The 43,486-nt window shown below is 70.9% G+C and carries 39 protein-coding genes and 2 pseudogenes; 22 read left to right on the forward strand and 19 right to left on the reverse strand.

Annotation, left to right across the window (positions count from 1 at the left end; genetic code table 11):
- Positions 1 to 239 precede the first annotated feature (239 nt).
- A complete protein-coding gene (locus tag SPR02S_RS58330; RefSeq protein WP_043259076.1) occupies positions 240 to 488 on the reverse strand; it encodes a WhiB family transcriptional regulator in 249 nt (82 codons plus the stop codon).
- Positions 489 to 624: 136 nt separating this feature from the next.
- Complete coding sequence (locus SPR02S_RS58335; protein ID WP_019064835.1) at positions 625 to 1,344, reverse strand: ANTAR domain-containing protein; 720 nt, start codon at positions 1,342 to 1,344, stop codon at positions 625 to 627.
- A 209-nt stretch (positions 1,345 to 1,553) separates the two neighbouring features.
- Here SPR02S_RS58335 and SPR02S_RS51240 point away from each other — a divergent pair, with 209 nt between their 5' ends.
- The 4 genes from SPR02S_RS51240 (at position 1,554) to SPR02S_RS51255 (ending at position 4,414) form a co-directional block, all read left to right on the forward strand.
- Positions 1,554 to 1,928: a helix-turn-helix transcriptional regulator gene (locus SPR02S_RS51240; RefSeq protein WP_019064836.1), complete on the forward strand. Its 375-nt coding sequence runs from the start codon at positions 1,554 to 1,556 to the stop codon at positions 1,926 to 1,928.
- Between the two features lie 1,038 nt (positions 1,929 to 2,966).
- Positions 2,967 to 3,230 carry a DUF5133 domain-containing protein gene (locus tag SPR02S_RS51245; protein ID WP_106437186.1) on the forward strand — a complete coding sequence of 88 codons (264 nt, stop codon included), beginning with the start codon at positions 2,967 to 2,969 and terminating at the stop codon, positions 3,228 to 3,230.
- Positions 3,227 to 3,649, forward strand: a complete 423-nt coding sequence (locus SPR02S_RS51250; protein ID WP_019064838.1) for an SsgA family sporulation/cell division regulator — start codon at positions 3,227 to 3,229, stop codon at positions 3,647 to 3,649. The genes SPR02S_RS51245 and SPR02S_RS51250 overlap by 4 nt, the downstream gene beginning before the upstream one ends.
- 108 nt (positions 3,650 to 3,757) lie before the next feature.
- Positions 3,758 to 4,414 carry an HhH-GDP family DNA glycosylase gene (locus SPR02S_RS51255; RefSeq protein ID WP_019064839.1) on the forward strand — a complete coding sequence of 219 codons (657 nt, stop codon included), beginning with the start codon at positions 3,758 to 3,760 and terminating at the stop codon, positions 4,412 to 4,414.
- Between the two features lie 80 nt (positions 4,415 to 4,494).
- On the opposite strand, the gene SPR02S_RS51260 is transcribed toward SPR02S_RS51255, so the two are convergent.
- The 3 genes from SPR02S_RS51260 to SPR02S_RS51270 form a co-directional block, all read right to left on the reverse strand.
- Complete coding sequence (locus tag SPR02S_RS51260) at positions 4,495 to 4,845, reverse strand: PRC-barrel domain-containing protein (RefSeq protein WP_019064840.1); 351 nt, start codon at positions 4,843 to 4,845, stop codon at positions 4,495 to 4,497.
- Between the two features lie 62 nt (positions 4,846 to 4,907).
- A complete protein-coding gene (locus tag SPR02S_RS51265) occupies positions 4,908 to 5,390 on the reverse strand; it encodes an SRPBCC family protein (RefSeq protein WP_019064841.1) in 483 nt (160 codons plus the stop codon).
- 113 nt (positions 5,391 to 5,503) lie between these two features.
- Positions 5,504 to 5,686: a hypothetical protein gene (locus tag SPR02S_RS51270; RefSeq protein WP_019064842.1), complete on the reverse strand. Its 183-nt coding sequence runs from the start codon at positions 5,684 to 5,686 to the stop codon at positions 5,504 to 5,506.
- 351 nt (positions 5,687 to 6,037) lie between these two features.
- Here SPR02S_RS51270 and SPR02S_RS51275 point away from each other — a divergent pair, with 351 nt between their 5' ends.
- Positions 6,038 to 7,159: an AI-2E family transporter gene (locus SPR02S_RS51275; protein ID WP_019064843.1), complete on the forward strand. Its 1,122-nt coding sequence runs from the start codon at positions 6,038 to 6,040 to the stop codon at positions 7,157 to 7,159.
- Between the two features lie 332 nt (positions 7,160 to 7,491).
- Here SPR02S_RS51275 and SPR02S_RS51280 read toward each other — a convergent pair whose 3' ends face one another.
- A complete protein-coding gene (locus SPR02S_RS51280; protein ID WP_086021740.1) occupies positions 7,492 to 8,634 on the reverse strand; it encodes an FUSC family protein in 1,143 nt (380 codons plus the stop codon).
- Positions 8,635 to 8,717: 83 nt separating this feature from the next.
- The gene (locus SPR02S_RS51285) at positions 8,718 to 9,707 is read right to left on the reverse strand and encodes a magnesium and cobalt transport protein CorA (RefSeq protein WP_019064845.1); all 990 of its coding nucleotides are present in this window, start codon (positions 9,705 to 9,707) and stop codon (positions 8,718 to 8,720) included.
- A gap of 359 nt (positions 9,708 to 10,066) precedes the next feature.
- Between SPR02S_RS51285 and SPR02S_RS51290 the strand changes: the two genes are divergently transcribed.
- From SPR02S_RS51290 to SPR02S_RS51310, 4 genes are all read left to right on the forward strand, one after another.
- Positions 10,067 to 10,438, forward strand: coding sequence for a phage holin family protein (locus tag SPR02S_RS51290; RefSeq protein WP_043259079.1), 372 nt, complete (start codon positions 10,067 to 10,069; stop codon positions 10,436 to 10,438).
- Positions 10,435 to 10,914: a DUF3618 domain-containing protein gene (locus SPR02S_RS51295; RefSeq protein ID WP_019064847.1), complete on the forward strand. Its 480-nt coding sequence runs from the start codon at positions 10,435 to 10,437 to the stop codon at positions 10,912 to 10,914. Before SPR02S_RS51290 ends, SPR02S_RS51295 begins: the two co-directional genes overlap by 4 nt.
- 5 nt (positions 10,915 to 10,919) lie before the next feature.
- Complete coding sequence (locus SPR02S_RS51300; RefSeq protein WP_019064848.1) at positions 10,920 to 11,186, forward strand: DUF4235 domain-containing protein; 267 nt, start codon at positions 10,920 to 10,922, stop codon at positions 11,184 to 11,186.
- Between the two features lie 250 nt (positions 11,187 to 11,436).
- Entirely contained in the window at positions 11,437 to 12,414 is a 978-nt protein-coding gene (locus tag SPR02S_RS51310; RefSeq protein ID WP_019064849.1) for an alpha/beta fold hydrolase, read from the forward strand.
- A gap of 242 nt (positions 12,415 to 12,656) precedes the next feature.
- On the opposite strand, the gene SPR02S_RS51315 is transcribed toward SPR02S_RS51310, so the two are convergent.
- The 6 genes from SPR02S_RS51315 to SPR02S_RS58340 form a co-directional block, all read right to left on the reverse strand.
- On the reverse strand, positions 12,657 to 14,195 hold the full coding sequence (locus SPR02S_RS51315) for a CYTH and CHAD domain-containing protein (protein ID WP_026151662.1): 1,539 nt from the start codon (positions 14,193 to 14,195) through the stop codon (positions 12,657 to 12,659).
- Positions 14,196 to 14,322: 127 nt separating this feature from the next.
- Positions 14,323 to 14,994, reverse strand: a complete 672-nt coding sequence (locus SPR02S_RS51320; RefSeq protein ID WP_019064851.1) for an HAD family hydrolase — start codon at positions 14,992 to 14,994, stop codon at positions 14,323 to 14,325.
- Positions 14,995 to 15,001: 7 nt separating this feature from the next.
- Entirely contained in the window at positions 15,002 to 15,967 is a 966-nt protein-coding gene (locus tag SPR02S_RS51325) for an LLM class F420-dependent oxidoreductase (protein WP_026151663.1), read from the reverse strand.
- Positions 15,968 to 16,239: 272 nt separating this feature from the next.
- Positions 16,240 to 16,476, reverse strand: coding sequence for a CDGSH iron-sulfur domain-containing protein (locus tag SPR02S_RS51330; protein ID WP_026151664.1), 237 nt, complete (start codon positions 16,474 to 16,476; stop codon positions 16,240 to 16,242).
- Positions 16,457 to 17,110: a HemK2/MTQ2 family protein methyltransferase gene (locus SPR02S_RS51335; protein WP_019064854.1), complete on the reverse strand. Its 654-nt coding sequence runs from the start codon at positions 17,108 to 17,110 to the stop codon at positions 16,457 to 16,459. Before SPR02S_RS51335 ends, SPR02S_RS51330 begins: the two co-directional genes overlap by 20 nt.
- Positions 17,107 to 18,159, reverse strand: coding sequence for an iron-containing redox enzyme family protein (locus SPR02S_RS58340; protein ID WP_052347208.1), 1,053 nt, complete (start codon positions 18,157 to 18,159; stop codon positions 17,107 to 17,109). Before SPR02S_RS58340 ends, SPR02S_RS51335 begins: the two co-directional genes overlap by 4 nt.
- A 168-nt stretch (positions 18,160 to 18,327) precedes the next feature.
- Between SPR02S_RS58340 and SPR02S_RS51345 the strand changes: the two genes are divergently transcribed.
- On the forward strand, positions 18,328 to 19,626 hold the full coding sequence (locus tag SPR02S_RS51345) for an ATP-grasp domain-containing protein (protein WP_019064856.1): 1,299 nt from the start codon (positions 18,328 to 18,330) through the stop codon (positions 19,624 to 19,626).
- A gap of 7 nt (positions 19,627 to 19,633) precedes the next feature.
- On the forward strand, positions 19,634 to 21,655 hold the full coding sequence (locus tag SPR02S_RS51350; RefSeq protein WP_019064857.1) for a CocE/NonD family hydrolase: 2,022 nt from the start codon (positions 19,634 to 19,636) through the stop codon (positions 21,653 to 21,655).
- 60 nt (positions 21,656 to 21,715) lie between these two features.
- Here the strand turns inward: SPR02S_RS51350 and SPR02S_RS58345 are convergent, their stop codons facing one another.
- Both SPR02S_RS58345 and SPR02S_RS51360 read right to left on the reverse strand, forming a co-directional pair.
- Complete coding sequence (locus tag SPR02S_RS58345) at positions 21,716 to 22,240, reverse strand: hypothetical protein (protein WP_019064858.1); 525 nt, start codon at positions 22,238 to 22,240, stop codon at positions 21,716 to 21,718.
- A gap of 281 nt (positions 22,241 to 22,521) precedes the next feature.
- On the reverse strand, positions 22,522 to 23,025 hold the full coding sequence (locus tag SPR02S_RS51360) for a type 1 glutamine amidotransferase family protein (RefSeq protein WP_019064859.1): 504 nt from the start codon (positions 23,023 to 23,025) through the stop codon (positions 22,522 to 22,524).
- Positions 23,026 to 23,422: 397 nt separating this feature from the next.
- Between SPR02S_RS51360 and SPR02S_RS59710 the strand changes: the two genes are divergently transcribed.
- From SPR02S_RS59710 to SPR02S_RS51415, 10 genes are all read left to right on the forward strand, one after another.
- Positions 23,423 to 23,734: a DUF3040 domain-containing protein gene (locus SPR02S_RS59710; protein ID WP_026151665.1), complete on the forward strand. Its 312-nt coding sequence runs from the start codon at positions 23,423 to 23,425 to the stop codon at positions 23,732 to 23,734.
- Positions 23,731 to 24,789, forward strand: coding sequence for a DNA topoisomerase IB (locus tag SPR02S_RS51370; RefSeq protein ID WP_019064861.1), 1,059 nt, complete (start codon positions 23,731 to 23,733; stop codon positions 24,787 to 24,789). Before SPR02S_RS59710 ends, SPR02S_RS51370 begins: the two co-directional genes overlap by 4 nt.
- Before the next feature lie 38 nt (positions 24,790 to 24,827).
- Entirely contained in the window at positions 24,828 to 26,366 is a 1,539-nt protein-coding gene (locus SPR02S_RS51375) for an FAD-dependent oxidoreductase (RefSeq protein ID WP_019064862.1), read from the forward strand.
- A gap of 148 nt (positions 26,367 to 26,514) precedes the next feature.
- The gene (locus tag SPR02S_RS51380; protein WP_019064863.1) at positions 26,515 to 27,987 is read left to right on the forward strand and encodes an aminotransferase class I/II-fold pyridoxal phosphate-dependent enzyme; all 1,473 of its coding nucleotides are present in this window, start codon (positions 26,515 to 26,517) and stop codon (positions 27,985 to 27,987) included.
- Between the two features lie 1,491 nt (positions 27,988 to 29,478).
- Positions 29,479 to 29,751: a type II toxin-antitoxin system Phd/YefM family antitoxin gene (locus SPR02S_RS51390; RefSeq protein WP_019064865.1), complete on the forward strand. Its 273-nt coding sequence runs from the start codon at positions 29,479 to 29,481 to the stop codon at positions 29,749 to 29,751.
- Entirely contained in the window at positions 29,748 to 30,011 is a 264-nt protein-coding gene (locus SPR02S_RS51395; protein WP_019064866.1) for a Txe/YoeB family addiction module toxin, read from the forward strand. The genes SPR02S_RS51390 and SPR02S_RS51395 overlap by 4 nt, the downstream gene beginning before the upstream one ends.
- Positions 30,012 to 30,319: 308 nt before the next feature.
- Positions 30,320 to 31,915: a TIGR02677 family protein gene (locus tag SPR02S_RS51400; protein ID WP_019064867.1), complete on the forward strand. Its 1,596-nt coding sequence runs from the start codon at positions 30,320 to 30,322 to the stop codon at positions 31,913 to 31,915.
- Positions 31,912 to 33,150: a TIGR02678 family protein gene (locus tag SPR02S_RS51405; RefSeq protein ID WP_019064868.1), complete on the forward strand. Its 1,239-nt coding sequence runs from the start codon at positions 31,912 to 31,914 to the stop codon at positions 33,148 to 33,150. The genes SPR02S_RS51400 and SPR02S_RS51405 overlap by 4 nt, the downstream gene beginning before the upstream one ends.
- The gene (locus tag SPR02S_RS51410) at positions 33,147 to 37,295 is read left to right on the forward strand and encodes a TIGR02680 family protein (RefSeq protein WP_019064869.1); all 4,149 of its coding nucleotides are present in this window, start codon (positions 33,147 to 33,149) and stop codon (positions 37,293 to 37,295) included. The genes SPR02S_RS51405 and SPR02S_RS51410 overlap by 4 nt, the downstream gene beginning before the upstream one ends.
- Positions 37,292 to 38,548 carry a TIGR02679 family protein gene (locus SPR02S_RS51415; RefSeq protein WP_052347209.1) on the forward strand — a complete coding sequence of 419 codons (1,257 nt, stop codon included), beginning with the start codon at positions 37,292 to 37,294 and terminating at the stop codon, positions 38,546 to 38,548. Before SPR02S_RS51410 ends, SPR02S_RS51415 begins: the two co-directional genes overlap by 4 nt.
- 544 nt (positions 38,549 to 39,092) lie before the next feature.
- Here SPR02S_RS51415 and SPR02S_RS51420 read toward each other — a convergent pair.
- Positions 39,093 to 40,340, reverse strand: a complete 1,248-nt coding sequence (locus tag SPR02S_RS51420; protein WP_019064871.1) for an IS256 family transposase — start codon at positions 40,338 to 40,340, stop codon at positions 39,093 to 39,095.
- Between the two features lie 261 nt (positions 40,341 to 40,601).
- Between SPR02S_RS51420 and SPR02S_RS65480 the strand changes: the two genes are divergently transcribed.
- Complete coding sequence (locus tag SPR02S_RS65480) at positions 40,602 to 40,751, forward strand: hypothetical protein (protein ID WP_245607779.1); 150 nt, start codon at positions 40,602 to 40,604, stop codon at positions 40,749 to 40,751.
- Positions 40,752 to 40,802: 51 nt separating this feature from the next.
- Here SPR02S_RS65480 and SPR02S_RS65485 read toward each other — a convergent pair.
- The 3 genes and pseudogenes from SPR02S_RS65485 to SPR02S_RS51430 all read right to left on the reverse strand — a co-directional run.
- A pseudogene (locus SPR02S_RS65485) lies at positions 40,803 to 41,138 on the reverse strand (DUF2637 domain-containing protein); the annotation flags it as partial.
- 1,114 nt (positions 41,139 to 42,252) lie between these two features.
- A pseudogene (locus SPR02S_RS66400) lies at positions 42,253 to 42,465 on the reverse strand (DUF6221 family protein); the annotation flags it as partial.
- 435 nt (positions 42,466 to 42,900) lie between these two features.
- Positions 42,901 to 43,486 (reverse strand): DNA-directed RNA polymerase subunit alpha C-terminal domain-containing protein (locus SPR02S_RS51430; protein ID WP_019064873.1); only part of this gene is annotated, 586 nt, incomplete at its 5' end.

The raw sequence follows: 43,486 nt of genomic DNA on the forward strand, positions 1-43,486 counted from the left end.
CGGGGCAACCCGTACTCCGTGGGCCGGGATCAGATCCACCCGGCATCCCGAAGCCTGCTCCACGGGCGCGTCAACCCCGACCGCTTCCCCGTCTGCGGCCACATCGGGGAACACACCATCACGCCCTATGACCTGCTGATCGGCAACGGCAGCTCATGGCACGACCTCGCCCTCACCGCCCCGCGCCACCCGCCGGCCACCACAGGTGACCTGACGGCGCGTTACGCGCCGGGCCTCGTTCATTCGTGCGCGACCACCAGGGCGGTCGTCCTGCGCAGTTCGGCGCGCTCCCGCTCGCTCGTTCCACCCCATACGCCGTGGGCCTGGCCGTTATCCATCGACCAGCCGAGGCATTGCCGGATCACGGGGCACCGGAGGCAGACGCGCTTGGCGGCGCGTTCCTGCCGTAGCGCCGGTCCTGTGGAGCTGAGGGGAAAGAACAGCTCCGGGTCCTCATGAGCGCAGGCAGCCCGCTGAGCCCATTCCATGAACGCCTCCTCAATGACCTGTCCCGAATACGGCTCGTCCGTCCGGATTTCGGCCCGAGTGCCCATGCCGGACGACCGGAAACCGAAAGGCACCGGCAGGAAGGTCAACGGCGTGGTGGAAAAGGCCTGTTGGGGTTCAGTCCTCGCCGGCTTCCGCCGCGCGTGCTGCCGACGGAGTCCGCGGCAGGGCGGCCACCGTCGCGGCCAGTTGCTGCTGGAGGGCTTCGGAGAGCGGGGGTCCGGTGACGGCGCTGACGATTTCTTCGGCCACATGGTGCAGTTTGGTGTTCGTGTTCTGGGAGGCCGTGACGAGGGCCTCCCAGGCGCGCTCGGGGGACAGCCCGAAGGACGCCATCAGCACTCCGCGGGCGAGATCGATCACGGGCCGTGTCCGCATGGCCCGTCGCAGCTGAACGAGTTCGATGCACGGATCCTGGTGCGCTTCGCCGAGGGACACGGATTCCTTCCAGGGGTGGGGTGTTGGGCCGGACGTCGCATCCGGCAGTCGTCGGGCACCCGCGTGGTTCTCGTCCACAACGGTGAAGAGGGAGCGCGTGCAGGTGACCGAGAGCAGGCGGTGCACCACCGCGCTCGCCGTCCGAATGACGACGGTCCTACCCTCGTCGCGGGCGTGGCGACGCACGCGCAGCAACGCGTCGAGGCCGGCGCGGTCGCAGAAGTCCATCCCGCTCGGATCGAGGCCCATTCCGCATACCGGTCGGCTGAGGACTTCGCGCAGAGCGTCATCGAGGGCCTGTTCGGTGAGGCCGTCGAGTGCGCCCGACACCATCACGAGCGCCCGGTCGCCCGCGGAGTGCGCTTCGATTCCCAGCGGAGCCCGCTCGGGACCACCCACGACGGGAAGGGGTGTGAAAGCCGGCCTCGTTTCCCGCCGCGCGGTGCGTCGTAGAGGCACGTTCTGACATGGCAGCCGCTCCATTGGCATCCGTATGTAGTCACCTCGTGCCCGTCAAGGCTCCGCTCGAACACCATCGCACGTCAAATTATACAGGAATCCTGTTTCGCTCTTCTGAATGCGCGAACCATGGAGCGTATCCTGGGGGTATGCATGCAGCACCGGAACCACATACCGGTTGGACGTTCCTGACCAACCACGCACGTGTGCTGGCCGCGATCGCGGAGGATCCCACCACGCGCATCCGTGACATCGCCGCGCGTTGCCGCCTCACCGAGCGGGCGGTCCAGAAGATCGTTTCCGATCTGGAGGAGAGCGGCTTCCTCACCCACACGCGCAACGGCCGCTCCAATGCCTACCGCATCGAGGAAGGGACCATCCTGCGCCACCCCGCCGAGGCAGGGCTGACGGTGGCCGACCTGCTGTCCCTTCTCGCCCAGCACGACGCCGAACACGACGACGGACCGCAAGAGCTGCAGGAGGCGGTGCCCCCGCAGGTGCGCAGCGCGGAAGCGGACTTGTGACCTCGGCTGTGTGAACGCCTCGGCCGGTGCCAGTGGAGAGTGCCGACCTGATCTCCGGCGCCTTCGTCACGGACCTGCTTCCCCCTTGTCCTGAGAGCCCCTCCCGGCGCCCGGTGGACCCGATCCGGGTCCCCTGCCCACGGACCGTGCAACGCGCACCGCGGCATCGGCGAAGGCGGTCGGGCCAGGGCCCGCCCCTCGTTTGGCTCCGTCTCCGGAGAGACCCGGTACGTGTCCCCCGGCACCCGGCACGCACCGGTTCGGGCGCCGCGCGTCTGTTCCGCGCAGTCGGGGTACTCGCCCGCCGCGATCTGCCGGCATGGCACGAGCACAGGCGCGCCGCGAGTGCGTACGGAGGGAGGCGTCCGTCAGGACGAGCGGCGCGGAGGGCTCACCGGGCATGGGCCGGGGGCGACATGAGGGCCGCACGACACCACCGGAACGGGGGCGTCGGGGGCCGCCGAGTCCCCCCGTTCCCCCGGCGGCGGCAGTTGATCGGTCCAGCACCGCGAGGAGTGCGCGGGAAGGCGCCTTGTGTGCCAGGAGGCTTCCCAGGCGGTCGGGCGCGTCTTTACCGCAGTCGGCGCACCGAGCCGGGTACCGCCGCCGACGCCACGGCCGGGGCTTCCGGTACTTCGACACCGAGGGCCGACCTCGGCGCGATCCAGCGGAGCCGAACCGGATCCGGGCACTGGTCATCCCCCGGCATGGCAGGACGTGTGGATCTGCCGGCCGACGGACACCTGCAGGCCGTGGGCACGGACGCGGTCGGGCGCCGCCGAGTACCTCTGCCACCCCCGTTTCCGCGCCGGACAGGAACCGGGCCAAGCACAGCCCCAGTGACCGACGAGGGCGTCCGCCGTAGCCCGGTCTGTTTCGGGTCGTGCGGACGGGGCACACGGGAGCCCAGTCAAGTGCCTCGGCCCGGCAGGCACCCTTCCTTCCCCCCTGAGGAGTGTCATCGTGCCCTCCCACGCTCGCCACGACTCCGACCCGACGAGCCCGGGTGCCCCGCCGGAAAGGTGGAGAACCCACGTGATGGTCCCGGACCCGGCGGTGTTACGGCAGGCCGTCGATCGCTACCTGGCGCTCGCGGCCCACCGGTACCCGGCCGCCGCCGTCAGTCCGCGGAACGCCGCTTACGCCCTGTGCGTCCTCACCGGCACTCGCACGGTGGAGGACGCCATGTCGGCGATGCACCCGCTGTGCCCGGGCTCCCTGACGCCCACACCTCCGCGACCGCAGACGTCGATGGTCCCTACGGCCGAAAGCGGCTCCGCGCAGACGGAGGCCGTGCCGTGACCCAGCCCCGGGACGAGCCGCAGCTGAAGGTCGGCACGACCGGATTCGTGGTCCTCGCGGACGACGAAGGGGCCCTCATCCCCACGGAGTTGGTCTACCGGCCGGACGACTGCCTGGCCGCGCGTCTGGTGCTGCTGGGACCCGACGGGCTGGCAGTCGGCTGGACCTTCGCCTGGGAACTGCTCGCCATGGGCCTGATGTCCCCCGCCGGCGACGGAGACATCACCGTGCGCCCCGCACGGGGACCGGTCGACGGCGTCGAGGTGAGCCTCGTCGCCCAGTCCACCGCACGGGTGTGGCTGCCTGAGGACGGCGTCGCGGAGTTCGTGCGGAAGGTGCGCGGGAGGGCCGGCCTCGACGCCCGGGGCATCGCTCCGGCGCTCGACAGGGAACTCGCCACGATCACGAACGGAACGTAGTCCGGGGCACATTCCACTCCCGAGCGAGGCGCGATCGGGTCCACCCCCTTCACCCGGACCCATCCGGGGACACGACATACCGAACACGGTCTTCGGAGGTGAGAACAGATGGCCACGACCACTCAACGCGGGGTGATGCGGGCGCTGTTGGACGCCCACGGCCGCACCTATGCCGACGAGGCGGGCATCCCGCTCAAGGACACCCCTCAGCCGTTGTACCGGCTGCTCGTGCTCGCCTGCCTGCTCAGTGCGCGTATCCGCGCCGACATCGCGGTCGCCGCGGCCAAAGAGCTGACCGCCGCCGGGATGCGTGATCCACGCCGGATGGCCGAGGCCACCTGGCAGCAGCGGGTCGACGCACTCGGCCGCGGCGGCTACCGGCGCTACGACGAACGCACCGCCACCCAGCTCGGCGACGGCGCGACGCTGGCCATCGAACGCTACGGGGGCGACCTGCGACGGTTGCGGGAGCAGGCCGACGGCGACACGGCGACGATACGGCGACGACTCCAGGAGTTCCCCGGACTGGGACCGGCCGGCGCCGACATCTTCCTGCGCGAGGCACAGGCGGTCTGGCCCGGGACGGCACCCTACCTCGACGCCAAAGCCCTCCAGGGCGCCCGCGCCCTGGACCTGCCCACCGCACCCGCCGCCCTGCTCCGCCTGACGGACGGCACGGAGCCGGCCGTACTGGCCGCGGCCCTGGTCCGCGTCGCCCTCGACAAGAAGTCTCCTCGGGCCGTCCGCGAAGCCGCCGACGGCTGAAAACCGGCTCCACAACCACAAGGAAGAGGTGGGCCGGAACGACTGTTCCGGCCCACCTCTCGCGCACCCCGGCTCAGATCTCACGCACGGTGGCCCTCGTAGTAGCCACCGAGCTGCTCCTGATAACCCGCGTCACCAGTGTGCTTGTCCTTGTCGAACTCGGGAGCGTTCTTGATCTCCTCCTTCGTCCGGTCGACGTAGATCCTCTCCTCCGCCGTGTCGACGCCGATGACGAGGCCGGCGGGGATCAGAACGTGCTTACCGAAGATCCACGCCCCGGTGTCGACAACGAGGTGAGAGGCTCCGACGTCGTCGGAATGCTTGTCGACCTTGCCGATGGCGCCGTCGGTCGCCTCGACCTTGTAGCCGATCAGGCTGGTGCCGCCGGTGTAACCGACCGCCGGTTGGTACCCCCACATGTCCGCACTCACGAATACATCTCCTTGATCAACTTGGTCAACGGATTTCACGACTGGAATGGAGCTTCGGAGCGTCAGAGTGACGTTCCGGGGTCCTCGGGGCGGATACGTCCGCGCCAGCCGCCCGTCTCGCCGCCGCGGTCCTCGATGTAGTCCTTGAACCGCCGCAGGTCTCCCTTGACCCGCCGGTCGATCACGCCCAGCATGTCGGCGGACTTCTCGGCGACGCCGGTCGGCTCGACCTCCATGGTGAGTTCCACCCGGGTGCGCTCGGCGTCCAGAGGTTCGAAGCGCACCGAGCCCCGCTGCCGTGTGTCGCCGTCCACGGAGCGCCAGGTGATGCGCTCGTCCGGGGCCTGGTCGACGATCTCGGTGTCGAACTCGCGCCGCACGCCGCCGATGCTGGTGATCCAGTGGTTGTGCCGGTCGTCGAGCTGCCTCACTTCCTCCACGCCTTCCATGAAGTGGGGGAAGTGCTCGAACTGGGTCCACTGGTTGTAGGCCGTGTGGACCGGCACACCGACCTCCACGGCTTCCTTCACAGTGCTCGTGCTCATTCGCTCCTCCTTCGTCGGGGATCGTCCACACCAGATCGCCGGATCGGCGGACCGGCGTGGGTCCGGGTCGCGTCGGGTACCCGGGGAGAGGACTTGAAGACATCCAGGCGGAGTCAGTCCGTGCTGCGGATGATGTTCGCCTCGGTGTCGGACTGTGCCGCTGTCGGCGTGCTCTCGTCCGCGACGGCGGCGACGCAGGTGCGCACGCCCTTCGCCCGGCGGTGACGGGCCTTCGACCAGCCCGTCTCGGCGACGCGGATCGACGGTTTCGGCGTGGGCGGGAGTTGAGTGGTCACGGTCGTTCATCTTCCTTCTGCGCGCGATGCCCTGACTCCTCGGAACGGAGAGCGGCTTACGGGCGCGATGTCCTGGTGGTCGAGTTGCCCGTCGCGGTGCCCGCAAACCATCCCCCTTCCCATCCCGGCTCGCCCGTCCGCCGCCGTTTCCGTCGGCGCACCGGGGTACCCGGTCATCGGTGCCGACAGACGCCCGTACGAACGCCGGGGCCGAGCAGGGCGCCGGCTCCTCCGGCCACGAACACCCTTCCCCGTACGGGCACTTCGGTCAGGGATGCCTGCCCACCCGCATTCCGTCCGAGTCGATCACAGCCGAGGGTGTGGCGGATCCAGACAGCCAGGAGGGCGCCGGTGAGCGCGGAGGGGACCAGTCCGGACGGCGGCCGGAGCCATGCGGCTTCCGTCGAGCCGCCCGTCGCCAAAGACACCGCAAGCCGTCGGCCGGAGCGGCGACCGTCACGGTCGTGGTTCTCCATCGGATTCCGGGTCGGCCTGGGGGCGCTGACGGCGTACTGGCTGGTGCGGTCCGTCCAGCTCATGGAGAGCCTCCTGATGCTGGTGCTGCTCTCCCTGGTGATCGCGATCAGCGCGGACCCGCTCGTGAGCCGGCTCACCGAACGGGGGCTGGGCCGCGCGTGGGCGGTGGCCACGGTGATCGTGGGACTGTTCCTCGTCCTGGGCGGCCTCTCCACGCTGTTCATAGCGCCCGCCGCCCATGAGATCACCGCGGTGGTCCACCAAGTACCCACGTGGCTGCAGCAGTTGCACGACCACCACTCCTTCCTGGGCCGGACGGAGGACCGCTACCAGATCATCGAGAAGGCCAAGAGGCAGCTGGGCACCGATACCAGCAGCCTGGCCGACGGCGTGATGGGCGCGGGTCAACTGCTCGTCACCACCCTGACCGGTCTGTTCCTGGTCATCACCCTGACCATCTACTTCCTGGCCGGGCTGCCCGCTCTCAAGCGTTTCTGCCTGCGCTTCGTGCCCGGCAGCCGACGCGACCACACGGCGGCTCTGGTCGACGAGATCCTGCTGCGCACCGGGCGTTACATGCTGGCCAACGTCGCCACGTCGGTCATCGCGGGGCTGGCCACGTTCATCTGGCTGGTGGTCTGGGGGGTCCCCTATCCGGCGGCGCTGGGCGTGTTCGTCGCCTTGATGGACCTGATCCCCGTGGTCGGCTCCACCATCGGCGGCATCGTCGTGTCGCTGGTGGCCCTGGCCGTCTCCCTGCCGGTGGCGATCGCGACCGCCGTGTTCTACGTCGTCTTCCGGCTCGCCGAGGACTACCTGATCCTGCCCCGCGCCATGAAGTTCGCGATTCAGGTCCACCCCCTGGTCACCATCCTCGCCGTACTGGCCGGCGGCGTCCTCGAAGGCATCATCGGCGCTCTGCTCGCGATCCCCGTCGCGGTGGCCGTCGGGCTGGTCCTCGACGACGCCGTCTTCCCTCGGATCACCCGACGCTGACTGTCCGGGAAGCCAGGGGCACCGTTCTCGGCGGTGCCCCTCTTCTTGTCCTGTCCCCCGCGGGCACCCGTCCACGTGTGCCCGGTCCGCCCTGCCCGGGATCCACCCGGTGCGACGCCGGCATGGGTGGTGCGGCCGGTCACCGTCGGCGTTCGCGGTGCGGCCCGGCGCATGCGAACGGGCGCGGATGCGTGACCTTCCCCGGGGCGCGGACGGGTCGGGAAGGCGCCGCGCTGCTCCGGAGGCGGGGCGTGCGCCCACCTCCGGAGCAGCTGTCTCCCGCGGTGGAAGTCTCGACGTCGGGCCCTGGCGTCCTGCTCGCGGCCTGCCGCTCAGGGCGGGGCGGCGAGCCGGCCGGCCAGACGGTGGGCCTGGGCCAGCAGGGTGCCGTAGGTGGCGAACTCGCCGGGACTGCCCGGCCCCGCCTTCGTCAGATCGTGGCGCAGGGTGTCGAGCGTGCGGTGCAGTTCCCGTACGGCCTGACGCAGTTCGCGGTCGCCCCGGTGGCCGAAACGGCTGTGGTCGTAGAGGCGAAGAGTGTCGGCGGTGCGGCGCAGGAACGTGGCGTAGCGGCGGGCGAGGGCGGGGTGCGGCCGGGCGGCTGGGCCATCTTCGGCCGCGGCCTCAAGGACGGTTCGGGTCACGTCGGCGGTGTGGAGCGCGGCGCAGTCGAGGACCACCACCGCGTCGTCGTAGTCCCCGCCGTGAAGGGGTGTCGCGCCGGTGCGGCGGCGGAGGTTGACGCGAAGGCTTTCCCGGCTGGTGTCCAGGGCGCTGCGTGCCTGGTCGACCAGGCGTTGCAGTCGCAGAGCGCGTTGGTGGCAGGTGTCGGCCTCCTCGGCGTTCCACCTCCCTTCGCCGAGCCCGTCGGCCACGGCGTGAAGGATGTCGTGCGTCTCGCGAAGGGCGTCCCGCAGGGCGGCGCGGGTGTCGCGCAGGTAGACCGGGGGACGGATCAGTGCGTTGACGGCGATACCGACGACCGCGCCGAAGACGGCCTCGGCGATACGGGCCGCAGCGGCGGGGATGCTGACGGCCCCACCGGTGAGGACGAACAGGGCGCCGGTGGCGGCGTAGATGCCCTGGCTGCCCAGGCGCCGCCACTGCCCCAGCAGCACGGTCGTGGGCAGGACCAGCGCCATCGCGGTCATCGTGTTGTGCAGCAGCAGCGCCACCGCGGTGGCCACGACCGTCCCGGTGGCGATCGCCGCGAGCTGCTGCAGCCCGTGCGCGATGGACCGGTAGACGGTCGATTCCACCAGCACGATCGCCACCCAGGGGGCGACGAACGCCATGGGCGCGTCGAGCCACCGGCCGACCACCGCCCAGGCGATCCAGGCGGCCAGGGCCGCCTTGACCGCCTGCACGGCCAGATCCCGCTCCCGGCTCGGCCCCGACCACGCCCGTCCGGCCATCTGCCCGGCGGCCCGCACCCGGCGCCGCACCCTTCGCACCGCGGCTCGTATCGCATGCATGGCAGTCCAGGTGCCACCGATCGGCGGCACCTGTGCCGCCCGTCCCGGTCGGCCGGCCTGCCGGACCGGGTCGCCGTTCACTGTCACAGCCAGCCGTTGCGTCGGAACGCCCGGTACAGCAGTCCGGCTCCGAGGGCCATCACGGCGAGCGCGCACGGATAGCCGTAGCGCCAGTCCAGTTCGGGCATGTGGGCGAAGTTCATGCCGTAGATCCCGGCGACCATGGTGGGGACGGCGAAGAGGGCCGCCCAGGCGCTGATGCGGCGCATGTCGTCGTTCTGCCAGGTGCCCACCTTCGCGAGATGGGCGTCGAGGACGGAGCCGAGCAGGTCGTCCAGGGCACGGATCTCGGTGTCGGTGCGGGTGAGGTGATCGGTGACGTCACGGAAGTACGGCACGACCTGGCGCGGCCAGTCGTCCTGGTCCGTGGCGAAGGGCCGCATGACGGGGACCAGCGGCCCGACGGCTCCACGGAACTCCACCACCTCGCGTTTGAGCGAGTAGATCCGCTCGGTGAGCTCGTCCCGGGCGGGTGAGAACACGCACCGTTCCAGGTCCGTCAGGTCGGTCCGTACCTGGGCGGCGGCCTGTGCGTAGTCGTCGACGATCACATCGGGCACCACGTGCAGGACGCTGACCGGCCCGAGCCCTGTCATGTGCGGCTGCTGCGCGAGCCGGCGTGCGGCCTCTACGGTGGGATCGTTCGCGCCGTGCCGTACGGTCAGCGCGAAGGAGGGCCCGAGGAAGATCATCACCTCGCCGGTCTCCACGTCCGCGGTCTCCTCGACGAACCAGACCGTCTTCACGACGATCGCGAGCACGTCGCCGTAGCGCTCCCTCTTCGGACGCTGATGGGCATGGACCGCGTCCTCGACGGCCAGTGGATGCAGCTTCAGGTACTCGCCCAGTTGCTGCAGGTCCTCCTCGCCGGGTTCGTCCACGCGGATCCAGGCGAACTCGTCGGGCTTCAGCGCGGCCAGCCGGTCCAAGGTGACCTGGCATCCCCCGTCCTCCTGCCGGCAGTCGACCTGTTCGCACTCACCGGTCCGCTCCTGGTAGATCAAGCACTCCATGCCCCTTCGAGTGCTTCCGTCACCGCGTTCCATGCTCGGGAACATGGAAAAAGGACGCGGGAAGCCACCGTTCATGGATTTCCAGCGCCGTTGGCCGACCGCCGGGTCCGGACCTTACTGCCCCGCGCGGGCACAGTGATCCGCCGTGGACGGGAACACCGAGCGGGCGCGCCCGGACCTCCAGGCCGCTCCCTGCTCTGAACTCGCGCGTCCGGGGTACTCGCGCGCTCATCGGACGGTCGGGCGCACGACGCGGCCCGGCCCGCACTCACCCACACGGAGGGGAGATGACCGCTGTGTCGAAAACGCAGCCGCACGTCGCGGACTCCCGCAGCGCGGACCGCCCGGGCCAGGAACCGATGAGCGAGCTGGTGCAGCGAGCCTCACACCAGCTGACCGAGCTGGTGCGGGGCGAACTGCGGCTGGCTCAGGCCGAGATGAAGGAGAAGGGTGAACGCTACGGCAAAGGCGGTGGTCTGTTCGGCGGCGCTGGTGTCGTCGGCTTCCTGATGCTGCAGGCGCTGGTCGCCACCGCGATCGCCGCGCTGGCGGTGCCACTGCCGGTGTGGGCGGCGGCGCTGATCGTCGCGGCGGTTCTGGGCGTGATCGCCGGGGTGCTGGCACTGAGTGGGAAGAAGCAGGTCGGCCATGCCGCGCCGCCCCTGCCCGAGGAAACGATCGACAGCGTGAAGGCCGACGTGGCCGAGATCAAGGAGAGTGCCCGGCGATGACCCAGCCGTCTCACAACGAACCCACCGCGGCCGGCACCGAAGAAATCCGGGAGCAGGTCGAGCAGGTCCGGACCGAACTCGGGCATACGGTCGAAGCGCTGGCAGCCAAGGCCGACATCAAGGCGCGCGCCAAGGAAGAGGTCGCCGAGGCGAAGAAGCAGGCCACCGCGAAGGCCGGCGACCTCAAGGAGCAGGCCGCCGTCAAGACCAGGGAACTGACGGCGAAAGGCACCGCCCTGGCCCACCAGGCGCAGGACAAGCTGCCCGACCCGGTCAGGGACAAAGCGGCCCGGGCTTCCGGACAGGCCCACGCCACGGCGGCCCAGGCCGGTCGCGTATGGCAGGAGAAGGCGCCCGAGCCGGTACGGCGGAAGACGGCCCAGGGAGCGCGGCTGGCGCGGGACAACCGCAGCGCGCTGCTGGCGGCGGCCGGTGTCGCCGTGGCGGTGTGGCTGGTCCACCGACGGAAGGGGTGAGCCGGGTGAAGGTATCGAAGATCGCCTACAAGCCCGTCGGCCTGGCACTCGGCGCCGTCAGCGGCATGGCCGCCGGAGCCGCGTTCAAGCAGGCGTGGAAAGTGCTCGGCCACGACACGGACGCCCCGGACGCCACCGACGAGGAACGCTCCTGGGGCGCCGTGCTGCTCGCCGCCACGCTGCAGGGCGCGATCTTCGCCGCGGTCAAGGCAGCCGTCGACCGCGCAGGCGCCGCCACCACCCGTCGCCTGGCCGGAACCTGGCCCGGCTGACGCCCAAGGGAAGGGGGTGGAGAGGGCCGGAGGTCACGAAGACCAGCCCCCTCCCCACCTTCTGATCGGCTGCCCCGGCCCACGGCCACGGCCACGGTCCTTCGCCGGCGCCGCGTCTTCCGCGGCCGGGCCCCGGACCACGCCTCCGCCACGCGGGCGCATCTGTGACGAGACGTGCACCCGTGCGGTGTCTACGAAGGCAGGGCAACGCCGCCGGGACGGCGGCAGCGCGGCGGGAGAGGGGTCGGTCTTGTTCGAGGGCTTCGAGACCAGGTGGGTTCAGCTCGACGAAGTGTCGGTCTTCGTCCGCCACGGCGGCGAGGGGCCGCCGGTGGTACTGCTCCACGGCCATCCCCGGACGTCCGCGACCTGGCACCGCGTGGCACCGCTTCTTGTCCGGCGCGGCTTCACCGTCGTCTGCCCCGACCTGAGGGGGTACGGCCGTTCCCGCGGTCCGGCTGCCACGGAGGACCACGCGGGACACTCCAAGCGAGCGGTCGCCGGCGACATGGTCGCGGTCATGCGCACGCTGGGCCATGACCGGTTCGGGCCGGCCGGACACGACCGAGGAGGCGCCGTCGCGTTGCGTCTCGCGCTCGATCACCCCGGTGCGGTCTCGCGGGTGGCACTGCTCGACTGTCTTCCCCTCACCGAACACCTGACGCGCATCACGGCCGAGTTCGCCACGCGATGGTGGCACTGGTTCTTCTTCGCCCAGCCGGACATTCCCGAGCGGGTCATCAACGCGGACCCGGACAGCTGGTACCGCGGGGACCCGCACAGCATGGGCCAGGAGAACCACGACGAGTGGCGGGAAGCGACACGGAACCCCGCCGTGGTGCGCGCCATGCTGGAGGACTACCGGGCCGGCCTGACCATCGACAGACGGCACGAGGAGGAGGACCGGGACGCCGGCCACCTCATCCGCTGCCCGGCGCTGATCCTGTGGTCGCTCCGGGACGACCTTGAGCAGCTCTACGGCGACCCTCTTGAGATCTGGCGCCGGTGGGCGGACGACGTCCGCGGCCAAGGCATCGACTCCGGCCACCACATGGCCGAACAGGCACCGGATGCCCTCGCCGCCTCCCTGGCGGACTTCTTCGCGGACGAGCCCGAGGTGAGAATCGGAGTTCTCGCTCAGGCGCCGGTCGTGGGCCGGCGCGGAGATGTGGTCCCCGAAGCCGCCACGGGCCCGAACGTGCAGCCGCGCCGAGGTGAGGTGAGGTGAGATCGGGGTACTGCGCGGTGCGCAGTACCCCGATGCCCTCGGTCCTTCGGTGCTCCAGGCCCTGGACCAGAGCCCGGTCCTCGCCTGCGCCCGACGGCGGGATCCCTCCCGCGTCCAGGTAGCAGGCGGCGCCCACGCCCAGGTCGGCGCCGGGCCCTCGGCGAGCGGGCCCTGTCGCGCGCGGCGTCGACGTGCCGGTCGCGATACCCGGGCGACGTGATGCCCCAGCGGACCGACCCCGCTCAGCGGTTGAGCGCCTTACGCAGCTTGCGGCGCGACGCCTCCGCCCACACGGGCGGCAGTTCCCGTTCGTCCCGGTCGGCCGCGGCCTGCTCCTGTCCGTACAACAGGCCCCAGGTGAAGCTCGGTTCGCCGGCCGCGTGTGCCGCCAAGGTCACCTTGCGCAGGGCCTCGCGGGCCACGACGCTGTCCTGGTGGTCGCCGAGCACCTGCTGGACGGCCTTGACCCGCTTGCCCAGCCGCTTGGCGGGTTTGCCGAGCGAGTCGCGCGCCGGTTCCGTGGCGTACCGCGTCTTCTTGGCCGCCTTCCGGGCCTCGTGGAGGGCCTTGTCGCGTTTCGTTCCCGGCGGGAGGTCCAGCGCGTGGGCCATGCGATCGGACAGGCGGCCGTACTCCTTGAGGATCGCTTTGGCCATGACCTTCTCCGGCTGCCGGGCGGCCTTGCCACGCAGCGGGGGCTGCTCCGTCAGCGATGCCAGGCTGTTCAGAAGGGCGAGGTAGCGGGGGGAGTCCAGGGCGGCGATCGTGCGCAGCCGGGCCTCGGAGGTGTCGCCGACGTCCCACACCTGCAGACGTGCGGAGGCCGCTCCGAAGACGAGTTCCGTAGGCAACGCCTCGATCCTGGCGCACAGTCGCTCCCGCAGGACCTCCTGGTCGCGTTCCGCGCCCAGTTCGGTGCTCAGCCACTTGAGTTCGGAGCGGACGGGATCGGTGACCTTCCGGTCCAGGACCGAGCGGTAGGACCGCAGCACGCTGCGCAGCCGGCGGCAGGTGGTGCGCATCTTGTGTACCGCGTCGGGCAGGTCACGGCGGACCGCGGGGTCCAGGTTCACCAGGGCGTGGATCCGTTCGTCCACATAGCGCAGGACCTCCTCGCCGGCGGATCCGGACACTACGGCCCCAGTACACGCATCCGGCACCCGGGGCACTCCGACTTCCGTCTCCTCCAGGGCGCGGGCCAGCTTGGAGGAGCTGTGCGCGCGGCCGATGCCGTTCGCGCCCAGTGTCTTCTCCACGGCGTCCAGCAGTGCGGGGTCGGTGTTTGGGGCGAGTTCGACCTCCATCTCGGTCCATGCGGCCCGGGTACCCGTGGCGAGCAGGGACTCGGCACGGACCGCGTCGATGCTCAGCTCGGCGAGAGCCGTTCCGTCGGAGCCGACGAGCTGCCGTACGCCACGGGCGGAACGGATTCGGACCACCGGCCGCAGCTCCGCACCACGCGTACGCGAGAGCGCCAACTCCCGCAAGGTGTCTGGGACTTCTTCGGACAGCGGGGCCCGTAGCTCTTCCCGGCTGTCACCGGACAGCGGCAGCTTGAGATGCCAACCCGCGTCGCTCCCGCCCGTCCTTCGACGAAGCGTGGCCGACGCGCCGGCCAGCCGCAGGTCGTCGGTGTCGTAGTACACGGCGTCCAGATCCTCGGCGTCCTGATCCACGACGGACGCGATCCCGTCCACGCCGGCGAGGTCGGGCAACCACGCGGTGTCATCGGCCGAGGGGGCCTCGTACTTCCGCTCTGTCTCTCGTATCGACTCGGTCATGTCCTGCGCGTACACGTCTGAGCCCCGGACAAACACGAGCGGCCCGGATTTGCGCCCTACGGGTTCCTCGTTCTTCGCCGGACTCCACACTCACCACCGGCTGACCTCGTACCGCAGCGACCGTCGGTCACTCCATGTCGGCGAAGACGCTGGAGCCGAGCCGTTCCAGAAGGTCGGCGGGGTCCCGGTACACCGCGTGGGCGCCGGCCGTCTCCAGGTCCGCGCGGGGGATCCCGCCGGACAGCACCGCCACCGGGACCACTCCGTCCCGTACGGCGGCCTTCATGTCCCACACGGTGTCGCCGACGAACACGGCCCGTTCGCTCGCAACACCCGCGAGTTTCCTGGCCTGTTGGACGGGGTCGGGGGCGGGTTTGCCGTCGGCGACGTCGTCCGCGCTGGCCGCGCCGAGGATGACGTCGTCCGCGTCGATCGCGCGGCGCAGCGCGGCCAGTTCCGGGCCGCTCGCCGAGGTCGCGAGGACGATCGTCCAGCTCCGCCCGGCCAGGGCGCGCAGCAGGTCGCCCGCCGCGTCCAGTGCCGGCAGCCGGTCGAAGTAGGTGGCGTAGAGGGCGTGATGGGCCGCGACGAACCGCTCGTCGTCCTCGGGGTCGCGGTCCTCCCCGAGCAGGTGCTCGATCAGGTCGTCGCCGCCGAGGCCCACGGCCCGGTGGATCTCCCGCATGGGGACGCGGTGACCGCCCTGTCTGAACGCCTCCCACCAGGTGACGACGTGGAGGTGGTTGGTGTCGACGAGGGTTCCGTCGACGTCGAAGATCGCGGCGCGTTTCGTGGTCATCGCGGGCTCACAGTTCGCGGAGGGCGGGCAGCAGTTTCTGTTCGGCCCATTCGAGGTACGGCTCCTGGTGGTCGCCGCCGATCTGGACGAGCGCGACCTCGGTGAACCCCGCGTCCACGTAAGGCCGTACGGCCTCGACGACCGCCTCCACGTCGTCGCCGCAGGGGATGGAGCCGGCGACGTCCTCAGGTCGTACGAACTGGGTGGCGCCTGCGAACGCGGTGGGTCCGGGGAGTTCGGAGTTGACCGGCCAGCCGCTGCCGAACCAGCGGAACTGGTCGTGGGCGCGGGCGATCGCCGCGTCGCGGTCGGTGTCGTAACAGATGGGCAGTTGGCCGACCTTGGGCTTGCCCGCGCCGCCGTATCCGTCGAACGCGGAGGTCAACTCCGGCCTGGGTTCGGTGGCGATGAGCAAGTCGGCGAGACGGCCCGCGAGTTCGCACGAGCTGTCGCCGGAGACGGCGACACCGATCGGCAGGGGGGTGTCGGGCAGGTCCCACAACTTGGCGTTCTCCACGTCGAAGTGGGTGCCGTGATGGTTGACGTTCTCCCCCGCGAGGAGCGCGCGGATGATCTCCACGGCCTCCTCCAGCCTCGCCAGCCGTACGTGCGCAGCGGGCCAACCGCCGCCCACCACATGCTCGTTGAGGTTCTCACCGGAGCCCAGACCAAGGCGGAACCGTCCCTGGGACAGGAGTTGGAGTGTGGCGGCCTTCTGGGCGACGACCGCCGGGTGATAGCGGGTGGTCGGACACGTCACGTACGTCATCAGGGGAATGCGTTCGGTGGCCTGCGCGGCGGCGCCGAGCACGCTCCACGCGTAGGGGGCGTGGCCCTGGGACTCCAGCCAGGGGAAGTAGTGATCGGACGTGACGGAGAAGTCGAAACCGGCACGCTCGGCACCGACCACATGCCCCACCAGCTCCCGCGGACCCGCCTGCTCGGTCATCATCGTGTACCCGATCTGCACCATGACGCTCATCTCCCTCGCTGTTCACCTGCGCGAATACGATCCTCGGCCCCGTCACCGCCTGCTCGCGGGCCCCGTCCGCAGAACACCGAAGGGCCACACAGCCGACCCGTCGGCTGTCGGTAGCCCCACACAGGGGCGGGTACCCCTCTCGTGACCTCTCGCACGGCCGACGTTCCCCGTGCCACGTGGAGCCGGCCGGTCGGCTCGTCGAGCACGATGCGGCGCGCCGGGGGCCGAGCCGGGGCGACAGACCCGGCGCCCGCTCCCAGGGTTCAGGAGTCGCGGGCGGCTCCGCCGTCCGGCCGTCTCGTCCGTTCGGACCTGCGGTGACTGGTGTCGCACCACGGGTAGGTGCGGCTGCGTCGGCAGGTGCACAGGGCGACGCAGAACCGGTCGGACGACACGGTGGTGCCGTCCTCCAGCGTGACGTCCACCGGTCCTTCCACCAGTAGGGGCCCCGCGCGCCGGGCCACTATGCGGCAGCGCCGTTCATCCGGGTCGTACGGCACGAATGATCACCAGCTCTTCCTTCTCGGCGTCGTCTTCGATCAGGCCTCGGTCGTGCAGCCAGCCGCTGCGGGAGCGCAGGACGGGACCGAAGGCGACGCCGCTGCGTTCCACGACGTCGGCGCGCAGGCTCGCCGCCCGCAACCGCCGCAGCGATTCTTCCGGGCCGCTCAGCACGGACTGGACCACGAGCAGCACTCCGCCGGGCCGAAGGAGTGCGGGTGCGTCCTGGCAGATCCTGTCCAGCACGAGACGGCCGTCGTGCCCCGCGTCCCAGGCCCGGGCCACGCCCCGCCGGGGGCAGGCGCCGGCGGGGGCCGGGACGTACGGCGGGTTGGACAGGATGAGGTCGAAGGTCCGGCCCGAGACGGGAGCCAGCAGGTCGCCCCGTCTGCCCCGGACGGGCAGACGCGCCAGCAGCGCGTTGACCTTGGCATTGAGAGCGGCTCGCCAGGAGATGTCGATCGCCGTGACACGGGCGCCGAGCCGCGCCGCGACCAGCGCGACGGCACCTGTTCCCGTGCCCACGTCGAGAACTTCGGCGTGCGGGGGAAGGTGTTCGTCGCGCAGGAGCCGGACGAGCAGGCCGGTGTCGTCCTGCGGGCTGTAGACGCCGGGCAGAGTGACCGTGGTCATGGGGCCTCGCCTCCGGTTCCCACTGATGCCGGAGAACCTGTTCGTGGTCGAAACGCCGGTCGGACAGGTACGCGCAACGACGACTCCTCCGCCCGCCACGCACCGAGAAGGCGTTCGGCGAGGCGGTCTTCGAGATACGTGGTGGCGTCCGCACCGAAGGCGACATCCCCGTCGAGGTGCGGCTCCTCTTCGAGCAGACCCGCTACGACGTCCCGGCGGACGACCTGTTCGTGGACGGCGTCGGCCTCGACGTGCTCGTCGTAGAAGTGCTCGGCGGCCGGCCCGGCGCCGGTGCGCCGCATGGCCTGGGCCAGGCGCCGTGAACCCGGCGACGAGGTGATCTCGACGGTGGCGAAATGTCCTACCAGGGCCCCTCGCAGGACGCGGTGCAGGCCGAAGAGGGACATCAAGTTCACGGTGGCGAGGGCCTCGACACCGGTCGCGTCGAGATAGTGCCCGTACGCCGTGTTCAGTCCGAGGTCGGCCATGAGATCGGCGAACAGGCGGGCGTGCACGCGATCGGCGCGGCCCGCGCCGAACTCGTCGAACTCCACGGCCGCCATGCCCGCCTTCGCCCGGCCCCACAGCCGGGGCAGTACCCACGCGTGCGGGTCGGCTTCCTTGAGGTGGTAGAGCGAGCGCTGGGCGGCGTACTCGCGCACCTGCCACAGCTCTCCCTCGTCCCGCAGGAAGTGGCTGACGCCCGAGCCGTCGACGGGTTCGACGAGCAGTTCGTCCAGGGCCTCGTCGGCGTGCCTGTGCACGGTCGCGGTGTCACGGAGGGTCTGGAGGAACGGCTGTTCCAGGGCTGCCCGGACCTTGAGCAGCTCGGGGTCCCATTCACGGTCGGCGTCGACGTCGGAGAATCCCCGGTAGTGCAGCTCATAGCAGAGGTAGAGGGCGAGCTGGAGATCGTCTCCGAGCGGGGCGGCGGCGGAGATCTCCTCGCTGTCCGGTAGCGGTCCCGTATGACGCAGATATTCGATGAGCGCCGCCGAGATCCGACCACGGGCGGACGGCAGGGTCGGCCCTGACGATGTGACGTTCATGCCCGCCGGGTACCCGTGATCCAGAAGCTCGCACATGAGCGGTTGTGGGGCGTTCGCGGCAGGGACCCGTCCACCCGGGAGGGCCTGACGCCGTCTGGAATGTCGCCGTATGCCTGGTCGCCGCGCGGGTACACGGCGGGTTCCGTACCCCGATCCCTGGAGCCGTCAGTGAGCCCACGCCCCCGCAACGTATTCGTCGTCGGTCTCGACGAGGCCAACCTGCGAACCCTGCGGGCGGTCCCCCGCGCCGAAGAACTGCGCTTCCACCGTCTGCTGACCATCCAGGAACTCCAGCACGGCGAGGTGACCGTACCGGACCTGATCGACCGGGCCCGGAGCGTGCTGGACGGCTTCGACGGGCCGGTCGACGCGATCGTCGGCTACTGGGACTTCCCGGTGAGCACGCTCGTCGCGCTGCTCGGAAGGGAGTACGGGACGCGCGCCACCACTCTGGAGTCGGTGGTCAAGTGCGAGCACAAGTACTGGAGCCGTCTCGTGCAGCAGGAGGTCGTCTCAGAGCATCCGCGTTTCGGCCGGGTGGATCTCGGCGCGGCCGACCCGCGGCCGCCGGAGGGCCTGCGCTTCCCGATGTGGCTCAAGCCGGCGCTGTCGTACTCCTCCGAACTCGCCTACGGCGTAGGGGACATGGACGAATTCCGCACCGCTGTGGAGCACATCGGCCAGGGCATCCACCGTGTCGGCCGACCCTTCGAGTACATCCTGGACCAGCTCGATCTGCCCCAGGAGATGGCGGGCGTCGGCGGCCAGGTCTGCCTCGCCGAGGAGACACTCAACGGCGTCCAGGTCGCGGTCGAGGGGTACGAGCACGACGGCGAGATCACCGTGTACGGCGTCCTCGACTCCATCAACTACCCGGATTCCACCAGCTTCCTGCGCCACCAGTACCCCTCGGCCCTGCCGGATCCCGTGCAGCAGCGCCTGCGCGAGGTGTCGAAACGGGCGATGCGGCACATCGGCTGGCGGCAGGCGACCTTCAGCATCGAGTTCTTCTACGATCCGGCCACCGACGCGATCTCGATCCTGGAGATCAACCCCCGCCACTCCCAGGCGCACGCGGAACTCTTCGCCTACGTCGACGGCGTGCCCAACCACCACTGCATGCTCGCCCTCGCCCAGGGCGAGGCCCCCGCCATGCCGTTCCGGAAGGGTCCGTACGCCCTGGCCGCCAAGTGGTACTACCGCTGGTTCACCGACGGAGTCGTCGGCAGGGTGCCGACGCCCGGGGAACTCGCCCGGATCGAGAAGGAGATACCCGGCGTCCGGATCGACATCGTGCCCGACGAGGGGCAGCGCCTCTCGGACGTCGACCAGCAGGACAGCTACAGCTACGAGGTGGCGCACATCTTCACCGGCGGCGCCGACGAACATGAGCTGCGCGAGAAGTACGACCGCTGCGTCGGCGCGCTCAGGCTCGCCTTCGACCACACGCCCGAACGTACGACCTGAGAGACGTATGCGATACATCGAGAACCTCCCCCACCCCACCAAGCAGGAGGACCACGTCCGGATCCCGCTGCCGGACGGCGTCCACCTCTCGGCCCGCGTCTGGCGTCCGGTGTCCTCCGACGACTCACCCGTCCCCGCGATCCTGGAGTACATCCCGTACCGCAAGAGCGACCTGAGTTCGGTCCGCGACTCGATCCACCACCCCTACATCGCCGGGCACGGCTACGCCTGTGTCCGCGTCGACCTGCGCGGTACCGGCAACTCCGAGGGCGTGCTGACCGACGAGTATCTGGAAGTCGAGCAGAGCGATGCCGAGGCGGTGCTCGACTGGCTGGCCGCGCAGCCCTGGTGCGACGGCACGACCGGGATGATGGGCCTTTCCTGGGGCGCGTTCGCCGCGCTGCAGGTGGCCGCCCGGCGCCCCGCGAGTCTGCGGGCCGTCGTCATCTCCTCGTTCACCGACGACCGCTACGCCGACGACATGCACTACATGGGCGGCGCGATGCTGTCCGACAACCTCGCCGAGGCGGGCACCATGTTCGCCTACGCCACCTGCCCACCGGACCCCTCCGCCGTGGGCGAGCGCTGGCGCGATATGTGGCACGAGAGGCTCGAAGCCGCCGAACCGTGGATCCTGAACTGGCTGCGACACCAGCGCCGCGACGACTACTGGCGGCACGCGTCGGTGTGCGAGGACTACGCCGCCGTCCACATCCCCGTCCTCGCCTCCAGCGGCTGGGCCGACGGCTACTCCAACGCGGTGACCCGCCTGCTCGCCCACCTCGACGGGCCGCGCAAGGGGCTGATCGGCCCCTGGTCCCACAAGTACCCGCACCTGGGCGAGCCCGGGCCCGCCATCGGCTACCTCCAGGAGGTGGTGCGCTGGTGGGACCACTGGCTGAAGGGGGCGGACAACGGGGCGATGGACGGTCCGATGCTCCGCGCGTGGATGCAGGAGAGCGTGCCGCCGTCCACCTCGTACGAGGACCGCCCCGGCCGCTGGGTCGGCGAGCCCACCTGGCCCTCGGGGCACGTGCGCGACACCGCGTACGCGCTGCGCTCCCGCCACCTCACCGCCGAGCACGACGCCCCCGACGACGGAGGGAACCAGACGCTGAAGTCCCCGCTGTCCGTGGGCCAGTTCGCCGGAAAGTGGGCCTCCTACAACGCCCCGCCGGACCTGCCCTACGACCAGCGCGAGGAGGACGGCGGCTCCCTGGTCTACGAGACCGAGCCGCTGGCGGAGCGGCTGGAGATCCTCGGAGCGCCGCGCGTCGAACTGGAGGTGAGCGCGGACCAACCCGTGGCCATGGTGGCAGCACGGCTGTCGGACGTGGCCCCCGACGGCAGCGCCACCCGGGTCACCTACGGCGTCCTCAACCTGACGCGCCGGGACAGCACGGACGAGCCCGCCCCGCTGGAACCGGGCAGGCGCGAGCGGGCCACGCTGCACCTGAACGGCGTGGCGCAGGCCTTCCCGCCGGGCCATCGCGTACGGCTCTCCCTCTCCACGTCCTACTGGCCGCTCGCCTGGCCGCCGCCGAAGCCCACGCTTCTGACCGTGCACGAGCAGCCGTGTCGCCTCGTCCTGCCGGTCCGCCCGGCCGACGAGCCGAACACCCCGGCCCCGTTCGAGGCACCTGAGGGCACGGCCCCCCTCGCGACGACACAGATCACGCCGCCCGAACAGCGCTGGGAGGTCACCCGCGATCTGATCGACTACGGCGCGGCCCTCAACATCGTCAAGGACCGCGGCACCGTCCACTTCGACGCGATGGACCTCGACGTCGGCTGCCGCGCCGAGGAGCGGTACACCTCGGTCGCCGACGACTTCACGTCACCGGCCGGCGAGGTGACCTGGACGATGGGTTTCCGGCGCGGGGACTGGGACGTACAGGTCCGCACGAGCACGACGTTGACCTGCGACGCCGAGGAGTTCCACGTCAACGCCACACTGGACGCCTACGAGGGCGGCCGACGCGTCGCCTCCCGCACCTGGAACGAGTCGGTCCCCAGGGACGCGCTGTAGACCGTGCGCCGGCGGGCCGTTCGGCTGTGACTCCGCCCGCTCGGGCACGACCCGACTCGCTCAGGACGGCAGGGTCGCGAGGAGTGCGGTGAACAGGCAGAGAAGCAAGGGGACGGCGAAGGCGATGTGCGCGCCGAGGGGAAGCATGGCCGCGACCACGAAACCGGCCAGTCCGTAACCCGCACCATTGGCCGCGTACAGGGAGGAGAAACCGGCGCTCCAGGCGGACTCGGGAAGGTCGCGCTGGAGGGTCAGGGCCCGCGCCGTGATCTGCGGCGCGGCGAACAGTCCGGCCGCCACCGCGATCACCGCGATCACCGCGATCACCGGCAGGCTGGGCACGAGCGCAGCGGGCAGCACCGCGCACAGCATCGCCAGCCAGATGGCCGCCTGCCGATGGATCCGGCCGGGCCAGCGGCGCAGCCCGTAGACCAGACCGCCCAGCAGGCTGGTGACCGAATATCCGGTGAAGAGCACTCCCGCCAGGGATGCGGCGGAGCCGACGGCGTCAAGGGCGGGCGGAACGGCCGTGTCGAGGACGCCGCCGGCGAAGCCTCCGACCACGCCCAGGGCGAGTGACGGCACGGCCGCCCGCAGCAGAACGCGACGTGGTGCCCGCTCCGCGGGCCGCGCACCCTTCGTGGGTTCAGCCTCGGTGCCGTAGAAGCCGGGGCCGGTGGGAGGGCTCGGTTCCTGCGGCCTCGGTCATCGGCGCTTCCGCGCCGAAGAGACCCCGGCCCGAACCCTCGGGTCGCCCCCGGCCCCGCTTGTGGCCAGGGGCGTGCCAGGCCTTTCTCCGCGCTCCTGACACACCGTCAGCGCGGCGGGCACCAGAGCCGTCGAACGGCACCTGGTCGGTACGTCTCTCAGAGGGCAGGGGTGAAACGGCCCCAGGCGCGGTGTCCCCCGAGCAGGCGTGTCACGGCCGGCAGCACCGAGGCCGCTGTCTCGCCGAACACCACCCCTGCGGGGCCCTCGGGCAGGCCGGCTGCCTCCAGCGCAACCATTCCTTCGCCCCAGGCCCCGATGGCCTTGCCGTGGCGGTACGCCTCGGCGACCATCAGCAGCAGCCGGGGATCGACGACGGTGGCCACGCCGAGGTCGTCGTCCGCCTTGGCGTCGCGGGCCCCGTAGGCGTCCGCGGCCGGAGCCGGCGCACCGGCCAGCACGATCGCGTCGAACTCGGTGGACCGGGCGTTGGCGAAGGTGCGCTGCACGGTCACCGGATCGCCCTCCCGGTCCAGTACGCCGCCCGCGGGTGCGACGACCAGCGGGACCATGCCGGCGTCGAGGGCGGCCCGGCGCACCTCGCGTACGCCGTCCAGGTCGTCCGCACCGCTGGTGACGATGGCGATGATCCGGCCCTCCACCGGCCAGTCCCCGCCCAACTGGGAGAGCGCGGGGCTCGGTTCGACCGGATACGGCCGGGGTGAGGCAATGGCCGCGGGTGACGGGGGAGGCCGCGTGATACAGACGGCTTCCCCCGGAGCGGAACCTCCACGCCGACTGCTTCCTTGACCGTGCTCATGAGTCCCGCCTCATGTGGTTCTCGCCGAGACCGGCCCCTTCAAAAAGCGGATCGACCGCTACGGCGTGTGCGAGGCACCCAGTACCCGGGAAAGCCGTACGAAGGCTCCGACCCGGCTGCCGGAAGGCGTCGGCCGGTTTTTACGGGGCACTCGTCCGGTCATCAGCACCGAGGACTCCCGCGCCGCCCCGGAGCGGAGCGGTCCGGTGCCTCAGCACGGGACGAATGAGGTATTCACCGTGGAAAGCCGAAACAACCCCGATGACGTCGCGCTGTCGTCGCAGGAACGCCTCGCGCTGTGGCGTATCGAGGCGGAACTCCGCCAGGACCGACGCCTGGCCCGGCGGATGCGCCACCCGGCAGCCCGGCCGTGGCTGCCCGTGTCGGTGGCCGCCCTGACATGTGCGTCACTGCTCCTCCTCGTCGTGGGAATCCTCACCTCCGACTCCGCCGTCCTGTGGTGCCTCGCCGCACTGTGGCCGATCACCCTCCTGCTGGCCTTCCGGATGCTGCGCCGTCCGGCCGGCGCCGGGAACCGCACCAGGTCATGACCGTGAACTCCGCGCCGCCGCACGGCAGTTCACGGCAGCAGGTCCGGTTGCGCGACAGCGACGTCCACCGGCCGGGAATCACCCGGATCCGCTGCGGGCGAGGATTCCGCTACGTCGACCCCGATGGCCGCTCCATCACCGACGAGGTCGAGAAGCAGCGCCTGAGTGACCTGGTCGTACCGCCCGCGTGGAAGGACGTGTGGATCTGTCCTGAGGCCAACGGGCACATCCAGGCGACCGGTACCGATGCCGCGGGGCGTCGCCAGTACCTCTACCACCCACGGTTCCGGGAACAGCAGGAGGCGGCCAAGCACGAGCACGTCCTCGAAGTGGCCCCCGCCCTGCCCCGGCTGCGGAAGCACACGGCCGAGGATCTCAAGGCCCGGGGACTGTGCCGGGACCGGGTGCTGGCCTGCGCGGCGCGCCTGCTCGACCTGGGATTCTTCCGGATCGGGAACGAGTCGTACCGCCGTGACAACGAGACGCACGGTCTCACCACGCTGCTCCGCGAGCACGCCTCGTGCCACCACGGCGAGGTGCGCTTCGCCTATCCGGCCAAGGACGCGAAGGACGTGTCGCAGGCGCTGGCCGAGGAGTCCGTGTGCCGGGCCCTGCGCTCGCTGCTGCGCCGCCGTGACGACGGGGAGCGCCTTTTCGCCTACTGGCAGGCCGGTGCCTGGCACGACGTGCACGCGGACGATCTCAACGCCTATCTGCGTGAGCGCACGGACACCGACCTCACGGCCAAGGACTTCCGCACCTGGCACGCCACCGTCCTCGCGGCCGTCGCCCTCGCCGTGGCGGAACCCGTCGCCGCGGCATCCCGCACCGCCCGCCGACGCGCGGTGACGCACGCCGTCCGTGAGGTGGCCGGCTACCTGGGGAACACGCCCGCGGTCTGCCGCGCCTCGTACATCAACCCCAGGGTCGTCGAACTCTTCGAGGAGGGCCGGACCATCGCCCCGGCCCTCGACGACCTGGGCGCGGGGGTCCGCTTCGGTGAACCGGCCACGCAGGGTGCCGTGGAGGAAGCCGTGCTGCGACTGCTGGCGTAGCTTCGCGTATCCCGTCGCCCCGTGGGCACCCGGCGACCATGAACACCGAGACAGGAACCGAGGCCGGAACCAAGGGATCGTACTGGCTGGAGACCGCACCGCCCGGCGAGCCCGCTCCCCCGCCGCCCCATGACCTCTCCGTCGATGTCGCGGTGGTCGGCGGCGGCATCGCGGGACTCAGCGCGGCCTGGGAACTGACCAGGCAGGGACGCGAGGTGGCCGTACTGGAGGCCGGACGGCTCGCCGCCGGCGTCACCGGTCGCACGACGGCCAAGCTGACCGCCCTGCACACGCTGGTCTACGACCATCTGCGCCGCACCCGTGGCCCCGAGGGCGCGCGGCTGTACGCGCGCTCGCAGTCCGCCGCGATCAGCCACGCCGCCGAGATCGTCGAGGAGTTGGGCATCGACTGCGAGTGGGAGGAGGCGGCGGCCTTCACCTATGCCGAGGACCCCGGGGGCGTGGCGGAGCTGCGAGCCGAGGCAGAGGCTGCGCGTGAGGCGGGGCTGTCGGCCGACTTCGTCACGGAGACCGACCTGCCCTTCCCGGTGGCCGGCGCGGTCCGGGTGACGGGGCAGGCCCAGTTCCATCCCCGGAAGTACCTGCTGGCGCTCGCGGACGACCTGCGACGGCGCGGCGGTGCCGTGTACGAGGACACCCGGGTCGTGGGCCTGAGCGAGGGCGAACCCTGCGTGCTGACGACCGACGCCGGCGTGTCGATCCGCGCCGACGAGGTCGTGATCGCCACGCACTACCCCGTGTTCGACCGGGCCCTGCTCTTCACCAGGCTGTCCCCGAGGCGGGAACTGGTGGTGGCCGGCACCGTCGACGAGGCCCTGGCACCTCGCGGCATGTACATCACGCCCGAGCAGGCCACGCGGTCGGTCCGCAGCGCACCGTACGCCGACGGCAAACGCCTGCTGATCGTCACCGGGGAGCACTTCACCCCCGGTGCCGCCGACGTCGAGGAACGCTTCGCCCGGCTGTCCGCCTGGGCCCAGGACCGCTTCCCGGGTCTCACCCTCACCCACCGCTGGGCCACCCAGGACAACGACTCCACCGACTCCGTGCCCCTCGTCGGACCGCTCCACGCCGGCAGCCGCCACACCTACGTGGCCACCGGCTTCGGCGGCTGGGGACTGAGCGGCGGCATCATGGCGGCCGGCCTGATCGGGGATCTCGTCGGCGGACGCGAATGCGAGTGGAGCGGCCTCTACGATCCGCGCCGCCTGGCCTCCGTGATCCGCGAGGGCGGGTCCTTCCTGAAGCACCAGGCGCACGTGGCCCAGCGCTTCGTCGGTGACCGGTTGCCGCCGCTGACGGGCCCCGCGCTGGAGGACATCCCTCGCGGCGAGGGTGCCGTGGTACGGACGGACGGCCGGCAGTGCGCCATTCACCGCGACGAGACCGGCCAGCTCCACGCGGTCTCGGCCCGCTGCACCCACCTGGGCTGCATCGTGGCCTTCAACTCCGCGGAGCAGGCGTGGGAATGCCCCTGCCACGGTTCACGCTTCGCCCCGGACGGACAGATCCTCCAGGGGCCCGCCGTACGGCCGCTGGAAAAGCACGACATCTGAACGCGGTGGAGAGCGGCGGTTCCCCGATTGCGGCGCACGCGGACGCGGAGTGGGACATCGTCCGGGCGAGTACCGGACGGTGAGTGGCCGCGGCGGTGCCGGTGCCCCTGGCCTGCATGATCGCCACGCCGCGGGGAACCCGGCCGCCATGGCTGCGAACCAGGCTGAGGCCCCGATTCTCGAAGCGCTCGCCCGCTACGCGGACGCGGACGGACTGGGGTTCACTCCCCCGGGCCACAAACAGGCACGCGGCGCGGACCCCCGCGCCCGTGCGGTACTGGGTGACGCCGTCTTCTACGGTGACGTCCTGGCCAACGGCGGCCTGGACGACCGGCTCACCCGGGGCCGCGTACTGGAGCGGGCCGAGAACCTCATGGCCCACGCGGTACACGCGGACCACACGTACTTCTCGACCTGTGGAAGTTCCCTGTCGGTGAAGGCCGCCATGCTGGCGGTGACCAGCCCCGGCCACCGGCTCCTCGTCGGACGCGACGCCCATAAGTCGGTGGTGGCCGGACTCATCCTGTCCGGTGTCGAGCCCGTGTGGGTGGAACCCCAATGGGACACCTCCCGCCACCTCGCCCATCCCCCCTCGGCGGCGGGCTACGCCAAGGCGTTCGCGGAGCATCCGGACGCGGACGGTGCCCTGGTCACCAGCCCCACCCCGTACGGAGCCGCCGCCGACCTCAGAAGCATCGCCGACGTCTGCCACCGGCTCGGAAAGCCGCTCATCGTGGACGAGGCGTGGGGAGCACACCTCCCCTTCCACGACGACCTGCCGTCATGGGCCATGGACGCCGGCGCCGACATCTGTGTGACCAGCATCCACAAGATGGGCAGCGGTCTGGAACAGGGCTCGGTGTTCCACCTCCAGGGCGACCTCATCGATCCCGCCGAACTGGCTTCGCGGGCCGACCTCCTCGGCACGACCAGTCCGAACGTCCTGATCTACGCCGGCATCGACGCCTGGCGTCGGCAAATGGTCCAACACGGCCACGAACTCCTCGGCGAGGCACTGGAGTTGGCGGCACGCACCCGCACGGCCGTCGAAGCGGTCGGCGGCTTCCACGTCAACGACGCGAAGGACTTCTGCGGCCCCGACCTCGCCCACGACTTCGACCCGCTCCCGGTCGTCATGGACATCGGCGAACTGGGCACCACCGGCTACCGCGCCGCCGACTGGCTGCGGGCCCACCATCACATCGACGCCCACCTCTTCGATCACCGCCGGATCAGCGCACAGCTCACCCACGCCGACGACGAGCAGACCACCACCCGTCTCCTGGCGGCCCTGCGCGACCTGGCCGACCACACCACCGAGCTGCGGGACGTCCCCCAGGTCGCCGTCCCGTCACCCGCCGAACTGCGGATGGACCAGGCCCGCCAGCCCCGCGACGCCTACTTCGCCCAGCACACGAAGGTGCCCACGGCCGAAGCCGTCGGCAGGATCGCCGCCGAGATGATCACCCCCTACCCACCCGGCATCCCCGTGGCCCTGCCCGGCGAACGCCTCACTGAGCCCGTACTGAAATACCTCGTCGCTGGAGTCGAGGCCGGCATGTTCCTGCCGGACGCGGCCGACCAGCGACTGAACACCGTACGGGTCGTCGAGGAGCACTGACCCGCGCCCCGCGTGCTGAAGCCACGAGCCCGCCCCCTCACCAACAGCGCGCCTCACGCCCCGCCAGGCCCTCGCCCCCCGTGGTACTCGCGAGGCTGCCTGGAGAACCGCCGCCACTCGCTCCATGAGGAGAGGTGATGCCCGGCTTCGCACAACTCCTGTGCAGGTGGCGACGAGTTGCGCAGCGACCGGTGACTACGGGGCCGGCCGAACTCGACAGGACGGATGGCAGCCGTCCGGATGCCGAAGTCCTCGTCGTCAGGGCTGAGTCGGCGGAGACGGCTCAACTCACCCTCCGCCTGCACGCCGACAGCGACGACGTCTCCATCTCACCCCTCAGATCGCCAAACGCACCGATGGCACAGCGGGGTTCGTGGTGCCGGCGCGCAGGTGGATGGCGGAAAGGACGCTGAGTCGGCTGATGCGCTCGTGTCGCCTGGTGCGCGACTACGGGACACTGCCGGCCAGGCACGAAGCCATGGTGCTGTGGCCGATGGCCATGCTCATCAGCGGTCGTCCGGCCGGACGCCGTCCTGTCGGCTTCAGACGGCCGGCGCCCCGGGAGCGGGGAACACTCCCGGCCGCACCTGGAGGGCCCGCTCTCGCTCCACCAGGCGTTTCGCCTTCGATCGCAGTCCCTCGACTTTCGCCGGCACCGTATCCAGCCCGCGAGCGACAGCCGGTTGCCGACACCGCATGCCCCCGCAGCCCGCTTCAGAGTCCAGCACCGGCACGATCCGCTGGTAGTCCGGCGCGAGGACCGACGCGGCCATGCCCGTCTCCCGCTGGGGCGCTGTCGAACGCGCCACCGGGCTTCCCGCCGGCTCCGTGACCACCGAAGGCGGCCCGGCCGGCACCTCGGTCACCATCACCGGGCATCCACCAGCCGCTGAAGCTCGCGTTCCGCCCCACCGAGGGCCGCAGGCGGGGGTTCAATCCGCCGCGTCCAACGACACCCGAGAGGGCGCTATCGGTAGCTGTCTCGACATGCTGCGCGAGCAATGTCCCCCATCCTGGCCCGAGCACGGCTCGCTGGAGGAGGCGCCATCGGTGCTCAAGTTCAGCCAGAGCAGGTCGGCAAGAGGACACCGCGTACATGTACTTCCGCATGCAGCCGGTGCCGAGATGTCTACTACGGATCGACACCGGACCGCACTTGACGCCCGGCATGCCAAATATGCCGCATGCGCGGTGGACAGGGACGACGATACTCGCAGCCCGAATTCGCCCCCGATTCGGCCCGGCAGTTCTTCAGAGAGTAAACATTGCCTCTGAACTGCGGAAATAACGAGCGGCAGACGAGCCGGGCCGTACGCCGGGGACAGCTGCATCATGTATGAATGCGGCCTCTGAACTGCGCAGACGTTCCGCGTGACCAGAGGCCGTGCACATCGCGTGCACACTAACCCGAAGATCACCCCCCCAAGCGGTACGAATTTCCGTACCAGTCCGGTACGATATTAGGTACCACTCCGCGAGAGGACGTGTGTCATGACACTTACCGCCAGCGAAGCGCGCAAGGAACTCTTCCCTCTGATCAAGAAGGTCAACGACGACCACGCGCCAGTGCGGATTCACTCCAAGAACGGCGACGCCATCCTCATGTCTGCAGAGGACTACGACGCCTGGCAGGAAACCATCTACCTCCTGCGCTCCCCGGCCAATGCCCGCCGCCTCATGGAAGCTGTCGCCCGCGACCGTTCGGGCCAGACAGGGGTCACCAAAACCCTGGAGGAGCTCCAGGAACTGGCCGGTGAGGAGTGAGGGACGTCAACTTCGACCCGGCCGCCTGGGACGACTTCCAGCACTGGCTTGCGACCGACCGCAAGATGGTGCGCCGCGTCGTCCGCCTCATCAGCGAGATCCAGCGCGATCCGTTCAACGGCATCGGCAAGCCCGAACCACTCAAGGGAGACCTCTCCGGGTACTGGTCGAGGCGCATCGACGACGAACACCGCCTCGTCTACCGAGCCGATGACAAGCAAGTCAAGATCCTCAAGGCTCGGTACCTCTACACCGACTAGCCTGGCTCAGCCAAGTCGGTGAGCGCTTCTTGCCTCCACCCTGCAGCGGCACGCAGTTGCCGGCCTCTTGCCGGCTGGCGACGCGGCCCTTTTGGTGAGGCCTACGGCGATAGCGACGCCTCACATAGGCCCTGGGCTTGGCAGGCCTACCGTGGCCAGGACAGCCCATCAGAGGCGGCGGGCTGCAACGCGACAGACGAGGCGCGACCGACTGCGCCGGCGGCGAGAGCCCGCCCCGGCGTGACCCTGCGCGAAGAGCAGGCCACGATTGCCCTAGCAGGGTGTCCGTCGGAGAGAATGCCTGAACGATGACGTCGACGCCTTCCGGACCGGCCCGGGCCGGGTATACGCCCTTCGCTCACCTCACCGTGCCCAACGCCGCCCTCTACCGCCGGGTGATGGGAGCGTTCCTGGCCGCCAAGGAGCGCTTCGCCGTTCACCTGCGGCCTGAGGACGTGGTCGCGGCGCTGCCGCCGGAGCACCGGCCCGCCGACGTGGACACGGTGGTCAAGGCGTTGGACAGCCTTGTCGATTGGGGCAATCTGCGGGCGGATCCGGACACTTCCCGAGTCACCGCGGTCGAGGACTTCTACCGCAAACGCTTCATCTACCAGCTCACCCAGGCCGGCGAGGCAGCCGAGCAGGCGCTGTCCGTGTACGACGAGACGCTGGGGCGGCCCGGTGCGCTGCAGGCGGTGGCCCTGCACGACATCGTCACCCAGTTGCGGGCTCTGCTGGTGATCGCCGCCGAGCAGGAGGAAGGCGAGCCGGACGCGGCCAAGGCGCATCTGGCGCTGTCCGCTCTGACGAGCCGGTTCGAGGCGTTGGCGGAGAACGCGCGGGCCTTCATGGGTTCCCTGCAGCGCACGATCGACCTGCACGGCGTGGAGGTCGATGTGTTCCTCGCCTACAAGGACCGACTGATCCAGTACCTGGAGCGGTTCATCCAGGACCTGATCGCCCTGGGAGGGCGGATCGCCCTGCTCATCGGCGAGTTGGAGGAGCAGGGCCGGGTCGGCGTGCTGCTGCGGCTGGCGGCGGCCCGGGAGGCTGCCGATGCCGCCCCGGGCGAGGCCGAGAGCGCCGAGGCGCGAGCTTATGAACGGTGGGTGGGCAGATGGTCGGGGCTGGCCGCCTGGTTCGTGTCGGCGGAGGGCCGTGAGTCGCAGGCCCGTCTGCTGCGCGGCCGCGCACTTGGGGCTATCCCCCAATTGCTGGCGGTCGTACGGCAGTTGAACGAGCGGCGGGCCGGGCGCTCGGACCGCTCGGCGGACTTCCGCACTCTGGCCCGCTGGTTCGCCGAGGCGCCCGACGACGCAGCGCGGCACCGGCTGTGGCGTGCGGCGTTCGGGTTGTATCCCGCACGTCACCTCACCGTCGACGCCGATACCCTCGACCGGCGCGCCGCCCGCCCGGTGGCCGCCTCCACCCCGTGGGCCGAGGCCGAGCCGCTGCGGATCAGCCCGCAGCTGCGCCGTACCGGCAGCTATGAGCGGCGCGGCAGGACCCGCCGGGTGCAGGACCGGTCCGAGCAGCGCAAGCGCCTCGCCGAGATCGCCGCCCAGCAGGCCCAGGAGATCGCGGCCGCCCGCGCCGGCCTCGCGACGGACGGCACCACGAGGCTGTCCGCACTCGGCGAGCTCGACCCGCTCGCCTTCGGCCTGTTCCTACAGCTGCTCGGCGACGCCCTGGCCACCTGGCGCCCCGGCATGACGGCCACCGTCGCGACCAGCAACGACGGCACGATGGAGATCCGGCTCACGGCCTTGACGGACGGTACGAGGGCCAGAATCCGCACCCCGGGCGGCACCTTCCGCGGCCCCGACCACCTGGTCGAGATCACCGATCTCACCCGAACCGGCCAGACGCGCGCTGCCGGCACTTCTGGCGGGGAGGAGTCATGACCACGCCCCTGGGTGAGGTGCTGGACGGCCGGCGCACCGCCGAGTTCCACAAGGCCGCCCGCGCGCTGCTGAAGGAGCCGCTGCTGCTCGCGCACGGCCCGCACGCGGAGGAGTTTCGGCTGGTGCGTCGGCACGCCGGCGACCTGCGCGACTGGTTCGACCGCAACGCCGGCTGGCCGCTTCGGGTGGACGCGGAGGCGGCGCGGCTGGGCAGAGCACCCGGCACCCTGGCCGACCCCAGCCATCCGGCCCGCGAGGCCTCCCGCGCCCGCGCGCCGTTCACCCGCCGCCGCTATGTGCTGCTGTGCCTGGCGCTTGCCGCACTGGAGCGCGGCGAGGCGCAGATCGCGCTCGGCCGGCTCGCCGAGCAGGTGGTCCTGGACGCAGCCGATCCCGAACTGGCCGCCGCCGGGATCGAGTTCACGCTGGAGCGGCGCGAGGAGCGACTGGATCTGGCGGCGGTGGTACGGCTGCTCATGCACTACGGCGTGCTGCGACGAGTGGCTGGGGACGAGGACGCCTATGTCAGCGGGGCGGGCGATGTGCTCTACGACGTCCAGCGTCGCGTCCTGGCCGGACTGCTCGCCGCCCGCCGCGGCCCGTCGATGATCACCGCGGACGGTTTCGAGGACCGCCTGGCCGAGCTGACCTCCGAGAGCGCGCTGGACAGCGACGAACTGCGCTTCCGCGCCATCCGCCAACGGTTGACCCGGCGCCTGCTGGACGACCCGGTGCTGTATTACGCCGAGCTGACCGACGAAGAGCTCGCCTACCTCACCCGCCAGCGCGCCTTCATCACCGCCCGGATCACCGAACTGACCGGTCTGGTCGCGGAGGTGCGTGCCGAGGGCATCGCCATGGTCGACCCCCTGGACGACCTGACCGACGTACGGATGCCCGAGCAGGGCACCCACGGACACGTCACCCTGCTGCTCGCCGAGCACCTCGCGACCGCCGACGGCGCGGTCAGCCGCGGCGAGCTGGAGCGCAGGGTGCGAGAACTGGCCACCGAACACGGCGGCTTCTGGTCCAAGAGCGCCAAACAGCCGGGCGCCGAAGCGGAGCTGGTCGACCAGGCCCTGGCCAAACTGACCTCGCTCGGCCTGGTCACCGCCGCACAAGGCGGCGTCGCCCCGCTGCCGGCGCTGGCCCGGTACGCGGTCGGCGAGACCGTCGTACGGGATCCGGGAGTCCCCGCCCCTCGTACTTCTCAGCGAAAGGCACGACCGTCGTGACCGCCCTGCCCACCCCCGCGCCCGGCCGGTGGCGTCCGCTGCGCATCGGCCTGGTCGATCTCTTCTACTACGACACCGAGGAGTTCTGGTTCCGGGACGGACGGTTGCTGTTGCGTGGCAACAACGGCACCGGCAAGTCCAAGGTCCTCGCCCTCACCCTGCCCTTCCTCCTGGACGGCGACCTGTCCGCGCGCCGCGTGGAGCCCGACGCCGACCCCGGCAAACGCATGGAGTGGAACCTGCTGCTGGGCGGGCAGCATCCGTACCCCGAGCGGCTCGGCTACACCTGGATCGAGTTCGGCCGCCATGACGAGGCCACCGGACAGGACCGCTTCCTCACCCTGGCCTGCGGGCTGAAGGCGGTGGCGGGGCGCGGCATCGCCCGTCACTGGTACGCCGTCACCGACCAGCGGATCGGACCGGAACTCAGTCTGCTCGACGCCACCGGCACCGCGCTGTCGCGGGACCGGCTCGCGGAGGCTCTCACCGGGCGCGGCATGGTGTACGACACGGCCACGGCGTACCGCAGGGCGGTGGACGAGGCGCTGTTCGGGCTGGGTGAGCGGCGGTATGCGGCCCTGGTGGACCTGCTCGTCCAGCTGCGCCAGCCGCAGCTGTCGAAGCGGCCCAATGAAACGGCTCTCTCGCGTGCGCTGACCGAGGCGCTGCCGCCCATGGACCAGGCGGTGATCGCCGATGTGGCCGAGGCGTTCCGGTCCTTGGACGAGGAGAAGGAGGAGCTGCGGGCGGCCACCGAGGCCGAGCGCGCCGCCTCCGCCTTCCTGGACCACTACCGCCGCTACGCCCGCGTCGCCACCCGCCGCCGCGCCCGGCTCCCCCGGCACGAACACGCCCGCTACGAACAGCTGAACCGCGACCTCGCGCAGGCCCAGACCGAGCGGTCGCAGGCCGAGGAGGACAGGGAGCGGATCGCTGTGCGGCTCGCACATCTGGAGGAGAGTGCCGCGCGGCTGAAGGCGCAGGAGGCCGCGCTGCGCGAGGGCCCCGAGATGCGCAGCGCCCGGGAGTTGGAGCAGGCGGCGGCGGACGCACGCCGCACCGCCGGGGAGCTTTCCCGCACCGAGGCGGACCGGGAGCAGGCCGCCCAGGCGCACACCCGCGCCCTGGGCCGCCTTGAGGGTGCCGGCAGGCGGTTCGCGGCGGCCGAGGAGCAGGCCGCGGACACGCTCGCGCGCGAACGGGGGGCGGCCTCGGCCGCCCGACTCGACGCCGATCTGCGCATTGAGGGCGCGCCGGAGGCCGAACTGCGCCGCGCGGCCGAGGAATCGGTGGCGCGCAGGCGACGCACGGTCGACCACGTGGAGGAGATGGCGTCCCGCGCCGAGGAGGCCGCCGCCGAGCGGCGCGCCGCCGCCCGCCGGCTGGACGAGGCGCAGACCGAGGCCGGGCACACTGCCGAGCGGCAGGCCCAGGCGGAGGCCGCCGCAGTCCGGGCGGGCCGGGAACTGGTCGCCGCCGTACGCGAACACCTCGACGTGTGCGAGGAGTTGACCCCACAGGACCCGGTGGGTCTGCTGGACGGTCTGCAGGACTGGGTCACGCATCTGCGGGGTCCCTCTCCCGCGCGGGTGCATGCCGCCGACGCCCATCGTGCCCGGGCCGCGAACCTGGCCGACCGGACGGCGGCTCTCGGTCAACGGCTGACCGAGCTGAACACCCGGCGCGCCGAGAGCGAGCGGGAGCTGGCCGACCTGGAGGCTGGCGGCCAGCGCGGTCCCACGGCACCGCACACACGTGCACCCGGCGTGCGCGAGCCGGCGCCAGGAGCGCCCCTGTGGCGGTTGGTCGACTTCCACGATCACGTCACCGCCGGTGAACGCGCGGGTCTGGAGGCGGCGTTGGAGGCCTCCGGCATCCTGGATGCCTGGGTGTGCCCGGACGGTAGCGTCCTGCGCGCGGACCTGCACGACGTCCTGCTGTCACCGGGCGCCCCGCTCACCGGGGCGGTGCTCGGCGACGTGCTGCGCCCGGCAGTCGACCACGGTGATCCGCGCGCCGCGGCGGTGGGCGAGCAGACGGTGGCGCTCCTTCTGACTGCCGTCGGGCTCGGCTCCGGCGGCGACACCTGGGTGGCGGCGGACGGCCGTTTCCGCGTCGGAGCGCTGACCGGCAGCTGGTCGAAGCAGGCCGCCGTATACGTGGGCGAGGGCGCCCGTGAAGAGGCGCGCCGGGCCCGGGTCACCGCTCTGCGCGGCGAACTGAACGCTCTGGCAGGCCAGTTGAATAAGCTGGAGGCCGAGCGGGCAACGGTGGCCCGACGTCGCCGCACTCTGGATGCCGAATTGGCCGCCGTTCCCGACGACGCCGCCCTGCGCCACGCACACGCCCTGGCCGCGGCCGCCGCGGACGCCGCCCACCGGGCCCGCGCCCGCCAGGACGAACGCTCGGCCGACCTGGCCGCGGCGGCCGGGCAGGAAGCCGAGGCCGTCGCCGAACTCACCGACACGGCAGTGGCTGTGAACCTGCCCGCCGACCGTCCGCAGCTGCTCGTCGTCCGCCAGGCGCTGGCCGACTACGCCGCCGTCCTGGCCGCTCTGTGGCCCGCCCTGCGCGAGCGGGCAGATGCCGGACGCGCGGTGGCCGACGAGCGCGCGGAAGCCGAGGCTGCGGGCGCGCGGGTGGCGGAACTGGCTCTGCGTGCCGAGGAGTCGGCCCGCCTGGCGGCCGCCGCCGACGAACGGCACACCACCTTGCGCTCCACCGTCGGCGCCGCCGTCGCGGAGCTGGAGCGGCGCCTGGCCGCCACCGCCGAGGCCCTGGTCGCCTGCGACCGCGACCAGCGCCGCTCCCGCGAGGAGCACACCGCTGCCGGCCGGCGCGTCGGCCATGCGGAGGGCCGTCTCGAGCAGTTGGAGAAGGACGTGGGCGAGGCCGCCGCTTCGCGCGCCGAGGCGATCGCCGCGCTCCAGCGTTTCGCGGCCACCGGACTGCTGGCCGTCGCGCTGCCCGAGGCGGCCGTGCCCCCGCTGGACGACGGACCATGGGCGGCCACCCCGGCCGTCGCGCTCGCCCGCGCCATCGAGGCGCAGCTGTCGGGCACGTCCGGCACCGACGACTCCGACGGCGCCTGGGAACGCGTCCAGAAACGGCTCAGCGAGGAGTACAAGAAACTCCAGGACGCCCTCTCCCGCGGCGGCCACACCGCCACGGCCCGCATGGTCGAGGACGGCATGGTCGTCGACATCGTCTACCAGGGCCGTAGGCGCACCGTGCCCGACCTGGCCGCGGCCCTCTCCGCCGAGGTGACCGAACTGGCGCACATCCTGTCCGCGCACGAACGCGAGATCCTCGAAACCCACCTGCTCACCGAGGTCGCGGGCACCCTGCAAGAGCTGATCGCCGCCGCCGAGCGGCAGGTGCGGGCCATGAACGCCGAACTGCTGGAGCGGCCCACGTCCACCGGCATGAAGCTGCGTCTGGTGTGGCGCTCCTCGCGCAAGGCGCCGACCGGGCTGGCCCAGGCAAGGGAGCGCCTGCGCCAGTCCGCAGACGCCTGGGCACCCGAGGACCGGGCTGCGGTGGGGGAGTTCCTGCAGGCCGAGATCGCCCGTCGGCAGTCCGACGACACGGCGGGCAGCTGGCTTGAGGTGCTCACCGCAGCGCTGGACTACCGGTCCTGGCACGAGTTCGGCATCGAGCGCCACCAGCACGGCGCCTGGGTTCCGGCCACCGGCCCCGCCTCCGGCGGCGAACGCGTCCTGGCCGTGTCCGTACCGCTGTTCGCCGCCGCCTCCTCGCACTACGCCACGGCCGCCCCCGACGCCCCACGCCTCGTCACCCTGGACGAGGCGTTCGCGGGCGTGGACGACGACTCACGGGCCAAGTGCCTGGGCCTGCTGCACGCCTTCGACCTGGATGTGGTGATGACCAGCGAACGCGAGTGGGCCTGCTACCCCCAGGTCCCCGGCATCGCCATCGCCCAGCTCTCCCGCGTCGACGAGATCGCCGCGGTCCTGGTGACCCGCTGGGAATGGGACGGCACCGATCGCGTACGGGGGAATGAACCGGATCACCGCCTGGCGACCCTCCCCGCACAGGCTGCTCCCCCGGATGCTGCGGTCGGCGCGGCGACACCCGTACCCACCGAGGGCACCGACTCCGGCCAGGACCCGCTGTGGGCATGAACAGGCCAGGGCTACCCGGCTCCCCCGACGAACCCGGCCCACGCATCGACCTCGACCGCCTCGGCCGGCTGCTCGGCGACCCCGGCCTGGCCTGGCTGGTCGAGCGCGTCCGGCGCCGCATGGAGCGGGACGAACCCCTCACCGGCCCGCTCACCCTGACCGCCCCCACCCCCGCCGAACGCGCCGCCGCCGAACGCCTGTTGGGCCGCGCCCCACGCGCCGGACGCTCACTGACCGTGCGCCTCGACGCGGTGGATACAGTGCTGCGCCGCTCCGGCATCAGCCCCGACGGCCTCGCCACGGCCGTCACCGCGCTCACCGGCCGCGTCGCCCGGCTCGCCGACGTACGCGAACAGGAGGCGAACGCCTGGCAGGAGGCATACGCCCCACTGGCCGCGCTGCGCCCCGAACTGGCCGAGTGGGCCGACCAGTTGCGCAAGGACGGTCTCGTACGCCGCCTCGCCCGCACCCCGCAGACGGCGAAGGTCCTGCTCACCGACGCCACGACGGCCCTGCGGCCACTGCCCGCCGACCCGGCGGTGTCCCTGCCCGCCTTCGCCGCCACCGCTCTCGGCGACGCTCACGCGCTCGACGACGGAACCCCGCTCGCCACGATCGTCCTCTCAGGCATCCGTGCCCTGACCGGCTTCCCCGACGGCAGCGGAGCCGAATGGCGCCGCGAGGCGTGGGCCTCGGCAGGCCTGCTCAGAGATGCCCTCTCCTCCACCGTCCTCACCCTGGGCCTGCGCGGCACCCCCGCTCTCGACTGGATGACCGACGCGGGCGAACCGGCCGTCCTGACGCTGCGCCAGCTCACCCACACCCCGCCGAGGATGGCGCCCGGGGTCGTGTACGTCTGCGAGAACCCGACCGTCCTGGCCACCGCGGCCGACACCCACGGCCCCGCCTGCCCACCCCTGGTCTGCCTCCAGGGCCAGCCCTCGGCCGCCGCCCTCACCCTGCTGCGCCACCTCCACTCCCACGGATCCACGCTCCGCTACCACGGCGACTTCGACTGGGGCGGTCTGCGGATCGCCGACGCGCTGCTGCGCCGCATCCCCTGGCAGCCCTGGCACTACACCGCCGCCGACTACCGCACAGCGGCCGCCGCCACACCGTTGGCCCCACCCCTCACCGGCACACCGACCGACGCGGCGTGGGATCCCGCACTGGCCGTGGCGCTGGGCGAACTCGGGGTGCGCATCGAGGAGGAGACCGTCCTGGACATCCTTCTGGCCGACCTCGCGCTTTGAGCTCGTCGTGCGGGCGGTACGTGGACATCGCCCGCCGACAGCCAGGTCATTCCGGTCGGCCGTGAGCTCCTGAGCCCTGTGCCAACGCGACATCCTCGTTCAAGCAACGGCTCTGGAGATCCCCTATTCGTCCGCGTTCCGCTCCCCAGGTCGTGGCAGTTCTGCTGGGTGTGCGCCGTTCTTGCGGCCCTGGCGCGGAGGCTGCCGCCGACGCGCAACATCAACAACGGCGCCCCCGATCCCCCGCAGGCACGCACCCGCCCGTTCACCCGCCGTCCCCTGTTTTCCTTTGTTGGGGGGCGAGCGCGGGGGGGTGCAGAGGGGGATGTCGGGCTGCCGACCACGCCAACAAGTCCCTGGTGACCTGCGGATACGTCACCCTGGCGCGCAACGGAGTGGACAGGTGCCGGCGGGGATATCGACGCGGTTGTCGGCCCGTTCGGCGGCGGTGTTGTCGCATCGTGACCGTGGTCGGGCCGTCCTGGTCGCAGGTGTGGTCGGAGTTGGCGGCTGTCGTGGGATGGTGTCCCGCCGAGTGGTGTAGTCACTGGCCGAGCTGGTTCGGTCCCTGCTGTGGCGGAAGTTGATGGTCGTCCTCGTCTGTCTTGGCGGTGAGGAGTTCGGCCATGGAGGCTTCGGAGAGGTAGCGGCGGTCGAAGACCTGCCATTCGTCGTGGAGTTCGGCCAGGACCGCGGCGGCCAGCCGGTCCAGGGCGGCGGGGTTGGGGAAGACCTGGACGACGTCGGCCCGGCGTTTGATCTCCCGGTTCAGCCGCTCCAGCGGGTTGGTGGACCAGATCTTCTTCCAGTGCGTCGGCGGGAAGTCCGCGAACGCAGTGATATCCGTCGCGGCGTCCAGCAGCATCCTCTTGACCTGGGGGAACTGCCGTCCGAGCATGTCGGCCACCACATTCAGCTGGGTGCGTACTGCCTCGCCGGTGGTCTGCGCGAAGACGGTGCGGATAGTCGCCGCGACCATCTCTCCTGACCCCTTTTCGATCACGCCGAAGACGTCTCGCACGAAGTGAACTCGGCACCTTTGCCAGGCCGAGCCGAGGAAGACGGTGCGGATCGCGGCCACCAGGCCACTATGGCTGTCGGAGATGACCAGCTGGACATTGTCCAGGCCGCGGGCCCGTAAGGAACGCAGGAACTTCGCCCAGAACGGCTTCGACTCGCTGTCGCCGACCATCAGTCCGAGGATCTCGCGGTGCCCAGTGGCGGAGATGCCGGTGGCGATGACCACCGCCTGCGAGACGATCCGATGGTTCACCCTGGCCTCGCAGTAGGTGGCGTCCAGGAAGACGTAGGGGAAGACGGTGTGGTCCAGCGGACGTTCCTTGAACGCGGTCAGTTCGGCGTCGAGTTCGCCGCAGATCCGCGACACCTCGGATTTGGAGATCCCGGTGTCGGCGCCGAGGGCTTTGACCAGGTCATCGACCGAGCGGGTGGACACGCCGTGCACGTATGCCTCCATCACCACGGCAAACAGGGCCCGGTCGATTCGCCGGCGCCGCTCGAGCAGCGAGGGGAAGAACGATCCGGTCCGGACCTTGGGGATCTTGAGGTCGAGGTCGCCGGCCTGGGTGGTCAGCAGCCGTTCGCGGTGGCCGTTGCGCCACGTGGTGCACTGATCGGAGTGCTCGCCCGGGGCGGCACCGATGATGTCGGTCGCCTCGGCCTCGATGAGTTCGTGCAGGATGCGCTCGCACAGCATCCTGATCGTCTCAACTCCGTCGGCCGCACGTAGTGACTGAAGCAGCTGGATCAGGTCAGACTGGGACAAGGCCATCGTGCGCTCCTCCGGTTGAACTGCCCGTTCACCAGGAAGACTTGCGCGATGGCCGACCCTTGTTCAGGGAGCAGTCACCGACAGCGGGTGCACGCCCCGGGCAGACACCCGCGCGTTCCAGGGCCCTGACCGGCTACACCACTCGGCGGGACACCATCTCCCGTAGCTGCGGCTACCTCGCGCGAGAGCCGCCAGCTGCCTCGATCGCCCGGCTCCGATCCGCACCTCCTTCCGCAGAGTTTCGGCCGACGCGGGGCGCTGGTGAAGCTCCCGGTGCCGGGCATCAAGCAGCCGAGCCCGTACCAGCAATGGGTCGTCGTCATCGTGCAGCCGCTCGCTCTTCGCCTGCCCCCTTCGCCCTCCCCGCTCCCCCTGCATGCCATCCGGGCGGCGCACCAGAAACTCCACTGACAACAGCGGCGCCGCCGGAGGCCACCCAGCAACCAACACCGGCTTCCACTCCAAAGCCGGGGCTGCCGCAACATTCGCCACCAGGGAGACCGCGATACCCAGAAGGAACGCCGACCGCGCCGCGCCTCGGGCCCGGCGAGTGTGAGCCCCAAAAGGCTTCAGCAAGCCGACCGTGGCCAAAAGCAAAAGGCCGTCCACGGACAGCGGCCACAACGAGGCACTGACCGTGTCCGCCCCACCCTGCAACGCGAACTCCCGCTGGTGAACGTATGACGCATAGGCGGCGACCCCAGCGACCACGAGAGCGCACAGAGGCCGGATCCACACGTCCGGATCGAAGCCCCGCCTCCCGGCAGCCCTCTCCCGGGGCTCGGTGGCATCGCTCATCGGACCCACCGCCTGGCACCCGGATCCGGTGCACAACGCGTGCACACTTCCACGGGAACTCCCGGGAAATCGCAGGTAGAAGCGGGAAGACCCCAGACAGGACGAAGGGCCCCGACCGGACCATAAGTCCAGGTCAGAGCCCCGCCGACAGACGAGCCGGGCTGTACGCCGGGTTCTGCCATCCGGTCGCCTTTCGGCAGCCCAACTCGGGGGCAACCCTCAAGAGTCTGCGCACGGATCCTTTACTGCGGCCCCCTTGGAGCTTGCTCCGGGACCGGGGATGGGAAGACCAGCGGACATCAACTCAACATCCGGGCCGACGATTCGAGTCCGCACCACAACATGCGAGGACCCTCTCGACGTGGGCAAGTGCCTGAATTGCGGCGCCATCGCCGGATGCCCCATACGAGGCGGCCCGTCGATAACCCTCATCACGCCCTCCCGATCCTTGCACCGTATGTCACCCAGCATCCGCACAAGCCAAGCGAGATCGTCCACTGCCGACGTCACCGCTCACCGGCAAGATCGAAATCACCCGACGCCTCCGGAACGGCAAGCGGCCCCTTGGGGCGGCGCCACGGGTGCGCAATGGGCGCGGACACGCCTCGCCACCAGGCATCAGTGGGAAGGGTTCCCGCAGGATCGAAGGGCTCGCCCGGCCGGGGAAGCGCAACCGCCTGCCCGAACTCCTCAGCAGCGTCCTTCGTCCATTCCCCCAGCTCCGCGGTTGCGTCCAGGGAAGTGGTGTACGGGCTCGACCTGATCGGGGGGTTTGCTCCGTCATCGGGACGGTGCCAGCATAGATGAACAGCCACCGGCTGATCTTCGAAGCGTCGAAGGGACACGGCTCCAACGGCGATCATCAAAGCCGCGGCCGGCACCGCCACCTCTGGCCAGCCTCAGGGGTGTAGGACCGCGCAAGCGAGCACCAGCAGGGCGGCGGACAACACCTCCGCAAGCGAGGTATTCAGGACCGCGGCCCCTTCCAGACAGCAGAGCGTGGCCCATCCTGATCCAGGCCATGCTCTCCCGGCTCGTGGACGCCCTGGAGGTGCCACCGCTTCGCCCAAGCTCAGAGCACAAGGTCGATTTCCGTCCCCCGCTTCAGGACTGGCTAGGGGGACCACGCGTCCCGCCATGCCGAATGGAGTTCGTAGGGCAGGGCCATGGCCTTGAGACCCGCGAAGACAAGGCTCGACTCCAACGGCCAGACAGCGCCGCACCGGCGCTCGTGTTCGAGCCGCTGTTCGTACCGGCGCAGGATGCCTGCGTTGACGCAGACGGCGGCGAGCAGCGACGCGGGGCACGGGCGGGCGCATCCCGCTGACGGGTCGGGCGCGACGGAGTGCGGGCAGGCAGCTCGTGGAACAGGTGGGCATCGTGCGCGTCCTCGTCCAGGCGCGCGTAGAGAAAGTCCACCAGTTCATCCAAGGACGAGACGTGCATGAGCCCTCCCCCTCCCTGGGTTCTTCCGCCCTCCGATCCCGGCAGTCAACACCCCCTGCCAATGGACAGCTTGCTTCTCACCCCGTTCCAGAGTTGCCGCTCCCGTGACAATCACGCTCCAGCCCACAGGGGATTCGGAGCCGATCACGTCAGCCTCGTCGGTGGCTGGACGCCTCCGGGGCCTGCACGTCAGATGACGCCGACTGCGCGGCTCACGGCGTCGGGGCGGTGCGGCTTTCAGTTGATCGCTACCGTGCAGAGCAGGGCGGTTCAGGTCTCAGGAGTGACTCCGGGCTCCCGCGCGGGCTGCCGGCGTTCAGTACCGCTCGGTCTCGACGAATCCCGTGTCCGCGTTGTCGGTGGTGAAGGTGTCGACCGCGGCCGTGGGGTCGAATCCGGGCGGGCTGTCCTTCAGTGCCAGGCCCATGCCGGCCAGCTTCGCCTTGACCTCGTCGATCGACTTCGCGCCGAAGTTGCGGATGTCCAGGAGGTCCGCCTCGGAACGCGCCAGGAGCTCACCCACCAAGTGGACGCCCTCGCGCTTGAGGCAGTTGTACGAGCGGACCGTGAGGTCGAGTTCCTCGATCGGCAGCGCCATATCGGCGGCAAAGGCGACGTCCGTCAGGGTCGGGCCCATGTCGATGCCCTCAGCGTCGAAGTTCAGCTCGCGGGCGAGACCGAACAGCTCCACCAGGGTCTTGCCGGCCGACGCCATGGCGTCACGGGGACGCATGGCCTGCTTCGTCTCGACGTCGACGATGAGCTTGTCGAAGTCGGTCCGCTGCTCGACACGCGTGGCCTCGACCTTGTACGTGACCTTCAGCACCGGGCTGTAGATGGAGTCGACCGGAATACGGCCGATCTCCTGGCCCACCTGCTTGTTCTGCACGGAGGAGACGTAA

Source organism: Streptomyces prunicolor NBRC 13075, from assembly GCF_000367365.1.
Taxonomy (GTDB): domain Bacteria; phylum Actinomycetota; class Actinomycetes; order Streptomycetales; family Streptomycetaceae; genus Streptomyces; species Streptomyces prunicolor.

Bases quoted from the DNA above. Each gene is read 5' to 3' on its own strand.
- SPR02S_RS58330 (WP_043259076.1), bottom strand. From the start codon at position 488: ATGGAATGGGCTCAGCGGGCTGCCTGCGCTCATGAGGACCCGGAGCTG.
- SPR02S_RS51240 (WP_019064836.1), top strand. From the start codon at position 1,554: ATGCATGCAGCACCGGAACCACATACCGGTTGGACGTTCCTGACCAAC.
- SPR02S_RS51245 (WP_106437186.1), top strand. From the start codon at position 2,967: ATGGTCCCGGACCCGGCGGTGTTACGGCAGGCCGTCGATCGCTACCTG.
- SPR02S_RS51255 (WP_019064839.1), top strand. From the start codon at position 3,758: ATGGCCACGACCACTCAACGCGGGGTGATGCGGGCGCTGTTGGACGCC.
- SPR02S_RS51265 (WP_019064841.1), bottom strand. From the start codon at position 5,390: ATGAGCACGAGCACTGTGAAGGAAGCCGTGGAGGTCGGTGTGCCGGTC.
- SPR02S_RS51280 (WP_086021740.1), bottom strand. From the start codon at position 8,634: ATGCATGCGATACGAGCCGCGGTGCGAAGGGTGCGGCGCCGGGTGCGG.
- SPR02S_RS51285 (WP_019064845.1), bottom strand. From the start codon at position 9,707: ATGGAGTGCTTGATCTACCAGGAGCGGACCGGTGAGTGCGAACAGGTC.
- SPR02S_RS51290 (WP_043259079.1), top strand. From the start codon at position 10,067: ATGAGCGAGCTGGTGCAGCGAGCCTCACACCAGCTGACCGAGCTGGTG.
- SPR02S_RS51295 (WP_019064847.1), top strand. From the start codon at position 10,435: ATGACCCAGCCGTCTCACAACGAACCCACCGCGGCCGGCACCGAAGAA.
- SPR02S_RS51315 (WP_026151662.1), bottom strand. From the start codon at position 14,195: ATGACCGAGTCGATACGAGAGACAGAGCGGAAGTACGAGGCCCCCTCG.
- SPR02S_RS51320 (WP_019064851.1), bottom strand. From the start codon at position 14,994: ATGACCACGAAACGCGCCGCGATCTTCGACGTCGACGGAACCCTCGTC.
- SPR02S_RS51325 (WP_026151663.1), bottom strand. From the start codon at position 15,967: ATGGTGCAGATCGGGTACACGATGATGACCGAGCAGGCGGGTCCGCGG.
- SPR02S_RS51335 (WP_019064854.1), bottom strand. From the start codon at position 17,110: ATGACCACGGTCACTCTGCCCGGCGTCTACAGCCCGCAGGACGACACC.
- SPR02S_RS58340 (WP_052347208.1), bottom strand. From the start codon at position 18,159: ATGAACGTCACATCGTCAGGGCCGACCCTGCCGTCCGCCCGTGGTCGG.
- SPR02S_RS51350 (WP_019064857.1), top strand. From the start codon at position 19,634: ATGCGATACATCGAGAACCTCCCCCACCCCACCAAGCAGGAGGACCAC.
- SPR02S_RS51370 (WP_019064861.1), top strand. From the start codon at position 23,731: ATGACCGTGAACTCCGCGCCGCCGCACGGCAGTTCACGGCAGCAGGTC.
- SPR02S_RS51375 (WP_019064862.1), top strand. From the start codon at position 24,828: ATGAACACCGAGACAGGAACCGAGGCCGGAACCAAGGGATCGTACTGG.
- SPR02S_RS51380 (WP_019064863.1), top strand. From the start codon at position 26,515: ATGGCTGCGAACCAGGCTGAGGCCCCGATTCTCGAAGCGCTCGCCCGC.
- SPR02S_RS51390 (WP_019064865.1), top strand. From the start codon at position 29,479: ATGACACTTACCGCCAGCGAAGCGCGCAAGGAACTCTTCCCTCTGATC.
- SPR02S_RS51400 (WP_019064867.1), top strand. From the start codon at position 30,320: ATGACGTCGACGCCTTCCGGACCGGCCCGGGCCGGGTATACGCCCTTC.
- SPR02S_RS51405 (WP_019064868.1), top strand. From the start codon at position 31,912: ATGACCACGCCCCTGGGTGAGGTGCTGGACGGCCGGCGCACCGCCGAG.
- SPR02S_RS51415 (WP_052347209.1), top strand. From the start codon at position 37,292: ATGAACAGGCCAGGGCTACCCGGCTCCCCCGACGAACCCGGCCCACGC.
- SPR02S_RS51420 (WP_019064871.1), bottom strand. From the start codon at position 40,340: ATGGCCTTGTCCCAGTCTGACCTGATCCAGCTGCTTCAGTCACTACGT.